Below are 57,671 nucleotides of genomic sequence, written 5' to 3' on the forward strand. Positions count from 1 at the left end.
CCCGACCACCGTGCAGGACGTGTTCATCCGTATCGGCGGAGCGGGCGCGGGCAAGGCGACCACCAGCCTGGTGGTCAACAGCCGCCACACCATCGTCGACCACACCTGGGTCTGGCGCGCGGACCACGGCGACGGTGTCGGCTGGGAGACCAACCGGGCCGACTACGGCGTGGTCGTCAACGGCGCCGACGTGCTCGCCACGGGCCTGTTCGTGGAGCACTTCAACAAGTACGACGTGCAGTGGAACGGCGAGCGCGGGCGCACGATCTTCTACCAGAACGAGAAGGCGTACGACGCCCCCAACCAGGCCGCCATCCAGAACGGCAGCATCCGGGGCTACGCCGCCTACAAGGTCGCCGACTCCGTCAACACACACGAGGCATGGGGACTCGGCAGCTACTGCTATTACAACGTCGCCCCGTCCATCGTGCAGGAGCACGGATTCCAGGCCCCGAACAAGTCCGGCGTGAAGTTCCACCACCTGCTCGTCGTCTCGCTCGGCGGCAAGGGGCAGTACGCACACGTCATCAACTCGACGGGCAACCCCACTTCGGGCTCCGACACGGTGCCGTCCCAGGTGGTCCAGTACCCCTGAACCACCCTCCCCCACCAGCCAGTTCACCCACCCGCAAGGAGAGCAGCATGCACTCCGGCACCCCCCGAAGACAGAGCCGCACCCGCAGACTCGCCCCCGTCGTCGCGCTGGCGACGGCCTGCACCCTGACCTTGCTGACGGGCCTCGCCTCCGCCGCGCCGGCCGACAATCCGGGCGGTCCGGCCACTGCCGCCGCCGCGGCCTGGGACACCGACCGCGCGGCCGAGGCGTACGCCGCGAATCCGGCCGCCGCGACCGCGTCCGGCAACGAGGCGGGCAGCGCCGGTCCCGGCGCCGCCTTCGACGGCAACGCCTCGACCCGCTGGTCGAGCCAGTTCGCGGACGACGCGTGGATACGCGTCGACCTCGGCACCACCCTGCGCGTCGATCGCGTCGTGCTGGACTGGGAAGCCGCCTACGGCAAGAAGTACGTCCTTGAGGTGTCGAAGAACGGCACCGACTGGACGCCCTTCTACACCGAGACGGCGGGCACGGGCGGCACCGTCACCGCCCACACGTATCCCCGCGAGGTGACGGGACGCTACGTGAGGATGCGCGGCGTCGAACGCGCCACGTCCTGGGGCTACTCGCTGCACGCCTTCAAGGTCTACGGCGGTGAGCCCGCCCCGGCCTCGACGACCCGCTCGAACCTCGCCCTGCACCATCCCGCCTACTCCAACCGCTATCAGCACGCGGGCAATTCACCGTCCTTCGTGACGGACGGCGGCCGGCCCGCCGGCCTCAAGGCCGATCAGTCCCGCTGGTCCAGCGACTGGAACGCCAACCGCTGGGTCTCGGTCGACCTGGGGGCGCGCTCCACCATCGACACCGTGGACCTGTACTGGGAGGCGGCCTACGCGGTCGACTACGAGCTCCAGGTCTCCGACGACAACCAGAACTGGCGCACCGTGCACAAACCCTCCGCCTCGGAGGTCGCGGCCCGGCGGGCCGGCGTCAAGTCGCCGGGTGACGCGGTGGGTCTGCACGACAGCGTGAAGCTCTCCCAGCCGGCGACAGGGCGCTACGTACGGATGCTCGGCAAGGAACGCCGGTCCTTCTACAACCCGGCTCCGTCGACGGCCCAATTCGGTTACTCACTCTACGAGTTCGAGGTGTGGGGTACGGGCGGCAGCGCGTCCGCCGCGTATCCGGCGCTGCCGGGAGAACAGTCGGGGACGTACCGGACGACGTTCTTCGACGACTTCACGGGCGCGAGCCTGGACCGCTCCAAGTGGCGGGTCGTCAGGACCGGCCAGGAGATGGGCTCGGTCAACGGCGAGTCGCAGGCGTACGTCGACTCCACGAACAACATCCGTACGGAGAACGGCAGTCTGTCCCTGGAGGCGAAGTACTGCGACAACTGCACCACCGCGGGCGGCGGCACCTATGACTTCACGTCGGGCCGCGTCGACACCAACACCAAGTTCGACTTCACGTACGGCAAGGTCAGCGCCCGCATGAAACTGCCGGTCGGCGACGGTTTCTGGCCCGCGTTCTGGATGCTGGGCAGTGACGTCGACGATCCGGATGTCTCGTGGCCCGCCTCCGGCGAGACCGACATCATGGAGAACATCGGCTACGGGGACTGGACGAGCTCGGCGCTGCACGGTCCCGGCTACTCGGCGGACGGCAACATCGGCGCCCGCCAGACCTATCCGGGCGGCGGCACCGCCGACCAGTGGCACACGTACGCGGTGGAGTGGACACCGACGGGCATGCGCTTCTACGTCGACGACCGCCTGGTGCAGGAGACGACGCGCGACAAGCTGGAGGCCACCCGCGGCGAGTGGGTCTTCGACCACGACCAGTACGTCATCCTCAACCTCGCCCTGGGCGGCGCCTACCCGGCCGGCTGGAACAAGGTCACCCAGCCGTACTGGGGCCTGCCGCAGTCAAGCGTCGACAGGATCGCGGCGGGCGGGGTCAAGGCGGAGATCGACTGGGTGCGGGTCGAGCAGAAGAGCTGAGACCGCCCTCTCGGGCGGGTGCGGCAGGGGTGCGAGGCCGACGCGGTCCCGCATCCAGGTCCTGCCCGGCCGGTGAGGCAGAAACGCACAGAGTGCAACGGTTCGTACCATCTCCGCGTGTGTGCGGACAGTGCAGCCGTGGCGGAGTAACGTCGTGACGGCGCGATCGGAGCGGCTGGTTGACGGCAGCCACCGCGCAACGGGTGGCGTCGGCCGCCCCGGGCGCGAGGAACGAGGCTCCCCCTCGTCGCTTCCCCGCGCGGTGCCCTCCATGGGTGTGATGCGGGATTTCCCACCACGAAGGGCCTGGCGGGAGCCGCCTCGTCGGCGATGCGGCTCCCTGTCGGCCCGCAGGGAAGACGACCCCGAGGGGGCGGCATGGCAACGACCGTGATGACCGGCGGCACTTCGGGGTTCGGAAGGGTCGCCGCCGAGCGGCTGACGGGGTCGGGCGAGGCCCGGCAGCTGATCCTGGGCGCGCGCCGCCGTACGAAACCGGCGGCCGGAGAGTCGGTGGCACTCCCCCTCGACCTGACGGAACTCTCCTCGGTACGCGCCTTCGCGGTGTCGGTCCTCGAACGGCTCGACGGCGCCCCCGTCGACGCTCTCGTCCTGAACGCCGGCGTGATCCGCCCCGACGTCGCCGGAAGAACCGCCGACGGCTTCGAGACGACGTTCGCGGTCAACCACCTCGCGCACTACCTCCTGATACGCCTGCTGCTGCCCGCCCTGCGAGAGGGCGCGCTCGTCGTACTGACCACGAGCGGTACGTACGATGCCGCCACCAAGGCCGGTCTCACGCCGCCGCGCCACGCGGAAGCTGACCTGCTGGCCCACCCCGATCGCGATCCCGGCCGCGACTCCCGGCCGCGCAAAGCCGGCGAGCACGCGTACACCGCGTCCAAGCTGTGCGCCGTCCTCACCGCCCGGTCGCTCTCGGTGCTCCCGGCCCGCCGGCTCACCGCGATCGCCTACGATCCGGGCCAGGTCTTCGGCACAGGACTCGCCGGCGGTCTCTCGCTCCCCCTGCGGACGGCCTGGTCACTGCTCGGCACACCGGTCCTCCGTCGGCCGTTGCGCAGACTGAACCCCCACTTCAACACCCGTACGGCGGCCGGGAACGCCCTGGCCGATCTGGTCCTCGGCAACGCGGCACCCCCGAAGGGCCGCGTACTGGCGGCGTTGCGACGGGGGCGGATCGTCTGGCCGGAGGACGTGTCGGAGCTGGCCCGCAGGGACGATGTGGCTCAAGCGCTGTGGGAGGACAGCGCCAGGCTGGCCGGCCTCGCGGCGGCGGGCTGACGGTCCGCCCGCGGCCCGACGGGCCCCGCCTCACGCAGCCGTGTGCCCCGCGTACTCAGAAGGCGTACCTGACGCGCAGCCACGGCGCGTGCGTCGCGATCAGTTGTCGGATGCGTGCCAGGGACTGCTGCTTGATCTCCAGGGAGTAGCGCACGTTCAGGGCGCCGTTCTGTGAGCGCTTCGTCTCCTGGGCCTCCGGCTGCCACAGCACGTCCTCGGCGCGGGGGTGCCAGCCCAGGTTGACCTCGTGGAGCGCTTGGTTGTGGGTGAGCATGATGACCTCGGCCGCCGCCTGTTCCTTCACGCGGGCGGGCAGGACGTCGTCGAGGCGGGTGAGCAGGTCGGCCCAGTCCCGCTGCCATCCGGGGCGCAGGACGACGGGCGAGAGGTTGAAGTGGACCTCGTATCCGGCGTCGAGGAAGTCGGCGGCGGCGGCGATCCGCTCGTCGACCGGGCTGGTGCGGATGTCGAGCAGCCGGGCGTCGTCGGCCGGCATGACCGAGAACCGCACCCGGGTGCGCCCCCGCGGGTCGAGCGCGAGCAGATCAGGGTTGACGAACTTGGTCGCGAAGGACGCCTTCGCCGTCGGGAGGCTGCGGAACGCCGCGATGAGATCGGCCGTGTTGTCGCAGACCAGAGCGTCGACGGAGCAGTCGCCGTTCTCGCCGATGTCGTAGACCCAGGCCTCGGGGTCGCACTGGTTGGGTTCCGCCTTGGGGCCCTGAGCCCGTACGTGACGCCGTACGTGGGCCACGATCGCCTCGATGTTGGTGAACAGGGTGATGGGGTTGGCGAAGCCCTTGCGCCGGGGGACGTAGCAGTACGCGCAGGCCATCGCGCAGCCGTTGGAGGGGCCGGGCGCGATCCAGTCGGCGGACCTTCCGTTGGGGCGCGTGGCCAGGGTGTGCTTGACCCCGAGGACCAGCGTCTCGGTCTTGATGCGGACCCACCGGCCGATGTTGCCGTCATTGCCGTGCAGTTCGGGGATGTTCCAGTGACTGGGGACCTCGGTCACGCGCGCGTCCGGCAGCCGGGCCATGATCTGCCGGCCGCGTGGCGAGTCGAGGGCGGCGGGCTCCGCGTAGACCTCGCGTACGTCGAGCATCCGGCGGGCCTGCGGGCTGTCGCGGAAGGGCTGCTGCGGGGTCTGCCCCGGCTCGGTGTCCGCCCATCCGAAGAGCGCCTGCTGCTCGGGTTCCTCCGCCGCCCTGTCCACGTACTGATCCTCTCCCGGGTCTTCTCGTCCTGCCGTCAATCCCGCTGCCGTCAGCCCCGCTGCCGTCAGTCCCGGCGGCCGCGCTCCTGTTCGAGCAGCTCGTCGAGATCGGAGAGCCGGTCGAGGCCCCGCACCGCCTGCGACATCCGCGCGTTGTGCTCGAACCGCTCGCGGTGCCGGTGCAGCAGATTCCAGTACCCGGCGGTGAAGGGGCAGGCGTCCTCGCCGACCCGTACGGACGGCTTGTACCGGCAGGGCCCGCAGAGATCGCTCATGCGGTCGATGTACGCGCCGCCCGACGTGTACGGCTTGGTGGTCATGCGGCCCCCGTCCGCGTACTGCGACATGCCCACCACGTTCGGCACCATGACCCAGTCGTAGCCGTCGACGAAGCTGCGGAGGAACCAGTCGGTGACGGCCCCCGGCTCCCACCCGCGCTGCAAGGCGAAACTGCCCAGGATCATCAGGCGCGGAATGTGATGTGTCCAGCCCGTCTCGCGGACCTGCCCCAGTACGTGGGTCAGGCAGTTCGCGTCGGTCCCGTCCGGGGACAACTCCGTGAACCAGTCGGGCAGTTGGGCGCGATGACGCAGGGTGTTGCTCGTCCGGTACTCAGTACCGAAGTACCAGTAGACGTGCCAGACGAACTCGCGCCAGCCCGCGATCTGTCGTACGAAGCCTTCGGCGCTGTTGAGCGGCACGTCACCCGACCGCCATCGCGCCTCGGCCTTCTCGACGCATTCGGCCGGGTCGACAAGGCCGAGGTTGAGCGAGGAGGAGAGCAGGCTGTGGCTCATCGTCCTGTCCCCCGCGAGAACCGCGTCCTCGTACGCCCCGAAAGTGGCGAGCCGGTGTGCGACGAAGCGACGGAGCGCGGCGAGTGCTTCGCGGCGCGTGGCGGGGAACGTGCGGGGCCCGTCGTCGCCGACGAACTCGACGTCCCCGTCACGCGTCCAGCGGTCGAGATCGGCGCGCACCTCGGCGTCGATCTCACTCTCGCGAGGGTGGTACGGCGCCGGAACGCCCAGGTCGGCGGCGTCTTTCGGCGGGGGCTCCCGGTTGTCGTGGTCCAGGTTCCACTTCCCGCCGACGGGGCTGTCGCCCTCCATCAACAGGTCGTGCGTCCGGCGGACCCAGCGGTAGAAGTCCTCCTGCCGGAGGTGCTTCGTGCCGTGGCCGTCCGCCCAGGTCCTGAACTCGTCGTGCGTCACGAGGAAACCGCGCGCGGGCAGTACGCGTACGGAGGGCAGCCCGTCCACGAAGGCGCGGGCCGCGTGGGACGTCGGGTGGTGCACGGTGACGGGGGTGTCCTCCCCCACTGCCTGACGCAGGCCCTCCCGGTAGGTGTCCGCCTTGACGTACCGCACGCGGTCACCGAGCTCCGCGGCCCGGTGCCGCATCGCCGAGAGGATCAAATGTGCCTTGGCACGGTGGAAACGCCGCCGCCTGAAGACGCTGCGGGCCTCGATCATCAGGAGCGGGGCGTCCCGGTGCGGGCCGCCCCGCGCCGGATCGACGAAGTGGGGCCCGAGCTGATCGCCGAACAGCCAGTGGTAGGCACTGGACTCTTCCGCCTTCGCCGCCGCCTTCTCTGCCTTCGCCGTCATACCGGGATCAAAGCGCACGGGAGGGTGCCACGCCGGTGGCACACGCCGGGCGGGCGGTCGCGATGCCCGGTCAGCCGCGCAGCTGCCCGTCCTTGAGCGCCGCAACGAAGGAGGCCCAGCCCGCTGTCGAGAAGACGAGTATCGACCCGTGCGGAACCTTGCTGTCCCGTACGGGGATCGCGGCGGCGAAGTCGTCGGAGATCTCGACGCAAGCCCCACCATCCTGGTTGCTGTAGCTGCTCTTGCGCCAGGACACGGCAGTCAGGTCGATGGATCGCATGATGCTTCCTCCAGGAGCCGCAGGATGAACTTGCGCGACTGCACCGGGGGGAGCGCCAAGTCGCGCACCGCATCGTACGTCGTCTGCAAACGCACCACCGGGCACGGTTCTTCGATGAGTTCGCCCCGGTATCCATTCTCGGTATACGCGACCGTCCTGCCCTGCGGAAGGAGCAAGTACCACATGTCGGCGCTGACGAGACCGTGCAGACCGGCGCTCTGAAGAAGTACGTGGACCGTCACGTTGGGGCGGTCCGCAGCCTCCCCGAGATGCTCAAGCTGCGCCCGCCACTCCCCGGCATCGCGCAGCGGGGTTCGCAGCACGGCCTCCGAAAGAATCGTCCGGAACGGCGGCGCGTCCTCGCCCTCCAGCAACTCCCGCCGCCCCATCCGAGCCTCGACCTGCTGCTCGAGTTCCTTCCCCTTGAGCCCGCCCGCGGCCAGCACCTCGCGCGCGTACCCCGGCGTCTGCAACAGCCCCGGCAGCACGCTCACCGCGAAGTGCCACAGGCTCACCGCCTCCGCCTCCAACGCCATGTAGCGCCGGTACCGCTCGCGGAACTGCGTATGGTCCCCGGCAGCCACTTCCCACAGCGCGAGCAACAGGCCCGGCGTCCCGTAATGCGTGTCCAGCGCCTGGACGACCTCCGGGCTGCCCAGCGTCTCGCCCTTCTCCATCTTTCCGAACAACGAGTAGTCCCAGCCGAGGCGTTCGCCGAGCGCCCGCAGACTCGTTCCGTTCGCGGCCCGTAGTTTCCTCAGCTCCTCGGCGAAACGCTGACGGGGTTCCTGACTGCGGCCGGTGATGACGCGCCGTTGCGGCATACCGCTCCCTCCGGGGGACGTTCGCGTGACCGATGTGGAACGTGTGGAACCACCGGCGCGCGACAGGGAAGCACCGCCCCGCCCACAACTCAGTCGCTCACATCCGGGCGCATGCTCGTAACGACCGGACTACACAGCGTAATTGGCGCAGGGCAGCCAGACCGTCAAGTCAGCGAAACCGGAACCGGCAACCACCCCGACCGCACGCACCACGTACGAGGACACACATGACCCCCACTCCCAAAGTCGAGGAAGCGATCGCCGCGCGGGACAGTCTCGCGGCCGCACTCTGCCGGGCAGGCATCCAGCTCCCGGCGATGGACATCCGTACCGCTTGGGCGGACGACCACAAGGACGAAGCCCGCTACGCACTCGTCTCGCTGGGCGTGTGCTCGGCCCCGGTCGCCCTGATGCTGGCGGACGTGATCCGAAGGGGGACGGCCGGGTGACGGACGCCGCCGACACAAACCCTGCCCCCGGCGTCACGATCGGCAAGGTCGTTCACGACGCCGCCCGTGACCTCGTCGGGCGCGTCATGGGCCACGAGGGCCCGCACATCCAGCTGCGCCCGCTCGCCGGCGGCCGCGAATGGGACGCCGACCCCGGCCGCGTCCGCGTACTCCCTCCGGACGAGCTGCTGAGCGCTCTCCTCGCCGAGGTGAACGCGAGGAGCAGAAAGCCCAAATGACGGTACCGGCCGTCTACTTGGACTTGGTCGGGTCGTGGCCCCAGTTCATGAGGGAGTAGCGCCACGCGGTGTCCGTGACGTCACCCTTCGGGCGCTGTGCGGTATGCCGGTGCACGTAGCCGACGACCTTGCGCATGTGCGCGAGGTCGTCGTCCGTGAGATCGGCCTTCTTCTTCTCCAAGAGCTTGACGATGCGGCGCCCGGAAGCGTGCCCCACGCTCTCGCCGTCGCCGTCGGACTGGCCGACGCTCTTGGCCTCGTCCGTGGCCAGCCATTTCTTGAGACCGGCGGGCGTCATATTGACGACATCACCGAACTCGTCGATGGTGTCCTGCCGACCGGAATCACTCTTCCCGCTCACGAACCGCCGCCCCTCTTGCGCAGGGACTCCGGCTTGTGAACGGCATTGCGGCCGGACTTGTCGCTCTCGACCTCGTACTGAGGTTCATCCTTCGAGGCGTCGACGGTACGCCCCGCCACTTCGGCACGCCCCGTGACCTTCTTCTTCACCTTGCCCGGCACGGTCTGCCCGTGGCTGCTCCAGGAAACCTTGTCACCCTTGCCGAGCTTCTTGCCCTTGGCCACGATCCGCACGCTCCCTCGTTTTCCGCTGATAACAGACGACATTCCTCACTGTCCCGCGCTCCGGGGCCCGGCGCATTCCGGCGGACCGTCGCGTCGCATTCGGCGCCGCCGCTGTTCGGCCACCTCGGTCACAGGTACGGCCAGGAATAGCGAGCGGGTGCAGGGGTGCGAAGGGCCCTCGTCGCACACGATCAGCCGAGATGGCGTGCGTCCGCTCCCCCCGCTACCCGAGGTCGGACAGCAAGTCGCCCAGTACCGCTTCCTCCTCCACCCGGACGCCCGCTGCCTCCAGCGCACCCGGCAGGCCCGGGTCCCACGGGGCCTCGGTCCGCACCCCGGTGAGAGGCGGGCCGACCGGCAGCGTGCGTACGGCGGCACGGTAGTCGTCGGCGGTGTAGCGCCAAGGGCTCCAGGGGATGCGGCGCAGAAGGGCGCCTGCGATGCGCAGACCTCCCCAATCGAAGTCCCCGTGGTAACGCAGACGGGCGCCGTGGGTGTCGAGATGGCGCAAGAGGGTGACGGCCGCTGCGGACGGCTGTCCTTGTAGGCAGACCAGGGGTGCGCAGTCCGCACCGTACGTATCTGCTGCCGCGGCCAGCACAGCGGGGTTCTCGCAGATCCAGGCCGTCGGCGGCGCCGTCAGGGGCGGGAATCGGGTCAGCTGTCGCAGTGTCAGGACGGCGGGCTCGCCCGCGTCGGCCATCCAGTCCAGGGCCGGGGTGCCCCGCAAATTCAGGGCCAGCACGGTCGAGGAGAGCTCGTCACGCAGCAGTCCCGCCGCAGCCCACACCTCGCGTCGCCACTGCGCCCCGCTTCCGTCCGGGAAGGACGTCAGCGCCCGGATGCCGGAGAGGGTGAGGGTGCAGAGCGGGGTTCCGTCGTCCAGCGCGTGTGCGCCGCGCAGGAGTCGGGAGGCGAAGGTGGGTAGCGACACCGGCGGGTCCACCGGGAGGGCACGCAGGGCGGTGGCTGCCAGGCCGAGCAGGTCGGCCGCCTCGGCCGGTGTTCCGGCGAGGCGGCGTACAAGTCCGTCGCTCCGGAGCCGTTCGACCCAGGCTTGAAGGACCGGGATTTCGGCCGCCAGCGCGTCCACCGGGCTGTACGCCTCCTGCCAGGCACGCTGCTCCTCGGCGCGGGCCGGGCCGAGCAGCTCGACGGGCCCACAGAGCGCGACCACGGCGGCGGCCAGCCCCGCAGGGCTGATTCCCGAGCGCCGCAGAAGGTCATCCACCGCGTCGAGCGGCACCGACAAGGACCGTCCGGTCCCCGGAGCGCGTCCCAACAGCCTTTCCGCTGCGGCTCGTTGCAGCTCGGTCGGTGCACTCAGGGAGACCGCTCCAGTGAGCGGCTGCCCGCGCTCCAGACGTCGGCGTGCGCGGTCGACCAGCCAGCGGAGCCCGGGGTCGCCGAGGAGTCTGCGCAGCCGTACTTCGTCGACCGTCACAGCCGTGTCGGGAGTCAGGTCTGCAGAAGCCGGGTCAGCAGGAATCAGTTCCACAGCGGCTCCGCTCCGTCGGCCGGTGCTTCGACCCGGGGCGCGGGAATCGGATGCACGGGCCGAGCCGGATCCGCACCGCGCCACCTCCGGGTCCCGTCCCACTCCCAGCGAGTGACGAGCACCGCTGCGACCTCGTCGATCCGCGACAGTTGAGCGATGGCGATGCCCGGCACCTGGGGGTAGCAGGCCCACTCGCGTTCGCTGGTCATCACGACGTCCAAGTCGAAAGCGTGCAGCAGCCCCAAGCACTTGGCGCGCGAATCGTCGTCCACTCCGGCGAACGCCTCGTCGAGAGTGACCAGGCGCGGTGCGTACGGGCTGCCCGCGCTCGCGTAGTGGGACGATGCAGCCGCGAACAGCGGTACCGAGACGGCCAGCACCCTCTCCCCGCCCGACGCGGGTCCTGTGGCCGGTACCCAGCGCCCCTGCTGGTGCCGCTCGACGCCGAACTCGTGCCACGTCCGGTAGTCGAGTGCGGCGGTGAGATGCTCCAGCCAGCTGCCCGACGCGTCGTCGGTGTGCTGGCGCGCGATCTGTTCCTGGAGGAACTCGCCGACGGCCGCGCGGTCTTCCGCCGTCCAGATGTCGGCCGACCGCCGCAGACGGTCCCTGGCCTGAGCGAGCCCCGCGGGAGCCTTGCGGGATGCACGCCACACCAACCTCAGCCGCATGCCCGTAGAGGTCGGCCGCTCGTCCAGCTCGGCGTTCATGTCCCGGACCTGCCGTTCGGCGGCACCGATCAACTCCTGGAGTGTCCCTGCGACCTCCGTGACCAGGTGGGTCTCCAGGATCTCCCGTTCCCGTGCGGACAGGATGCGGGCGAGTTCACCGACTTCGACGGCCAGTGCCTCGGCCAGTTCCGGCACGGCTCGTTCGCGCCCCTGGTAGACGATGTCAACGACCATGCCGTCCTCGAGCATCCGGCCGGAGGCGCTGTGCCCGTGCCGGGACAGCGTGTCCTGAAGCGTCTTGAGCTCCTCGCTCAGCCGGCGTTGCACTCGTTCCCACGCACTGTCCGAGTCGTCGGTGGCGGCCAGGCCCGCGTCGATGGCGCGGGCCAGCGCGATGGCCGGAGTGGCCGCCCACGCGCCGTCGTCCACGGCGGGCACCTGGATGTCGGGCAGCGCCACGGACATCAACCCGGTCTTCGTGAACCGCTGGAGCGCGGCGATGGCTTCCGTACGTGCCTCGGCCGCCTCCTTCAGCCCTTCCTGCAACTGCTCGATACGGCCCTCGGCCTTGCCGGCCGCCCGATCGGCATCGGCATAGCGCCTACGGCTGAGCCGCTGCTCGCTCTCGCAGTTACGCAACGCCTCCTCGGTCTCTGCCAGCATCCGCTGAAGCTCGGCGACGGCGGCGCCGACCGTCGAACGCAACGTGGTGAAGCGCTCATCGGCGGCGGCTGCCTCACTCTCGGCATCCTTCGCACGTGCCGTGAGCACTTCTGCTCGGTCCGCCGCCTCTTCGGTCTCGGTACGTTCGTCCTGCACCTGTCCGGCTGCCTCGCTGCGTTCACGCATGGCGGGCCATAGCGCGGCCAGCACCTCGGCGAGCAAGCCGAGCGCGTCCCGCACCGCGGCCAGCCCTTCCGGAGCAGCCGGAAGCCCCAGGTCCTCGGCTGTTCGAGCGAGGTCGGACGCGGCCGACTCGCTCTGTTCGGCCGCTTCCCGGAGAGCGGCGGCGCGCTCCTCGCGCCGTGCGCTGATCCGCTGCAGCGATTCGGCGGCAGCCGCCACTCGCGCGTGCGCGCGAGTGAGAGCGCCTTCGTCGGGTACGTCCGCCAGTTCGGCATCCAGGACACGACGTCGGGCAGCCACCGTGGCAGCCGCCTCCGCGACGGTTGCCGCCTCACCCTCGAGTACGTCGAGTTCGGTACGGATGTCTGCGACACGTGACCGCCGAGCGGCCTCCCGTGCGCCCTCGCCGATGTACTCGGCGGTGGCCTTGGCCCATCGGCCGGTCAGCGCACCGACCCGGAAGCGCCCGTCCACCGCCACCCACGTTCCGGCTTCACCGCCCGGCCCGTCGGCCACAGCGCCGGCCCGCACCGTGCGGAGCGCCGCGAGGAGCCGGGCCACAGTGGCCTCCCCCACGGCCGCTGCCCCGGAATCTCCGTGATCCACGGCAGGGCGCAGCAGCCCTGCGAGCGACGCCCCCTGTACCGGGCCCGCGGCAGGTGCGAGCAGCACCTCGTGGCTGTCGGCGGCGAGGACCGCACCGTCGGGCAATACCCAGGCATCCAGCATTCCGGACGCCTCCAACGCTGCCTCGAGGCCGGCGCGTTCTGCCTCGGGAAGCTCGTCCCGGAAGTCCACGAGACGCCACAGCGGGGCGCCTGTCAGCAACTCGCGCAGACCGGGGGTACGCGTATGAGGCGGCTGCGGCGTACGCCGACCGCCGGCCTCCAGCTCTGCCAGTTCCCGCTGCAGCCTGCCGGCCTGTTCGACGAGTTCAGTCCGGCGCCGGGCGGCCTCGGCGGCCCGCTGGGCCAGGTGTGCGGAGACGGAGTTATGGGCGCGGGCGGCTTCCGAACGCGCCGGGTAGGCGCCGTCGAGGCAGCCCACCCAATCCTGGAGTTCGTCCAGCAACCCGGGCTCGTCCGGGTAAGCCAGTTCGGTCCAGCCACGGGCGCGCGTACGGACCTCGTCGAGCAGTGCCCCGCCGGCCCGGGCCACGTCCCGCTCGGCCAGGTCCAACTCCGCGGTGGCCGCGGCTTGGTCGGCATCGGCCTCGTCGAGCCGGAAGGCTTGCTTGCGCTGTTCCTCCGAGGCACGGGCCGCGGCTTGTGCGAGCCCCTCCACGTGGGTGAGAGCGCGTCGGCCGCGTTCAACGGCCTCTTCGACGGCGCCGCGCAGTTCACTCGCGGTGAGCCTGCCGTCCCCGCCGTCCCCGCGGTCGCCGCCGTCGTCCGGCAGGACGACCCGAGCCGCGGCCGCCGCCTCGCCCGCCCGCGCGTAGGTCGCCTCGGCATGCTGCTCGGCCGCACGCAGCCGGTTCTCGGCGGCGCCCAGCCGCTCCCGGCCCTTGTCGTGCAGCCGAACCGCCTGATCCCTGTCGCCCCGTGCACGCTCCGCGGCATGTGCGGTGCGATCCGCCTCATGGTGTGCCTGGTCGAGATCTTTGGCGCTGCGCATCTCAGGTCCTTCGCGCAGGGCGGCATCCTGGGCGCGCAGCCGGTTCTGCTGCTCCTCCAGCTCGGCCGTCGACTCCGCTGCTGCCTGCCGCTCCTCCTCGGCCCTGGTCTGCTGGGTCTGCGCCTCGACGAGGTCCCGCTGGCGGTGCTCGTACCGGGAATGCTCGACGCGGGGCAGGCGGGCGCGACGGCGGGTGGCGACACGGGCGTAGCGCCGGTAGTGCTCCAAGAAGTCGGCGGCGGCACGCTCGGCTGCAGCGGCCGCCGCCAGTTCGGCCTTCTCCTCGTCGAGCGAGCGGAACGCATCGGCCACGTCGGCGATGACCACCTGGTCCACGGGTGGCAGAGCCTCGGAGAGCGCGCGGGAGAGGGCTGCTTCGTTGGGGCGCTTGGACAGCTGGGGTTGGCGAAGCTGGACGAGCAGGTCGACCAGGGCTCCATACCGTTGCTCGCCGAGCCCGAAGAGCGCCTCGTCCACGGCCCTGCGGTAGGTCTTTGCCTGGTCGTACACCATGCCGTGGCCGCCGACGGCTTCCATGAGGCGGTCACGCGAGAGAGCCGTGCCCGTGGCGTCGACCAGGCTGAGGAACCCCTCCGGCGTGGTGTCCGGTCCGTGGTGGATGCGTTGGCCGGTGACTGCGTACCAGTGCCGGGCGATACCGCGGCCGCTGACCGCCTTCAGACCGCACAGCAGCGTGCGGAAGTGGCACTCCCCGCTGGTCGTGTCGAGTCTGGCGAACTCGATCCACGTGTAGCCGAGGCGCTCGGAGTGTGGGTGGTCACCGCCGAGCAGGAGGTTCCACTCCATTCGCTTCCCGGGGTCGCCGTCCGGCTCCACCCTGCGCGGGCTCAGGTCGCCGTCGAGCAGGAAGGGGAGGGTGAGCGCGAGGACCTTGGACTTGCCGGTGCCGTTGTTGCCGCGCAGCAGCAGGCGTCCGTCACGGAAGTGGAACTCCTCCACGTCGTAGTGGAAGAGGTCGACGAGCCCGATCCGCAACGGCTGCCAGCGTGTGCGGAGCGGCTGGGGAAGTGCGATGGTCACGCTCGGGCCTTTCGCTGGGTCGGCATGTGTACGCTGCCCGGTTCACGCACGACCGGTTCGCCGACCGCGTAGCGGGCCAGCGCAGGACGGGGGCGTGCCCCGTCGGCGGTACGGGAGACAAGGCCGAGTGCGGCGAGCCGGGCGACGGCCTGCTCGACGAGCTCGGCCTCCATGCCCGGCTCCCGCGCCGACTTGGCCCAGAACCCGCCGTGTTCCGCGGCGAGTTCTCGTACCCGTCGGGCCAGCTGGTCGGCGGTGACCGGTCCTCCCGCCTTGGCCAGGTACTCGGCGAGCAGCAGGGTGATGTGGCCGTGGGTGCCCTGCTCGGGCATCCGGACGTCGGTGAGGTCGTCGTCGGGGTCGACCATCGCGATGCCCTCGGCGCGGATCTCGGGAACAAGACCGGTGAGGTCGGCCACGCGGGCAGTGAGAAACCCTCGTTGCCTGGTGAGGTAGGTGAGCTCGGCGTCACTCAACTCGTCGTAGTAGAGCACCGGGTCGTCCAGCAGTCTGCGGGTGAGTGTCTGCCGCATGGCGCGGAAGCGCAGCTCGTCACTGTCGAGCGCGGTTTCGGCGACGAGCTGCGCCAACCGGTCAGCGGTGGTGGTCTCTGCTTGCACGGTGGACGGCCCGCGACGCGTTGCGAGCAGTCCCGCCAGTACGCGGCGTTCGACGTCGTACAGAACATCGCCCGCACCGTTCACATAGGCGTCCTCGTCCCCGGCGACGCGGCGCAGTACGCCGAGGTCGAGCAGGAGCCGTACGACCGCGGCGAGGTCGATGCGCTCGTCGCGGCGGTCCAGCGCGAACTGAATTCCTGCCGCGACGAGTTGAGGGTCTGTGGCGTCGAGGACGACCTGGTCGGCGAGGCGGCCGAGAGCGATCTGCGATTCGCCGCGCTCCAGGGCGGCCAGCGCCAGGCAGAGCAGGACGTAGCGGCGGCGGGTGAAGGGAGTGGCGGCGCGGGTCGCCTCGCGGGCGGGATGTGTGGCGTCGTCGAGCACGCCGGGGCTCTTCCCCAGCCGGGCGGTCTCGGCGTCCACGTGAAGCGGCCAGCCGGTGTTGCGCTCGAACCACTCGCGGAGTTCGGAAGCGTGTCGTCGGACCAGCCGGAATTCATCCGCGTGGCTGCCTCGAGAGAGGAGGAGAGGCTGTTTCAGCAGGGCGCGGGCAGCTTTGCGCAGCTCGGCGGCGTGCTGTCCGTCGAGCACCTCGGCCAGTGGCGTGGTCATCAGTCGGTTGCTCCGCGCGTAGGCCCGTCGGTCAGGTCGACGATCTCGATGAGGTGGTCGGGCCCGCGAAAGGTGCCGGAAGGTGTATGGATCTGTGCCGTCGACCCGTCGGCCAGTGCGCTGAGTCGGATCTCCATGGAACCGTCGTTGCTGGTGGCCACGGTGTGCCGCATGCCCGGTCGCCACGTGGCCAGTGCGTCGCCGAGCAGTTGGAGGAAGTACCCGAAAGACGCGGGATCGAGTTCGCCGAGTTCGGACAGCCGGACCGTCCCGTCGGTGACGAGTCGGGCCCGTGCCGCTGTGGTCTCGGCGGCCTGCTTGGCCGCCACCTCGGCGAGGTGACGGCGCCGCTCCTGCCGGTCCTCGACCCTGCGGGGTTTGCCCCGCCGCTCGTAACTTCCGGTACGGCGCAGCTGTGGGCTGATCCGCAGTGGCTCCGCCGTGGCCCAGGGAGTGGCCGCGGGGACGGGTGCGGCGGCCCGGGCGGCCAGGGTGTCCGCGTCGATCGTGAGGTGCCGGGCGGGATAGAGCCCGAAAGCTGCCCGCCACAGCCGGTGCCGCGACGCGTCGTCGGGGGTCTCGGCGAACCAGCGGGCGAGCGTGCGGAAATCGGCGGACCGATCGGACCGCCCGGCCCGGCGCTCCCCCAGCGCACGGACCACGGCCAGCATCTGCGGGATCGCTCCCAGAGCCCGGCTGCGCAGCAGTCTGGCCTGCGACTCGCGCCCGTTCCGGGTGAGGAACCATGCCGCGAGCCCGTCCCAGCGGCCGGCCCAGTGCACGTACGCCGCCTGCGCGGCATGCTCCGATTCTTCGGGCGCGGCGTCGGACGCCTCACGCCCGGCGGCGGCCCTGAGCAGCACCTCGATCCGTCCCGAGTCCTCCAGCTCCAGGATCAGCTGGGCGATGCGCCCGCCCAGAGTGATCAGGTCCTGGATGAAGCGCTCCAAATACTGGATGAGGCGATCCTTGTAGGCGAGGAAGGCCGCTTCCTCCACCTCGTGCAGGTCGATGGTGCGTTGCAGCGAGCCCATGAACGCGCGCGCGTTGTCGGCAAGAGCGGCGAACCGGCTCGCGAGCGCGTCGAGCGCAAGGTGTGTCTTGCCGGGGTCCGGCTGTTCGTCGGCGGTGAGCACGAGGAGGGCCCGTAGCTGAGTGACGATGTCGTGCAGGGCGATGGCCTGGAGGGAGCCGCGCCGACCGAGCGCCTCGTCGTAGGTGGCAAGGGCTTCCTCGGCTGCTTCCCCGGCCCGGGTGAGCTGGTAGATGAACCGTTTGCGGTAGAAGTCCTCGACGGCGGTGACCCGGCCCGTGTCGGGATCGGCCCGCAGATTCCCCCACGCGACCAGTTGGTCCAGAGCTTTGACGACCCCGTCGAGTTCACCGGGCCGCACCTCCCCGGGCAGCGCGGCGTGCACGTCCTCGGGGCGCAGGTGCACGGCGAAGTGTTCCTTGGCCACGACGAACGCCCGCATGACTTGGCGGTAGAGGGCGGTGTTCTGCACGGTGAGATGGGCGAAGGGGCCGAAGCCCTCGGGTTCACCGACCAGATCTGCGGCGGTGGCAGTCATCACCAGCCATTTTGTCGCGGTGCAAACGCTCCCGGACGGGGACCAAAGCACTTGGCTGATTAATGCTCTTCCCCTCCCGGGTGAGGGACTGCCGTGATGGCCTCTCCCCGCCCGGAGCAGCCGCCGCGGCCGCGTTCATCGGCGTAGACGGGACGACATGACGAAGCCTGTCCGAGACCGGAATCAGGTCAAGCCTTCGTGGAGCTGCCACTGCACATGGCCTGGATGAGACGGGCATCGACTGATCAGGTCCGGATAGGGATCTCGGGCCTTGTCGCGTTCCTCCATGCAGCCGACCGACGCGCCTGCTCCACAACCCCGCAGGTCAAGCCCCCTTGGCCGCAGGCTCCAGAATCGCCACGCACTCCACGTGATGCGTCATCGAAATAACGTGAACCAAAAACATGTGGAAAGAAATAGCAGGTCAACGGCGCGCCAGGAGCAAAACGGACTTGTGCCAATGTGCGTTGTGGGCGCTATGGGCATTACATCAAGCGGTGGCTGACTGCACGAGAGGCGTCGGCTGGACGGTCGGTCGGTGGTTCGGGGTGTAGGCCCAGGAGCGGAGCTGTTCCAGGGCCTTGCCGATGCGGAAGACAGTCGGGTCGTCGTAGGTGTGGCCGACGATCTGGACGCCGGTCGGGACACCCCAACTGGAGTGGCCGCTTGGCACGTTGAGGACGGGGCAGCGGTTGCTGATGTTGAAGGGCAGCGTCATGGCCGCCCAGAGTGGCTCGCCGTGGTCCTCGCCGTTCACCACGAGACGCCCCAGGAGGTCGTCCCCGGCGGGCAGTCCCGGGACGGCCGTGGTCGGGCAGATCAGCGCGTCGAAGGGGGCCATCGCCTCGCCCAGTTCGCGCTGTAGCCGGGTCTCAACGCGCAGGCCGTCGAGGTAGCTGACCTGCTCCCGGGCGACGGCCATGGTGTCGGCGAAGGCTGCCGCGTACGGCGACATCCGGTCGCGGTGCTCGGCCTCGATCTCGCGGACGAGGGCGCCGAAGATGGTGGAGAAGTGTGCGGCGGCGCTGATGAGCAGGTCATCCTTCGTCCACGGGAGTTCGATCTCCTCGACGATCGCGCCCGCGTCGGTGAGGGCGCGGGCGACGGCGCGGGTGTGGGCCTCGATCTCCGGGTGAACGTCGTAGGCGCCCAGGCGCAGGCACAGGGCGATGCGCATCCCGGCGACCGCCTCGTACTCGACGGGCAGGACGAGTTTCGGGCGCAGCGACACGTGGTCGCGCGGGTCGGGTCCGGCCAGGACGTTGGCGAAGGTGATGCAGTCGTCGACGGTGCGTGCCATGGGGCCGTCGCCGCGGTAGTGGTCGGCGGAGAGCGGTGCTACGCCGGGGATCCGGCCGTACGGGACTTTGAAGCCGACGGTGCCGGTGAAGGCGGCGGGGATACGGGTCGAGCCGCCGATGTCGGAGGCGGAGGCGAGCAGCGCGGTACCGGCGGCGAGGGAGGCGCCGGCGCCGCCGGACGAGCCGCCGGGGGTGAAGTCGGGGTTCCACGGATTGCGGGTGACGCCCCACAGCCGACTGTGGGTGAAGGTGGCGATGGAGAACTCGGGAGTGGCCGTGCGGGCGTGGATGATGCCGCCCGCGTCCAGGATCCGGTCGATGACCGGGGCGTTCTCGGTCGCGGTGTTGCCGACGTTGACGAGGGAGCCCTCGGTGAGGGAGCGCCCGGCGATGGCGTGCTTCTCCTTGGTGGCGACCGGGATGCCCTCGAGCGGACGCGGCGCCAGGCCGCCCTTGCCGAGAAAGCGGCCCTCGGCGTCCCGTGCCTGGTCGAGTGCCTCGTCGTAGAGCTGCTCGGTGAAGGCGTTGATCACCGGTTCGGTCTGCTCCGCGCGTTTGATGACCGCGCGCATCAGCTCCACCGGGGAGAGTTCGCGGGCGTCGAAGAGCCGTCGGGCCTCGGCGGCGCTGAGGTAGGCGAGATCGGTGCCGGTGTCGTTCGGGTTCATGCGGACGTCCTTCGCAGGTGGGGGAGGTGAGAGGGGATCAGGCGAGCAGTCGTTTGAGCGCGGTGTTGGTCCAGGCCGTCGCCTCCCCTGCGGCGGGGCTGACGTGGTCCATGCCGTAGAAGCCGTGGACGAGGCCGTCGAAGCGCCGGTGTTCGACGCGTACGCCGGCGCCGCGCAGCGCTTCGGCGTACGCGTCTCCCTCGTCACGCAGCGGGTCGTACTCCGCGGTGGCTACGACGGCCGGAGCGAGCCCGGACAGGTCCTTCGCTCGCAGGGGTGCGACCCGCGGGTCGGCGCCGAACGCGGTGGAGGCGGGGCCGGCGCCGAGGTACTGCTCGAAGAACCAGTGCAGTTCCGTGGTGGTGAGGAAGTAGCCTTCGCCGTTCTCGGCCCGCGACGGGTAGGTGCCGGCCATGTCCGTGCTCGGATAGACGAGCAGCTGGGCTGCCAGCGGCAGACCCCCGGCGTGGGCCTGCTGTGCGCACACGGCGGCCAGCGTCGCGCCCGCGCTGTCGCCGCCGACGGCCAGCCGCGCGGGGTCACCGCCGAACGCGTCCACGTGCCGCGCGACCCAGGTCAGGGCGGTGTACGCGTCGTCGACCGCGGCGGGGAAACGATGTTCGGGCGCGAGCCGGTAGTCGACGCTCACCACGACGGCGTCGAGGTCGCGGCACAGGGTTCGGGCGTGCACGTCGTGGGTGTCGAGGTCGCCGGCCACCCAGCCGCCACCGTGCAGGTACACCACCGTGGGCACGGGCGCCGTGTTGTGCGGCCGGTAGACGCGGGCGGGGAGAGACCCCGCCACCACGGTGGAGGCCACCGTCGCGGACTCGGGCTCTGTGGCCTGGTCGACAGTCAACGCCCGTAGCCGGGCTCGGGCCTGTGTGACAGCGCTCTTCCCCGGCTCGGGGGCGTCGAGTCGCTGGAGGCTTCGCAAGAACGCGGCGATGTCCGGGTCCAGGGGCACGTCACTTCTCCTGTCGGTCGCGGGCATGTTCGTCCTCGGCGCACAGCCAGTGCGCGGCGGCCGCGAGCAGCGCCGTCACGCCGGTGTGGATCGTGGGTTCGGGTACGGGGGCGAAGTACGGGGAGTGGTTGGCCGGGACCGTGTCCGGCAGGCCGTCCGTCAGCAAGGTGTCGAGGTCGATGTGCTCGAAGGGGACCGGGTCGCCGCCGCCGAAGTGCCAGAAGACCGAGGGCACACCGAGCGCCGTGCCGAAAGTGCCGAAGTCCTCGCTGCCGGTGAGGGGTTCGGGCAGGGTGAACACCCGCTCCCCGCCCAGGACTTCGGCGATCGCGGTCAGTACGGTGCCGGTTGCCGCGGTGTCGTTGACCGTGATGGGGAAGGAGTGGAGAGCCGTGATCTCGGGTTCCTTGGGCGCGCCGGACGCGGCGGCCTCGGCGCGGACGATCCGTTCGACGGCCGCCAGGACTCGCTCCCGTACGGCGGAAGTCGTGGAGCGGATGTTGATCCGCAGGTCCGCGGTGTCCGGGATGATGTTCTCCTTGGTGCCCGCGTGCAGCGAACCGACGGTCACCACGGCGGTCTGCGCCGCCCCCACCTCCCGTGAGACGACCGTCTGCAGCCGCATGACGACCGCGGCGGCCATGACGATCGGATCGACGGTCGTCTCGGGCGTGGAGCCGTGTCCGCCGCGGCCGTGGAGGCGGACCCGCAGGCTGTCGGAGGCGGCCATCACCGGCCCGGGGCGGGTGCCGACGAGGCCGACGGGGGCCGGGGACACGTGCTGGCCGAGGCAGATGTCGGCGCGCGGGAAGCGGTCCAGGAAGCCGTCCTCGATCATGGCCGGTGCCCCGCCGACCTCCTCCGCCGGCTGGAACACCGCGACGACCGTGCCGCACCATTCGCCTCGGGCGGCGGCGAGTTGGGCGCTCGCGCCGAGCAGGCAGGTGACGTGCATGTCATGGCCGCAGGCGTGCATGACGGGAACCTTGTTGCCCTCACTGTCGACGCCCACCTCCTGGGAGGCGTACGGCAGCCCCGTCCGCTCGCGCACCGGGAGCCCGTCCATGTCGGCGCGGAGCAGGACCACCGGGCCTTCGCCGTTGACCAGGACCCCGACGACGCCGGTGCCACCGACGCCCTCGGTGACCTGCCAGCCCTGCTCGCGCAGCCGTCCGGCGACGACGGCTGCTGTGCGGAACTCCTGGAAGGACAACTCCGGGTGGGCGTGCAGGTCCTCGTAGAGGGCGCGCAGACCGGGCAGCTGCTCCGGGAAACCGGACAGCAGGCGCGCGGCGGAGGCGGCGGTCATGAGTGTTCCTTTGCGGGCGTGGGGAGTTCGGGTGCGCCGGTGGCGGCCCGGAAGGAGACGGCGTCCTGCGGAGTGAGGAGCGCCATCACAAGGGCGATGGCCGCGCCGAGCACCAGGGAGGCGAAGGCCACCTTGAACGAGAAGGCGTCGGCGAGCGCGCCGATGACGGGTGGGGCGACCATGCCTGCCACCTGGCCGCCGAAGATGATTGCTCCGCTGCCCACGCCGACGTCCTCGGGCGCGAGGCCGCTCAGCGGCACGGCGAGGATCGGCATGTAGCACAGGGAGACGGCGGTCGTGGCGAGCGTGCCGAAGACGATGAAACCGATGAGCGACGGCGAGAAGACCATGAACAGCAACGTGACCGCGGCCGCCGTCATGCTGGGCACGATCACCCTGCGGTGGTGGCCGCCCAGGCGGTCCGCGAGCCGCCCGCCGACGACGATCGCGCCGGTCGCGGCGAGGCCGGGAATCGCCACGAGGGCCCCGGTCGAGGCGAGCGAGACGCCGTATTCCTCGCTCACATAGGACGGGATCCACGTACTGAGACCCCACACGATCAGGCTGTAGCCGAACATCATGGTGCTGAAGCGCCAGACCACGCCCTTGCGCAGGACGCCCCCGGCGCGCCGCCGGTCGACGCGGAGCTCCGGCTCCACCGCCGACAGCGGCGCGGGGAGCCACACCCGTATGGCCACCACGACGAAGACGCCGAGCGCCGCCGTCGAGAAGAACGCCGAACGCCAGCCGAAAACGGCGATCAGGGGCGCGACGAGGAGCGGCGTGAGGACCCCGGCGAGGGCGTTCGAGCTCATGATCACGCCGTTGGCACCCATCCGCTCGGCCGGTGTCGTCCGCTCCACGAGGACCTTCATCGAGGCGGGCGGGAAGACGCCTTCGGCGGCGCCGAACGCGAACCGCATCAGCAGCAGGACGCCGAACGACCAGGCGAAGCCGGTCAGCGCGGTGAACACCGACCAGGACAGCAGGGCCCAGAGCATGACCCGCTGGGCGCCGTGCCGGTCGGCGAGCAGCCCGCCGGGGATCTGGCACAGGGCGTAGGCGAGGAAGAACGCCGAGACGATCAGGCCCTGTTCCCCGCGGCCCACGTCGAACTCGTCGCCGATGGAGGGCAGGGCCAGGTTGATGACGAGCCGGTCGGCGTAATCGACCAGCCAGGCGGTGAACAGCAGGACGATCGTGATCCGGACGGTTCTGCGAACGGGTTGAGGGGGCGGAGCAGACACGCGGCACTCCTTCGACTCCGGGCGGCCGAAGTCGGGACTGGGAATCGGCCGGAAGTGCCCCTACGATCCGGTCCGTGACAGGAATCCCCGGAGAATTGCAGGAAAACATCTTGGAAGGAGCCGTGGTCCCCGATTCCCGCGGGACCCGCACGTCTGCTCCGTTCTCCGAGTTGGACCTGGCCCTCGTCGACGCGCTCCAGGCCGCCCCCCGCGCCTCGTGGTCCCGGATCGGCCGGGCGCTCGGCGTGGACGCGACCACGGCGGCCCGCCGGTGGGAGCGGCTGCGCGCGGGCGGTCTGGCCTGGGTCAGCGCGTACGACTCCGCGAAGGCGACGACCGTCGCCTACGTCGAGGTCAGGTGCCGGCCCCGGGCCGTGGAATCCGCCGGCGCCGCCCTGGCCGACATGCCCTGGGTCTTCAGCGTCGACGAGACGGCCGGCGACTTCGACCTCCTGGCCTCGGTCGTCGCGGCCGACCTGCCCTCCCTCGGCCGCTCGGTGCACGGTCTGATCGGCGGCCTGAAGGGCGTACGGTCCACCCGCACACGCCTCGGCATCACCCTGTACAGCGAAGGCGGCGACTGGCGCATGCGGGCCATGGAACCGTCCGGCGACACGGAACTCTCCGCCCCGCGCACCTCGCACCCGACTCCGTACAGCGCCCACATGCACCACCGGCCGCCGCCCGAGGACCAGGCACTCCTCGAAGCCCTCGGCCGCGACGGGCGCCTCGGCTACACCGACCTGGGCGCCGCGACCGGCATGAGCGAACACACCGCACGCCGCCGACTCCAGCGGATGATCCGGGACCGGGACATCACCTTCCGCTGCGACCTGGCCCATCCCCTCGCCGGGCTGTCGACGGTCGTGCTCTACCGCACCGCGGTCCCCCATACCCACCTCGAGGCCACGGGCAACGCGCTGGCCCGGAGGGAGGAGGTGCGTCTGGCCGTGTCCGTCAGCGGCTCCGACAACCTCCTCGTCATGGTCTGGCTGCGCGGCCTGCACGCCATCGACCCCTTCGAGGCGCACCTCGCGGAACGCTTCCCGCATCTGAAGGTCAGCGACCGCACCGTCTTCCTCCACACCCGCAAGCGCATGGGCCGGCTCCTCGACACCACCGGCCGCGCCGTCGGGCACGTCCCCTTCTCCCTGCCGCAGGTCTGACCTCGCGCCCTCACCGGCCTGATAGGTATGTTCGTAAGAACATAGGCGGATGTCGATGGAGACGTCCGCGACGACCGGGAGGACCAGAGCCGACATGAGCGATTCCCGAGGCCCCGCACGCTGCTGCATGCCGACGGGCGGCGGTCCGGCGGCCGCTTCCGTGACCGTGCCCCTGACCGCGGCGCCGGACCGGATACGCGACGAGCGGAGGATGGTGTCGCTGCCGGGCGGTGAGTTCCTGATGGGCACGGACGACGCCGAGGGGTTCGCCGGGGACGGCGAGGGACCGGTGCGGGCCGTGCGGCTCGACCCGTTCCGCATCGACGCGTACGCGGTGACCAACGAGCGGTACGCGGCCTTCGTCTTCGCCACCGGGTACCGCACCGACGCCGAACGCATCGGCTGGTCGTACGTGTTCGCCGGATTTCTGCCGGCGACCCTGCGGCGCGGTGCGCCCCGGCCGGAGCGCACCCCCTGGTGGTGCGGAGTGCGGGGCGCGGCCTGGGACCGGCCGGAGGGGCCGGGCAGCACGCTGGAGGGGCGCGGTGACCACCCGGTCGTGCACCTGTCCTGGAACGACGCCGCCGCGTACGCCGCGTGGGCGGGCAAGCGGCTGCCGACCGAGGCCGAGTGGGAGTACGCCGCCCGCGGGGGTTTTGAGCAGCGGCGTTACCCCTGGGGCGACGAGCTCGACCCCGACGGCGACTACCGCTGCAACATCTGGCGTGGCACCTTCCCGGCGAAGAACACCGCCGCCGACGGCTACCGCGGCACGGCGCCCGTAGACGCCTTCGAACCCAACGGCTTCGGCCTGTACAACACCTCGGGCAACGTCTGGGAGTGGTGCGCAGACTGGTGGAGCACGGACCACGGATCCGCCCGGCCGCTGGTCAACCCCCAAGGCCCGCGCGGCGGTTCGGACAAGGTGATGCGCGGCGGCTCGCACATGTGCCACGTCTCGTACTGCAACCGCTACCGCGTCGCGGCCCGGACCGCCAACAGCCCGGACAGTTCCAGCGGGCACGCGGGTTTCCGCTGTGTTGCACCCCTGTGAAGACTCTTGACACCGTCCGGGCAGCGGGTGAATCTGAGCGAAGCTAGGTTCCTGAGAACATAAGAGGTTCGGATGCAGCTCGACTACGTGATCCTCGGTGCGCTGGCACTTCGCCGTCTGTCCGGCTACGACCTGCGTCGCTGGATGGAGGGTCCGGGCCGGTACATCGGCTACGGCGTCAAGCTGCCGCAGATCTACCGCCGGCTCGGCACCCTGGTGGAGCGCGGCTGGGTGGACTTCGAGGTCGACCCACGCGAGGGCCGCCCGGACGCCAAGGTCTACCGGCTCACCGAGCAGGGCAAGGAGGCGTTGCTCGCGTGGGCGCGTTCCCCGTACGAGCCGTCGCTGCGTCCCATGGACCCGGAGTTCAAGCTGCGCTTCGTCTTCGCCGGGCAGCTCGACCCCGAGATCGCCCTGGACGTCGTTCGCACCGAGCTGGCCCACCGGCTCAAGCACGACGCACTGAGCGCCGCCGTGCCCGTCTCCGCCGAGTACGAGCCGCAGATCGACGGGCTCGACGCGGACTGGGCCCGAGAGGTGCACACCATGGCCCACGAGCACGGTTACGCGTTCACGGCCTCCTACATCGCCTGGCTCCAACTGACCGAGGCCCGTCTGGTGGCGCGGCTCGGCCGCTGACCCCGCCATACCTGCACAACCCCAACACCGCATACCGCTTCAGCGACTCGTGGCGAGCCGGACCGCCACGTGGCGGTCCCCCCTTGCCCGATCCCCTCCAGGGAGCCGTACATGCGCATCATCTACGTCGACGTGGACACCCTCCGCGCCGACCACACCACCCCGTACGGGTATCACCGGCCCACCACCCCTAATCTGCAAAAGCTCGCCGACAAATCCGTCACCTTCGACCGCTACTACTGCTCCGACTCCCCGTGCCTGCCTTCGCGAACCGCCCTGACCAGCGGTCAGTTCGGCATCACGAACGGGGTGATCGGGCACTTCGGCCCGGCCGCGCAGTTCCGGCTCGACGCCGGGCACGGCCCCGAGCCCGACCGGCCGCTGCTGGGCCAGCGCCTCGGCTTCGGCGGGTACTACACCGCCGCCGTGTCGGTCTTCGCCGAACGTCATCGCGCGTACTTCTTCCACGCCAACTTCCGCGAGTCGATCCGCGCCACCGACCGGATGGGCGACGAGGAGGCGCACGACGTCAACCGTGCCGCGATCGACTGGCTGCGCCGACACGCGGACGACGACAACTGGTATCTGCACCTGACCTATTGGGACCCGCACACCAACTACACACAGCCCGCCGAGTGGACCGAGAAGATGGCCGCCTCGGGGCCCGTGCAGTCCTGGCCGGACGAGGAGACGATCGCCGCGCACGCCGAGGTGTACGGTCCGCGCAGCGCTCTCGATCTGCACTACTCGATCAGCGGCGCGGGCACCTCGCCCGTCCCCCACAACATGCCGGACGCGATCCGTTCCCGCACCGACTTCGAGCACCTGATCAACGGCTTCGACGGCGCCATCTCCTACTGGGACCACCACTTCGGCCAACTCCTCGCCGCCCTAGAGGAGTTGGGGATCGCCGAGGAGACCGCGGTGATCGTCAGCGCGGACCACGGGGAGTCCTTCGGCGAGCTGGGCTCGTACGCCGAACACGGGCACGCGAGCGAGCCCGTCCAACGCGTCCCGCTGATCGTGCACTGGCCGGGGCTCACCGACGACCTGCCCGACGACGCCCGCCGCAACGACGCCCTGCTCTACAACATCGACCTCGCCCCGACCCTGTGCGAACTGCTCGGCATGGACGTCCCGGCCGGCTGGCAGGGGAGGTCTTTCGCGCCCGCGGTCCGCGGCGAGACGATCGACTCGCGCGAATACCTCGTCCTCGGGCACGGCGCCCACACCTACCAGCGTGCCGTCCGCACCCGCGACCACCTCTATCTGCGCACCTACCACCCCGGCAGCTTCCGTACCGAATGGGAGCAGCTCTTCGACGTCACCAAGGACCCATACCTGACACGGGGCTTGATAGACGAAGATCCGGAACTCGCCGCCCGGATGCGGTCGCATCTCGCCGAGTGGTGGCACGAGCACGCGGGCCGCCCCGGCGCCCTGCCCGACCCCATGCAGACCACCCTGCAGACCGGACCCACGTACTACAACGACCCCGTCCGCTACGCCGCGCACCTGCGCGCCACCGACCGCGCCCACCTCGCCGACGACCTGGAGCAGCGCCTCGCCACGCTGAACATCCCCGTGTCCTGGCACGCCCCCGACCGGCCGCGCACCGCCGAGCTCCTCGCACGCTGGGTCCACCTGCTGCAGACCCGCGACCAGCGCGCATCCACCCAGCAGGACGGCTGATCCTCCCACCCTCGCACATACCCCGCACCGGCGAAGGAGCCGTGATGCCGACCGACGCCGTACCACCGGTGCCTCCCGCACCGTCGCATGCCGCCCCGCCGCTCACGAAGGCGCCACCACCCGGGGCTGCCCGCCGGTGGCGACAACTCGCCCTCCTGGGCGGGCTGCTGAACGTGGACAACAGCGAGTCCAGTGTCCAGTCCGTCCTCTTTCCCGCGCTGCGCGCCTCGCTCGGACTTCCGCTCGCGGCGCTCGGCCAGCTGGTCGCCGCGAGCAAGCTGATCACCGTCGTCGCCGGTCCCCTGTGGGTGGTCCTGGCCCGCCGGTGGCCGCGCAAGAACGTCCTCGCCTTCTGCTGCGGCTTCTGGGGTGTGTGGACCGCGGCCATGGGTCTGGCCCAGAACTTCGTCCAGCTCCTCGTCCTGGCCACTATCGCCTCTGCCGGGATCGCGGGCGGCGGACCGCTCGTCAACGGCCTGGTCGCCGACCTCTTCGACGACGCCGACCGCGGCCGCGCGTCCGGCGTGCTGTACGGCATCGCCGCGCTGGGCCTGGGGATCACGGGCCCGCTGCTCGGCCTGCTCTCGGACGTGGAGAACGGCTGGCGGTACGGGTTCTTCGCCTCCGGCGCCGTCCAGGTGGTCTTCGGCGTGCTGATCCTCGCCTTCCTCCGCGATCCGGGCATCGGCGCCACGGACGGCGCGGGCTCCGGAGCGGCCGCCGTGGCCCGGCTGACCCGGGCGCAGTTCCGCGGCCTGCTGCGCAACCGCACCCTGCTGCTGATCTGCGTACAGCGCCTGACCACCGGGCAGTTCATCCTGATCAGCTTCGGGGTGACCTTCCTGGTCGACGAGCGCGGCTTCAGCAACGCCACCGCCTCCCTGGTGACACCGGCCGTCACCGTCACCTACCTGCTCGGCACGTTCCTCGGCGGCTTCGTCGGCGACCGGGTCCACCGGCGCCGCCCGCGCACCGGCCGGATCGCGGCCATGCAGACCGCGATCTTCGTCTACGCCGTGGTCGCCTACGCCGCCACCCAGATCGACTGGGGCCCGATATGGGCGTACATGCTGGTGTTCGCCCTCGTGGGCGCCGCGCAGAGCGTCACTCCCGGCATCAACCGGCCGGTGGTGATGTCGGTGGTGCTGCCCGAACTGCGCAGCGCGGCCTTCGCGTTGATGCTGTCCGTCGAGGCCGCCGGGTGGGCGATCAGTTCCCTCCTGGTCGGCTACCTCGGCGACGCGTTCGGCCTGCAGACGGCATTCCTGTGGCTGGCCGTCGTCCTCATGCTGGCCAACGGCGCCCTGGTCACGCTGCTCTACCGGCCCTACGTGCGCGACGCCGAGGCCGTCCGGGACGAACTGGCCCGCCGTGCCGCCGCCGGGGGAACGCAACGAGCATGACCGCCCTCACCGAGACCCTGCACACGGAGAACACCTCATGAGCACCCGCTCCACCCGCCCCAACTTCCTGATCCTCATGCCGGACCAGCTACGCGCGGACGCGGTCGGCACCTTCGGCAACCCGCACGCGAGCACACCGCACCTCGACGCGCTCGCCGCAGGCGGCACCCGCTTCACCAACGCCTACGTCCAGCACCCGGTCTGCTCGCCCAGCCGCGCCTCGATCCTCACCGGCTGGTACCCGCACACCGCGGGTCACCGCACCCTCACCCACCTGCTCAAGGACCACGAGCCGAACCTCCTGCGCATCCTCAAGGACGCGGGCTACCACGTCACTTGGGCCGGAATGCGCGGCGACACCTTCGCGCCCGGCGTCACCGAGTCCAGTGTCGACGAGTACGGCTTCTCGACCTGGCCCACCCGGCTGTACGACGGGGACTACCCGGAGGGCGTCTGGTCCCGCCTGTTCTACCGGGGCCGAGTTCCCGACGACGGCGGGATCGACCCCGACGAGGCCGCGGTGCGCACCGCCGAACAGTGGCTGCGCGAGCCCCCGCGGGACAAGCCCTGGGTGTTGTTCGTGCCGCTGGTGGCGCCGCACTGCCCGTTCCAGGTGGAGGAGCCGTGGTTCTCCCGGTTCGACCGCGACGCGGTACCCGACCCGGCCCCGCCCGGCGACCCCTCCGGCGAACCGCGCTATCTGCGCGCCGTCCGCGAAGCCCACGGCCTCGACAAGGTCGCCCCCGAACAGTGGCGCGAGGTAGTCGCCACCTACTACGGCATGGTCTCCCGCCTCGACGACCAGATCGGCCGCATCAACAGGGCAGTTGAGCAGGCGGGCGCAGCCGACTACACCGTCACTCTCTTCTTCGCCGACCACGGCGAATACCTCGGCGACCACGGGGTGATCGAGAAGTGGCCGTCCGCGCTGCACGACTGCATCACCCGCGACCCGCTGATCATCAGCGGTGCCGGGCTCGGCGAAGGCGGCCAGGAGTGCGACGCGATGGTGGAGATGATCGACGTCCTGCCCACCGTGCTCGACCTCGCGGACGTGCCCGCACCCCACCGCCACTTCGGCCGCAGCCTGCTGCCACTACTGCGCGACCCGACGGCGCCACACCGCGAACTCGCCTTCACCGAGGGAGGATTCGCCGTCGCCGAGGAACCGCAGATGGAGCGCGCGGACTTCCCCTACGACCTCAAATCCGCGCTCCAGCACCAGGATCCGTCCCTCGTGGGCAAGGCCGTCGCCGCCCGGGACCAGGAGTGGACATACGTGTGGCGCCTGTACGAGCCGCCCGAGCTGTACCACCGGTCCGAGGACCCGCACGAGCGCACCAACCTCGCGGGACGGCCCGAACACGCCGCGGTGGAACGGTGCCTGCACGACGCGGTATTGCGCTGGCTGGTGGAGACCTCCGACGTCATCCCGGCCGACCCCGACCCCCGCCGGCCCGACGTGGCCCTGCCCGCCCCGGCCGCACCCGCCCAGTCCTGAACGAGACCCGCAGCCGCTGTGCCCTCCGGAGCATGCTTGGCATAGCCGTCGGAGCCAGCCCCTCGGATCGCGACCAGATTGAGCTGAGCGCGGACCTGCTCGGCGGTGGTGAAGCGTTGCTCAGCGGGCGTCGGGACGTGCGGGTTCTGTTCGAGGAGGGGACAGGCGTCCTCGATGGCGTTGCGGATGGCGCCGCGGCTGACACCGGATAGAGCGGCCCGACCGGCACGGACGCCGCGAACACCTTTCGAGCCGGTGGAACTCGGCGTCAGCTTCCGGGCGCCTGCGCAGCAACCACTCAATCGAGTAGGGCGAGAGGTAGGATAGGTAGCATGAGTGAGACTACTGGCAAGTACTCGATCACGATGCCCCGCGATATCGCGGAGGCCGCCCGCGCTCGCGGTGGCCCTTCCGGCCTGTCCGCCTACGTCGCCGCCGCCGTCGCTCGCCAGATCGAACGCGACAACCTCAACGAACTCATCACCGTCGCCGAAGCTGAGCACGGCACTATCACCGATGAGGAGGTCCAGGCTCTGCGCGATCAACTCCACCAGGCACAGGCGCAGGGCGGGGCGAACGCCGCGTGACCCGCTCCCCCGCCCCCGCGCCGGGTGGCACCCTCGTCCTGGACAGCGAAGGGCTGGCCAAGGCCGTGCTGCGTGATCGCACGGTCACCGCGTGGCTGGCCCTCGCCCGCGCCGACGACCTGCGAGTGATCACGTCCGCGGCCACCCTCGTAGAAGTGGTCCACCCCCGGATTAACCGCCCGGCCTTGGAATGGACGCTGTCCCGCCTCGTGGTCGAGCCGGTCACCGAGCCGATCGCCCGCCACGCCGGCACACTGCTCGCCGATGCCGGGTTGCACGGGCACAAGTACGCCATCGACGCCATGCTCAGCGCCACCGCCCTCGCCGCACCCGGCCCCGTCACCATCCTCACCTCCGACCCGGAGGACATCGCCGCACTGTGCGGCGCACGCGCCACCGTGATCAAGATCTGAGCAGTGAGCTGCCCCGCACTCAGCAGCAGCCGACTCGAATGGCCTGAGGTGTTGTCGAGGAGATCGACTGAATCGCGTGGGCCGAAGGAGACGCGCAATACCTGGACCCGCCCAAAGGCTCACCGCTGTTACCGGAAATCCCCACGCCCCGCGCCCAGGACCTCGAGCCGTCCATCCGCGGCTTGAGCCCCTACAGGCCCGCCTATTTCCGCAAAGTCAAACCTCGGGAACTGCACCTACCATCCAGCATGACCTGCACGATCAGCCACCTGACGCCTCATCAGGGCGAGCGTCATTTGAGCGTCACGAGCGTCGTTTCAGCGTCGAGATATCGCCCGTAACGCCCACAGCGCGCATAGCGCACACCACCTGAACCTGCAGGTCAGACGGCCTTTACGGCCGGTTCAAGGATCGCGACGCACTCCACGTGATGCGTCATCGGGAACAGGTCGAACGCCCGCAGCGTCCGTACCCGGTAGCCGCCCTCGCGGAAGTAGCCCAGGTCGCGGGCGAGCGCGGCGGGGTCGCAGGCCACGTAGGCGATGCGGCGGGCGCCCAGCTTCGTCAGGTGGCGGACCGTCTGCTTGCCCGCGCCCGCGCGCGGCGGGTCGAGGACGATCAGGTCGACCTCGGTGATGCCGGTGCGCGGCAGGGTGGCCTCGACCTTGCCCTGTTCGATGCGGACGCGGTCGAAGGCGGCGAGGTTGTGGCGGGCGTCCTCGACGGCTCGCTTGCCGGACTCGATGCCGAGGACCGCGCCCTTGTCGCCGACCCGGTCGGCGATCGCGCCGGCGAAGAGGCCCACGCCGCAGTAGAGGTCGAGGGCCGTGTCGCCCTTACGCGGGGTCAGACCCTGCATGACCGCCAGCATCAGTGTTTCGGCCGCCTTCGGGTGGACCTGCCAGAAGCCGCCGTTGCCGACGCGGTACGTGCGGTTGTCGGCGCGCTCGCGGACGAAGGGGCGGCCGTGCACCCGGTGGACGCCGCCGTCCTGCTCGGCGATCCGCAGGACCGAGACCGGCTTGTCCAGCTCCACGAGGGGCAGGCGCGCGCCCGGCTTCGGTTCCAGGATGACCTGGCGGTCCTGGGAGCCCGTCGCCGCGATCGCCTCGACCGACGCCATGCCGGACCAGTCGTGCTTCTCGATGCCGAGCTCGGAGACCCCGGGGGCGGCGATCATGCAGTGCTCGATGGGCTCGACCTCGTGCGAGCGGTGGCGGCGCAGGCCCGCGTTGCCGTCGGGGTCGATCGCGTACTGGACGCGCGTGCGCCAGGCCGGGACCTCGCCGGCGGGCAGCTTGTCGCCCTCGGCCGGGACCACCGTGCCGTCCCAGCCGGCCTCCTCGGGGGTGAGGCCCGCGAGGCGCTGGAGCTGCTCGGCGATGACCTCGCCCTTGAGGCGGCGCTGGGCGCCCGGCTTCGCGTGCTGCCAGTCGCAGCCGCCGCAGCGGCCGGGGCCGGCGTAGGGGCAGGGGGCCTCGACGCGGTCCTTGGAGGCGTCGAGGACCGTCACGGCGTCCGCGCGCAGGAAGCGGGACTCCTCGTCGCCGTCCGTCACGCGCGCGATGACCTTCTCGCCGGGCAGCGTGTGCCGGACGAAAAGGACCCGTCCCTCGGCCGTGCGGGCGACGCAGTGGCCGCCGTGCGCCACGGGGCCCACTTCGACCTCGTACTCCTGCCCGATGAGGGAGGCCGCCTGCGATCCCTCCTTCGAGTTCCCCGCCTGCGATTTCTTCGGTTCTGCCTGCATGGCGGGGTGACTCCACAACGTAAGGGGGTATCGGCCGAAGGAAACGGCCGGACAACAGCCCACCAGTCTACGTGGGTGTTGTCCGGCCGCTCACCAGCAGGACGCCTCAGCTCTTGTTGCTCGGCTCCTTGGGGCGCTTCTCGACCGGCCCCCGCCGCACCGCACCCGGCGCGTTCCACTCCGAGCGCTTCCTGGCCCGCTTCTTCGCGGCCTCGGAGGAGTCGAGCTGGTAGGGGACGGAGGTGACCATCACGCCCGGCGTGAAGAGCAGCCGGCCCTTGAGCCGCAGGGCGCTCTGGTTGTGCAGCAGGTGCTCGTACCAGTGGCCCACCACGTACTCCGGGATGATCACACTGACCACGTCGCGCGGGCTCTCCTTACGGAGGCCCTTGACGTACTCGATGATCGGGCGGGTGATCTCGCGGTAGGGCGAGTCGAGGATCTTCAGCGGGACGTGGATGCCGCGCCGCTCCCACTCGGTCCGCAGGGCCTTGGTCTCCACCGGGTCGACGTTGATGCTCAGCGCTTCGAGCGTGTCCGAGCGCATCAGCTTGGCGTAGGCCAGGGCGCGCAGCGTCGGGCGGTGGATCTTGGAGACCAGGACGATGGAGTGCACGCGCGAGGGGCGCACGCTGTCCTCGGAGGGGGTGTCCGGGGCCGCGATCTCCTCGGCCACGCGGTCGTAGTGACGGCGGATCGCGGACATCGTCGCGTAGAAGATCACCATGCCGAGCAGGGCGACCCACGCGCCGTGCGTGAACTTGGTGACGAGTACGACGACCAGGACCATGCCCGTGAAGAAGGCGCCGAAGGTGTTGATCGCCCGCGAGCGGATCATGTGGCGCCGCTTGGCCTGGTCCTTCTCGGTGCGCAGATGGCGGTTCCAGTGCCGGACCATGCCGATCTGGCTGAGCGTGAAGGAAACGAAGACGCCGACGATGTAGAGCTGGATCAGGCGGGTCGAGTCCGCGCCGTAGATGACGACGAGGAGCGCCGCGGCGCCCGCGAGCAGCACGATGCCGTTGGAGAACGCGAGCCGGTCGCCGCGGGTGTGCAGCTGGCGCGGGAGGTAACGGTCCTGCGCGAGGATCGAGCCGAGCAGCGGGAAGCCGTTGTAGGCCGTGTTGGCCGCGAGGAAGAGGACGAGGGCGGTGGCGGCGGCCAGGACGATGAACAGGAAGCTGCCGTTGCCGAAGACTGCCTCGGCGACCTGGGAGATCACCGGGTTCTGCACGTAGTCGGAGCCGACCGGAACGCCGTTGTGGAAGAGGTCCTTGCCCGGATACTCGGCCATGCGGACCTTGGTCATCATGGCGAGCGCGATGATGCCGCAGAACATCGTCACGGCCAGGGCGCCCATCAGGGCCAGGGTGCTCGCCGCGTTCTTGCTCTTGGGCTTGCGGAAGGCCGGGACGCCGTTGCTGATCGCCTCGACGCCGGTGAGCGCGGCACAGCCGGAGGAGAAGGCCCGCAGGAGCAGGAAGACCAGGGCGAAGCCCGCGAGGCCGCCGTGCTCGGGTTTGATCTCGTAGTCCGCGGTGGGCGCCTTCATCGTCTCGTCCAGGACGATGCCCCGGAAGGCCCCCCAGGCGATCATGATGAAGACGCCGGCCACGAAGACGTAGGTCGGGATGGCGAAGAGCTTCCCCGACTCCTTCACGCCGCGCAGGTTCATCACCGTCAGGAGCACGATGACGGCGACGGCGCAGAGAACCTTGTGCTCGACGACGAACGGGATCGCCGAGCCGAGGTTCTCGATGCCCGAGGAGATCGACACCGCCACGGTCAGGACGTAGTCGACGAGCAGCGCGCTCGCGACGGTGAGTCCGGCCTTGGGGCCGAGGTTGGTGTTGGCGACTTCGTAGTCACCGCCGCCGCTCGGGTAGGCGTGCACGTTCTGCCGGTACGAAGCGACGACGGTGAACATCAGCACGACGACCCCGACGGCGATCCAGGGGCTGAAGTGGTACGCCGACACACCCGCGATCGAGAGGACAAGGAGCACTTCTCCCGGCGCATAGGCCACGGAGGAGAGCGGGTCGGACGCGAACACGGGTAGAGCGATGCGCTTCGGCAGGAGGGTTTCTCCGAGCCGGTCGCTGCGCAGTGCGCGCCCGATGAGGATCCGTTTGGGCACGTCGGTCAGTTTGGACACGCAGAGGATCGTAAGCGTTGTGGTGGGGGCCCGCCCACCCACCACCCCCTAACCGCCCCGGTTAGCCGCGACGCGCCGCCGGGGGCTGTGCCGGATCCCCGGAAAGCGGACGCCGATCGGCGGCTTGCGGTGTCCCGGGCGTCTGCCGCTCTCCGTGGGCCCCGTGGGCCCCGTGGGCCCCGTAGCGCTCGGCCGCCCGCTCCTCGGCGCGGCGGATCGCGCGGGACGGCCACCAGGTGGCGCGCCCGAGCAGCAGCAGCGCCGCCGGCAGAATCATGACGCGAATCACGAAGGCGTCCAGCAGGACGGCCGCCGCCAGGACGAAGCCCATCTGCTTCATCTCCAGGATGTGCAGCATCACGAAGCTCGCGAAGACGGTGACCATGACGATCGCGGCGCTGGTGACGACCTTGGCCGACGAGCTGATGCCCTGGATGACGGCCTGCCGGGTGGGTACGCCGTTCAGCGCGGCCTCCCGGATCCGGCTGACCACGAACACCTGGTAGTCCATCGAGAGCCCGAAGAGGATCACGAAGAGGAAGAGCGGCACGCGCGAGGAGATCCCGCCGAGCGAGACGAACGAGAGCAGTTCCTCGGCCCACTTCCCCTGGAAGACCAGGACGAGCAGTCCGAGCGCGGACGCGGCGGAGAGCAGGTTGAGCACGATGCCGAGCAGTCCGAGGACGATCGAGCGGAACGCGAAGACCGTCATGGCGAAGGTCATCAGGAGCAGGAAGCCGAGGACGAGCGGCAGTTTCTGGTTCTGGTGCGCCACGTAGTCGGTGCCGCGCGGCACTTCGCCGGTGACGGCGGTCTCGACGCCGGGCAGCTTGCCGACGGTCGCGGGGAGGTGGTCGTGGCGGAGGTGGTCGAGGGAGGCGACGGCCTTGTCGGAGTATGTGGCGTGCGGGGCGTTGAGCTCCAGTGTGGTGGTCCTGCGGTCCTTTGAGGAGCGCAGGAGCGGGGCCCCGGAGGGGTGCGAGAAGAGCGGATCGGCCGCAGCCCTGCGGTCGAGGTCGCGCAGCGCCTGACGCACTTCGGCGGCCTGCGAGGCCTCGGCGCGCACCACGACCAGGTGCCGGACGCGCTGCTCGGGGAAGGCGTCGAGCAACCGGTCGTACCCCTGCATCGCCGGGATGTCGCGCGAGAAGCTGTCGCGCGCCGGGTCCTTGAGGTTCATGTCCAGCGCGGGCAGCGCCAGACCGAGCATGACGAGGACGGAGAGGCACAGGGTGAGCGCGGGGCGCTTGCGGGCCGGCGTGAGCAGCGCGTTCCAGGCCCGTCCGGGCTTCTTCTCCTCGTACGTCTTCACCGGCTTGCCCAGGGTCAGCCGCTTGGCCGCCCGGCGTTCCGCGCGCTCGCCGAGCTTGACGAGGAGCGCCGGCAGTACGGTCACCGAGCTGACCACGGCGACGGCCACGACCAGGATGGTGCCGGTCGCGAGCGAGTCGAAGATGACGTCACCGGCGAGGTAGAGGGCGGCGGTGGAGACGATGACCGCGAGCCCGGAGACCACGATCGCGCGGCCGGCCGTGGCCGCGGCGGCCTCGACCAGGGCCGCGGAGGTGAGGCGCCCGCCGGCGCGGGCCCGCTCCTCGCGTTCGCGCTTGAGGTAGAAGAGCGTGTAGTCGACGCCGACCGCCATGCCGATGAGCAAGATCATGTTCATCCCGACGCCGGTGTCCGGCAGCAGGTGCGAGGCCAGCATCGCCAGGCCCATGGTCGCCATGATCGAGGTGACGGCGAGCAGCAGCGGTACGCCGACCATGACGACGGAGCCGAAGACCAGGGCGAGCGTGATCAGCGTGACGGGGAGCGTGATCGCCTCGGAGAAGGCGAGGTCCTTGCCGCGCTGCTCGTTGACGCCCTGGCTCACCGATGCGGCGCCGGTCTCCTCGATCACCAGGTCCGGGTGGGCCTTCGCGGCCTTCTCGGTCTCGGCCCGCAGCGGGACGACGTTCTTCTTGCCGTCCTGGTCGGGGCCGTCGAGCTCCACCTGGATGCGCAGGACCCGTCCGTCGGCCGACTTCACCGGTGCCGCCACCGAGGCGACTTGTGGCAGTGACTTCATCCGGGCGGTGATGTCCTCGACGGCCGCGTCGGCTGCCGCCTTGTCCAGCGCGCCTTTCCCGGCACGGACGAGTACCTGCTCCGTGGGCCGCAACTGGACGCCGCCCTCGGTCGCGAGGGCCTCCGCACGGCCCGCCTCGCCGACGCGGTAGTCCTCGCTGCTCGCGCTGTTCATGCCCGCGGCGATGCCGCCTCCCAGGCAGAGCACCACGAACACCAGCCAGCCGATGATCGCCCGCCCCGGATGCAGTGCGCTCCATCTGGCCACGCGCACCGTGGCCGATCGCTTCCTCATGACCATCCCCGCCCCTTCGCCGTCGTCCGGCGTCATCCAGTCCTTCATGTGTAAGTGGAGACTGACAGGTGAAGGAACGAGCCGTCAACTGTCATTCGAAGCCGTGAGGGGTTGGACCGGTCGCGGATTGACAGCGGTTCCCGTCATGCGTAAGTCTGGGCTGACAGGTTTCGGGACCAGCGCAAAGGCGGGCCATGGACAGCGAAGAGCTGCTCGCCTTCCTCTCCGCCGTGGGCCATGCCCAGCGGATCCGCATCATCACCGAGCTCGCCCCGGGGCAGCTGTACGTCAGCGAACTGGCGCGGCGGCTCGGTGTCTCCCGCCCCCTGCTCTACATGCACCTCGAACGCCTGGAGAAGGCCGGTCTCGTCGTCGGCCGCCTGGAGCTCTCCGACGACGGCAAGGCGCTCAAGTACTTCGAACTGGCGCCCTTCGACGTGCGCCTGAACGTGGACACGATCCTCGCGGCCGTCCGGCAGGACGCGTCCGACGAGACAGGACAGCACTCACCTGAGGGGTCTTAATGGACGACGTGATCATCCCGGTCGCCTTCTTCCTGATACTCGCCGGCGCGGTCGTGTCGGTCGCCTACTTCCAGTCGCAGCGCAACCGCGAGCGCGACCGCCAGTGGGCCGAGGCGATGGAGCAGTACCGCGAGGTCGTCGAGCGCGCCAGGTCCGAGCAGGAAGCGGCGCGGTTGCAGATCGTCGAGCTCAGCTACCGGCTCAAGAACGTCGAGGGCCTGTTGCGCAGCGTGGACTGAGAATCCGGGGCGGCAACCGGGACCGGCAGGTGCACGGGGGTGCCCTCCGCGGACCGTGCGTGTGTAGCTTGGGCGTCGGTCTGAGACGCTTTGACCGTTCAACCTGAGCAACCTGAGCAAAAAGTATTGACACAGCCGGAAGGACGGGCGTGCACATCGTCATCATGGGCTGCGGGAGAGTCGGTTCCGCTCTCGCGCAGACCCTGGAACAACAGGGGCACACGGTCGCCGTGATCGACCGGGACCCCACCGCCTTCCGCCGGCTCGGCTCCGGCTTCGGTGGGCGCCGCGTCACCGGCATCGGCTTTGACCAGGACACCTTGCGCGAGTCCGGCATCGAGGAGGCGGGCGCCTTCGCGGCGGTCAGCAGCGGCGACAACTCGAACATCATCGCCGCCCGCGTGGCCCGCGAGATGTTCGGCATCGAGAACGTCGCCGCCCGTATCTACGACCCCCGCCGCGCCGAGGTCTACCAGCGCCTCGGTATCCCCACCGTCGCCACGGTCCGCTGGACCGCCGACCAGATGCTGCGCAGGCTGCTGCCCTCCGGGGCCGAGCCGCTGTGGCGCGACCCCACCGGCGGCGTGCAGCTCGCCGAGGTGCACGCGTCCGAGTCCTGGATCGGCCGCAAGATCAGTGAGCTCCAGGAGGAGACCGGCGTCCGCGTGGCCTTCCTCACCCGGCTGGGCGAGGCGGTCCTGCCGACCTCCCAGACGGTGCTCCAGGAGGGCGACCTGGTGCACGTGATGATGCGCACCGACGAGGTCGAGAAGGTCGAAGCGGCGTTCGCCGAAGGCCCCGAGGAAGGCGGTCACTGATGAGGGTCGCCATTGCCGGAGCGGGCGCGGTGGGACGTTCCATCGCCGGTGAGCTCCTGGAGAACGGGCACGAGATCCTGCTCATCGACAAGGCGCCGACCGCCATCTCGGTCGAGCGCGTCCCGCAGGCGGAGTGGCTGCTCGCCGACGCCTGCGAGATCACCTCACTCGACGAGGCGGCGCTCCAGCGCTGCAACGTGGTGATCGCCGCGACCGGCGACGACAAGGTCAACCTCGTCGTCTCGCTGCTCGCGAAGACCGAGTACGGCGTTCCGCGGGTCGTCGCCCGCGTGAACAACCCCAAGAACGAATGGCTCTTCAACGAGTCCTGGGGCGTCGACGTCGCGGTCTCGACCCCGCGTCTGATGTCCGCGCTCGTCGAGGAGGCGGTGAGCGTCGGTGATCTCGTACGCCTGCTGCGCTTCAGCCACGGCGACGCCAACCTCGTCGAGCTGACGCTGCCGCCCGAGTCGGCCCTCGCGGGCACGCAGGTCGGCGACGTCCAGTGGCCCGAGGACACCTCGCTCGTGACGATCATCCGCGGCACGCGGGTCCTTGCGCCGACGCCCGACGATTCCCTGGAGGCGGGTGACGAGCTTCTCTTCGTGGCGGCGCAGGCGCGCGAGGAGCAGCTGGAGGACCTGCTGTCGGTGCGCAGGGAAGACGTGGCCGGCTAGCTCTGCGCTTTTACGTACGAGAGGGGGCGCCCGGAAGATTCCGGGCGCCCCCTCTCGTACGTGTGCGGCGCGGGCTCAGGCCTGGCGGCGTTCCGCCTCGCGCTCCTTCTCCGCCTTCTCGGCGGCTTCCATCTCCGCGAAGACGTCGATCGGGGCCGGGGCCTTCGCGAGGAAGACCCAGGTCAGCCAGACGGCGAGCAGGAACGGCGGGATCTTCAGGGCGATCAGGACCCAGCCGAACTGGGTCGTGTCCGCCCACCAGTAGAGCGGGAAGAGGATCGCGCACTTGGCGAGAAGGATCAGGCCCCAGGCCCAACTGGCTTTCGTGTACGCCGCCTTGCGGCCCGGGTTGCGGGTCCGCCAGGAGAGGTTCTCCTTGAAGACCGGCCCGAGGATCAGGCCGATCAGCGGGACGCCCGCGATGGCCGTGATGATGTAGGCGAGGGCGAGGCCCAGGGTGTAGAGCATGCCCGGCAGATAGAAGTCCTTGGCATTGCCGGTCATCATCGCGAAGACCACGCCGAAGGCGACACCGAAGACACCGCTGAAGGCGTGCTTGACGGTGTCCTTCATGACCAGGCGGACCACCACGAGCACCAGGGACACCGCGAGGGCCGCGATGGCCGACATGTGCAGGTCTTTGTTGATGGTGAAGATGGTCACGAAGAGAAGGCCGGGGGCGACGGTCTCCACCATGCCCCGCACGCCGCCGAAGGCCTCGAAGAGCGCGGCTTCGGTCACGGCCCGGGAATCGGCGTCCTGATCCGGGGAGCCCTGGTCCGTGGTTCCGTGGTCCGTCGGCTTGTCGAGGGACGTCACCGGCTACTCCCGTCCGAGGGGTCTGAGTTCATATTTCGGGTTGAAGAGCACCCGGCGGCCCCGGCTCATCGAGACCCTGCCGGACGCGATCAGTCTGCGCCCCGGCTCGATCCCCACGATGGAGCGCCTTCCGAGCCACACCACGTCCAGAGCCGCGGAGCCGTCGAACAGCTCCGCCTCCAGGGCGGGGACCCCGGCGCGTGGCCGCAGGGTGACCGTGCGCAAGGTACCAGTAACCGTGACTATCTGGCGGTCCTGGCAGTCCCCGATGCGTGTACACCCAGCCGTCTCGGTGTCTTCGCGCAGCTCCTCCGACTCCAGATCCTCCTGGGAGGAGGACAGCCGGTCGAGCATGCGCCGGAAGCGGCCTGCCGGCTTCTCTGAACCAGGAACAGCACTCATACAGGAAGCGTACCGGGGGTCGCGGACAGCGCCGCAACGGGTGAGCTCATCTGTGCCTATGCCCGCTCAAGCCGGCCACGACCCTTGACTCACCGCTCGAACCTGTAACCCATGCCGGGCTCGGTGATGAAGTGCCGCGGATGCGCGGGATCCGCCTCCAGCTTGCGCCGCAGCTGCGCCATGTAGACGCGCAGGTAGTTCGTCTCCGTACCGTACGAAGGGCCCCAGACCTCCTGGAGCAGCTGCTTCTGGCTGACCAGGCGCCCGGTGTTGCGCACGAGGACTTCCAGCAGATGCCATTCGGTGGGGGTCAGGCGTACGTCGCGTCCGCCGCGGTTGACCTTCTTGGCGGCCAGGTCGACCGTGAAGTCCTCCGTGTCCACCATCACGTCGCCCTCGCCCGCTCCCGCGGGCTCGGCCCTGCGGATGGAGGCACGAAGGCGGGCGAGCAGTTCGTCCATGCCGAAGGGCTTGGTGACGTAGTCGTCGGCGCCCGCGTCGAGCGCCTCGACCTTCTCGTCCGAGCTGTGCCGCGCGGAGAGCACCAGGATCGGGACACGCGTCCAGCCGCGCAGGCCCCTGATGACCTCGACCCCGTCCATGTCCGGCAGACCGAGGTCGAGCACGATCACGTCGGGATGGCGGGCGGCGGCGAGCTGGAGCGCGGTGGCTCCGTCGGGGGCGGCGTCCACCTCGTACTTGCGTGCCTTCAGGTTGATCACGAGGGCGCGGACGATCTGCGGCTCGTCGTCGACCACGAGCACCCTCGTGGAGGTCCTGGGGTCTCCCCCGGGAGAGTGCGGCATGGGTGCCTGCCTTTCGGGCCTTGGGGGCGTGCCGGTGGTGCCAGTGGTGCCAGTGGTGGCAGTCATGAGGTGGCCTGTGCGGAGAGGTCCGGCAGGACCGGGGGTCCGCCCGACGCGGCCCGCAGGGTGAGGACCATGGTGAGGCCCCCGCCCGGGGTGTCCTCCGCCTCCAGCGTGCCGCCCATGGACTCCACGAAGCCGCGTGCGACCGCGAGACCCAGGCCCACGCCCGCGCCGCGCGGGGCGTCGCCGTAGCGCTGGAAGGGCTCGAAGATGCGGTCCTTGGCGGCATCGGGGACGCCGGGGCCACGGTCCACGACACGCAGTTCGACGCGGTCGCCGAGGGCGCTCGCGGAGACCAGGACCGGTTCGGCGTCGAGGCTGTACTTGACCGCGTTCTCGACGATGTTGGCGACCGCCCGCTCCAGGAGTCCCTTGTCGACGGTGACCATGGGCAGCGTCTCGGGGATGTCGAGGTCGGCGCTGCCGTCCGGGACGCCGCCGAGCGCCATCGGGACCACCTCGTCCAGGTCGATCTCGCGGATCAGCGGGGTGACCGTGCCGGTCTGCAGGCGTGACATGTCCAGGAGGTTGCCGACCAGGTGGTCAAGGCGGTCGGCGCCGTCCTCGATGCCTTCGAGGAGCTCGGCCTGGTCCTCCTCGGACCAGGCGACGTCGTCGGAGCGCAGGGAGGAGACGGCGGCCTTGATGCCCGCGAGGGGCGTACGCAGGTCGTGGCTTACGGCGGCGAGCAGCGCGGTGCGGATGCGGTTGCCCTCGGCGAGGGTGCGGGCCTGCTGTGCCTCGTCCTGGAGGCGCCGGCGGTCCAGGACGACGACGGCCTGTGCGGCGAAGGCGGCGAGTACCCTGCGGTCCTCGGCGGGCAGGACCCGGCCGGACAGGGCGAGCGCCATGTGGTCGCCGACCGGCATGTCCACGTCCGCGTCCTCGGGTCGGTCGAGCGGACGGCCGTCGCCGACGCGGCCCGCGCAGGTCCAGGGGGCGACGTCGCCGGCCCGCTCCAGGAGGGCCACGGAGTCCATGCTGAAGGTCTCGCGCACGCGTTCGAGCAGGGCGTCCAGGCTGGTCTCGCCGCGCAGCACGCTGCCCGCGAGGAAGGAGAGTATTTCCGACTCCGCGCGCAGCCGGGCGGCCTGGTGGGTGCGGCGGGCGGCGAGGTCCACCACGGAGGCGACGGAGATCGCGACGCCCACGAAGACGACTATCGCGACGATGTTCTTGGAGTCGGAGATCGTCCACAGGTGCCGCGGCGGCGCGAAGTAGTAGTTCAGGAGCAGCGAGCCGAAGGCCGCCGACGCCAGGGCCGGCAGGAGGCCGCCGAGCAGGGCGGCGGCGACCGTGAGCGTCAGGAACAGGAGCATGTCGTTGGCGAGGCCGAGATCGGCGTCGACATGGGTCAGGAGCAGCGTCAGGAGCGCCGGACCGCCGACGCCGACCAGCCAGCCCCAGATGGACCGGGAGCGCCCGAGCCGTGCCCCGCGCGCCACGGGCAGGCCGCGCCCCTTGGCCACCTCGTCGTGCGTGACGATGTGGACGTCCAGGTCGGGGCCGGACTCGCGGGCGACCGTGGCGCCTACGCCGGGTCCGAAGATGTACTGCCAGGTCTTGCGGCGCGAGGAGCCGAGGACGATCTGGGTGGCGTTGACGCCGCGGGAGAAGTCGAGCAGCGCCGCGGGTATGTCGTCGCCCACCACGTGATGGAAGGTGCCGCCCAGGTCCTCCACCAGCGTGCGCTGGACGGCGAGCTCCTTGGGCGACGCGGCGGTCAGTCCGTCGCTGCGGGCGATGTAGACGGCGAGGATCTCGCTGCCGGAGCCCTTGGCGGCCATCCGCGACGCGCGGCGGATCAGCGTGCGGCCCTCGGGGCCGCCGGTCAGGCCGACGGCGATGCGCTCGCGGGCCTGCCAGGTGGAGCGGATGCCGTGCTCGCCGCGGTACTGCTGGAGGTATTCGTCGACCCGGTCGGCGACCCAGAGCAGCGCGAGTTCGCGCAGGGCGGTGAGGTTGCCGGGCCGGAAGTAGTTGGACAGGGCCGCGTCGACCCGGTCGGGCTTGTAGATGTTGCCGTGCGCCATGCGGCGGCGCAGCGCCTGGGGCGACATGTCGACCAGCTCGATCTGGTCCGCGCGCCGCACCACCTCGTCGGGGACGGTCTCGCGCTGGCGTACGCCGGTGATCGACTCGACGACGTCGCCGAGGGACTCCAGGTGCTGGATGTTCACGGTGGAGACGACGTCGATGCCCGCGGCGAGCAGCTCCTCGACGTCCTGCCAGCGCTTGGCGTTGCGGGAGCCGGGGACGTTCGTGTGCGCCAGTTCGTCCACGAGGGCGACGACCGGGGCCCGCTCCAGGACGGCGTCCACGTCCATCTCGGTGAACAGGGTGCCGCGGTAGTCGAGATCCTTGCGGGGCACCTGCTCCAGACCGTGCAGCATCACTTCGGTACGGGGCCTGTCGTGGTGCTCCACGAAGGCGACCACGCAGTCGGTGCCACGCTCGATGCGGCGGTGCGCCTCGGACAGCATCGCGTACGTCTTGCCGACGCCCGGTGCCGAACCGAGGTATATCCGAAGCTTGCCGCGTGCCATGGCCCCATTGTCTTCCCGAATCCGCTCTGTACGCAGCGTCGACTTTACGACCAACAATTCCCGCGAATCGGACGAAGGTGCGACCGGGAGCGCTCTTTGACGCAACCCTGATGGCGGCGCCCGCGCCATGGCGTCAGCGCTCGACGATCCCGCCGTCGCTCAGTTCGAGGACCCGGTCGGCCAGGTCGAGCAGGCCCGCGTCGTGCGTGGCGACCAGGGCGGTGACGCCCTCGCCGCGCACCACGGCACGCAGCAGCTCCATCACCGCGAGCCCGGTCTCGGCGTCCAGCTGGCCGGTGGGCTCGTCCGCGATGAGCAGGGAGGGCTTGTTGGCGAGCGCGCGGGCGATCGCCACGCGCTGCTGCTGTCCTCCGGAGAGCTCGCCCGGCCGCTGCTCGGCGTGGTCGGCGAGTCCGACGAGGGCGAGCAGCAGCGCGACGCGCTCCTCGCGCGCCCGGGGGTCGGTCTTGCGGAGCCGGAGGGGTACGCCGACGTTCTCGGCGGCGGTGAGGATCGGGATGAGTCCGAAAGACTGGAAGATGAAGCCGACGCGGTCGCGGCGCAGCTCCAGGAGGCCGTCCTCGCCGAGTTCCGCGAGGTCGAGCCCTTCTACGGTGATCTTGCCCGCGTCCGGGGTGTCGAGCCCGCCGACGAGGTTGAGCAGGGTGGTCTTGCCGGACCCCGACCGTCCCTTCAGGGCGACGAGCTCACCGCGCGGGACGGCGAAGGAGACACCGCGCAAGGCGTGCACGGCGGAGGCGCCGCTGCCGTACGTCCGGCGCAGGTCCTCGACGACGACCGCGCTCTCGGCCATGCGCACTCCCCCCGTGCGGCCCCTGTGGGGCCGGGCGCCAGTATGGTCACCGCACGCCCGGCCCGACAAGGTCCGGATCAGCCCGGGTTGTCCGCGTGGGTCAGGGTCTCCCAGGCGACGAACAGGTTGTTGGAGCCTGCCGGGCGGTTGCGCTCGGTGAGCTTCTGGGTGTTGGTCATGGCATGGCCGAGCCGGCTGTGCAGCGCGTTGTAGCCGACCTCCGTGACGGGCCCGAGGCCCCGGTGGACCGAACCGCCGCAGAGCGAGCTCGGCGGGGCCTCGCCCAGTTCGTACTTGGCGTGGAAGCCGAGCCCCTGTCGCAGCCGCTCCCCGACATCCGTCCTGTACAGATCTTCGCCCTGGATACGGCTGGTCTCGGCGACGTGGGAGATCGCGGAGAGGCCGTATCCGGTGTGGGTGAAGTCGCGGCACGTCTCCTGGGTGAGCCCGGTGGTGAAGGTGCCCTGGCCCTGCCAGTACTTGACGATCTTCGCGCGGGTGTCCAGGTTCTGGCTCGGCACGGTCCTGGGCAGCTCGCCGTCGGACGCGAGATAGACGTACGCGGCGGTACGCGTGCGGAACTTCGCCATCGCCTTGTCGTACGCCCCCTTGTCCTCGATGAAGACGGAGATGCCGATGGCGGCCTCCATCATCGACAGCTCCCAGTTGCCGTTGGAGTTGGAGCCGTTGATGATCTCGGGCAGGTAGACGTCGCGCAGCATCGTCGCGAAGCGGCCGGAGTTGGCCCAGCCGCCGGTGTACGTGTGCTTGATGATCTCGGCGGCCCTGGGCCAGGACGAGCCCGCCCAGCCGGTCTGGAGGGGGGCGTTGCTGTTGGTGTGGTCCTTGATGGTGGCGGGCCAGGCGTCCATCAGCTCGATGGACTTCTTGGCGTAGCGCTCGTCACGGGTGATGTACCAGGCGAGAGCCGTGGTGTACGCGGCTATCGCGTCCTCGCGCTCGTCGGTGCAGCCGTAGTCCGGGTCTGAATAGGAGCCGCATTCCACGACCGCGCGGGGCTTGGGCGTGCGCGACAGGGAGGCGTACCTGCTCCCCATCATCTGGTCGTAGGCGCCTTTCCAGGGCTGGGCGCCGGCGTTGACCTTCTCCCTGGTGAAGTCCAGCTGGCCGCGGGAGACGGTGACTCCGGGGTGCACGAAGGTGCCGGGCGCTGCGTCGGCGCGTTCGGCGCCGGGCCAGGCGAGGAGGGCGGCGACCAGGGCGGTCACCACGGTGGCGAGGGTCGCGAGGAGCGGCGTGCGGGGTCTGCGGTGGTGGCGCACGGGTGTGGGGGTGTGAGCCATGCGAAGGCCATCCATTCTCGTATGTGAACTTCAAGTGCCTTTCTGAACACGCGTGTTGGGCCGAGACCATAGGTACGGACCAGGCTTCCGTCAAGGCGTGAAGCCGGGGGTTGCGTACATGAGAAGACGCAGCTCCTGCTCAGGGGGCAGGCGGCGCGGAATCCGGGCTCTCGCCCCAGACGCCGATGTGGTCCGGCTCCTCCGTGAGGCGTACGCGCCCCCGCAGCCCGTACCGCTCGACGTAGTCGCGCGGCAGCTGCAACCGTCCCGCACGGTCCAGAACCGTGAACTCCTCGCCCGTGCCGCCCTGTTCCCGCAGGGTCTCCGTGGAGGTACGGCCGTCCCGGATGCGCACCGTGCGGCGGACCTGTCCGGAGACGAGCGGGTCGTGCGTGACGACCAGGACGGTCGCGCCGAGCTCCTCGTTGGCCCGGCGCAGAGCGGCGAACACCTCCTCGCCGCTGGTCGTGTCCAGCTCGCCGGTGGGCTCGTCGGCCAGGAGCACGCGCGGGGAGTTGGCGGAGGCGACCGCCACGGCGACGCGCTGCTGTTCACCGCCGGACAGCTCGCCGGGCCGCCGGTCGCGGCAGTACGCGACGCCGAGCACGCCGAGCAGTTCGGCGGCCCGCGCCGCGCGCTCGCGGCGGGGCACGCGCGCGTACTTCATCGGCAGCGCGACGTTCTCCAGTGCGGTGAGGTACGGCAGCAGGTTGCGCCCGGTCTGCTGCCACACGAAGCCGACGGTGGCCCTGCGGTAGCCCAGGCGCTCGCGGCGGCCCATGGAGAGCAGATCGTGCCCGGCGACCTTCGCCCGTCCCGCGGTCGGCAGATCCAGCCCCGACAGGATCGACAGGAGGGTGGATTTGCCGGACCCGGACGCGCCCACGAGGGCCATGCACTCCCCTTCGCCGACCACCAGGTCGAGCCCCTGAAGGGCCTGCACCTCCACCTTGTCGGTGCGATAGACACGTACGAGGTTGTCGCACACGACAAGGCCCTCGTCCCCGGCGGGACGGCGCGCGGCGTTCGCGCGGGCCTCCAGATCGGCGAGCTCAGGCGGCTCAGGCGGCTCAGGCGGCTCAGGCAGCTCAGTCATCGTGTCTCCCCATTCGCAGCACGGCTCCGAGGCCCCGCCGCCGTCCCAGCCACGTCTCCGCGCCCACCGCCGCGGCCATCAGGACCACGGTGCCCGCGGCCAGGGCCGCGGTGAACAGCGCGTCGGTCCGCGGGGCGGGCGCGGCGGGCCCGCCGGTGAACTCCCGCAGGTCGAGCGCGGGTCCGAGCAGCTGCGGCAGGGTCAGGCCGAGCGCGACGCCGCCGGCCACGGCCGCCAGCACCAGGGGCAGCAGCTGGAGCAGATGCAGCCCGGCGGTGGCGCGGGCGTCCAGTCCCAGCGTGCGAAGGCGGGCCGCGGTGCTGCCGCGCGCGGGGGCGGACAGCAGGAGTTCGAGCACGAGGGCCAGCAGCGCGAGGAGCACGGCAAGGGCCGTACAGGCGGTGTACGCGGTGGTCAGGGCCGCGGTCAACCCGTCGTCGTCGGCCTCGGCCTGCTCCTCGGCACGGACGCGCAGCTCGCCGGTGGCGGTGCCGGGCGCGGTGCGCGGGACGACGGAGCGCAGTTCGGAGACGTCCAGGTGCGGCCCGTACAGCAAGAGGGCGGACTCCTCGAACTCCCCCGCGTCGAAGCCCTCCAGATCCCGGTTGTCGGTCAGCAGGAGGTGCTCCCTGCCCTCGGCGGCGGCGCGCACGGGGCCGAGCACGGGGTCGTTCCGCACGGCGTCGGGCAGGGCGCCGACCACACGCAGGCGACGCTCCTTGCCGTGCACGGTGATGGTGAGGAGATCTCCGGCGTCGGCGGCATCGGCGAGCACACGAATGTCCGGAGGGCGGCTGCCGCGGCCGTGCCGGGCGGACTTGCGCTTGCCCTCGCCCTCGCCGAGTCCCGCGTCCCGTAGTGCGCGGGCGGCCGGGGAACGCGGCGTCGCTGTCCGGAGTTTCGCGGTGTCGATGCCCACCAGGCTCGCGATGCCGTAGCGCCCCCCGTCGGTGCCGCTCACCGGGTCGACCCGCAACTGGCGCACCGCCGCCGTTTCCCGCACTCCACGCGCGCGTGCCAGGCGGCCCGCGGTGTCGGGGTCGCGGCCGGCTCCCAGGAAGGCGGCGTCGGCGCCCACCCGCCACGCGACCGCGTCCCGCCGCCCCTCCGTCAGCGTCCCGGCGACAAGGCCGCCGAACACGGCACCGGCCAGCGTCACCACCAGGACGAGCAGCGCGAGCGCCCTGGCGGGGGCCTCCTTGGCGGCCCGGGAGAACGCGATGAGGGCCACGGCTCCGCGGCCCCGGCCGGCCCAGCGGGCGGCGAGGCGTACCGGCAAGGGGTAGAGGCGGACCAGTACGACGACCGTGGCCAGCCCGAGCAGCACGGGCACCGCGGCGAGCAAGGGATCGCCGCCCGCATCCCCCTCGGTCCCCCGGGCCCGGAGCGCGAAGACGCCCGCGAGGGCGAGAACGACCACGCCCGCCTCGGCGACGGCCCGCCGTCCTCTGCCGGCGCCCTTGTCCCGCAGAAGCGCCCGGTCCCGTACGGCCCACCAGGTCAGCAGGGGCAGCACCAGCCACACGCTCACGGCAACGAGCAGCCCGAGCCCGTACGCGGATGACGCCCCCGGCAGCAACGCGGCGACCGCGCAGCCGCCGCCGTACCCCAGCAGCACGGCCGGAGCGGTCTCCGCGGCCCGCCCCAGGGCGAGGCCCGTGGCCGACGCTCCACGCGCGCGTTGCAGCCGGTGGACGTCGAGCCTGCGTCGTACGGACAGCAGCGCACCGACCACGACGGCGGCGAACCCGACCGCCGTCACCGAGGCGAGCGCGAAGGAGATCACGACAGTGCCCTGCCGCCACTGCCGCTGGAACCCGGCCACGGCGTCCGGCAGTTCGGTGGCGCTCTCCGTCTCGGTCGCCGGATGCGTGCCGAGGGCGCAGGGCATGCTCTGGGTGACCATGCCGAGGTCGCACGTGACGCTCCGCACGGACTCCGGATAGCGGAGCATGAGGCGCTCGAAATCACGCCCGCCCTGATCACCGACGAAGCGCGCGGCGTCGCCGCCGGGGTCGAGCCGCATGCCCCAGATCACGGTCAGCTCGGCGTTCGCCTGGCTCTGCAGGACTTCGGCGCCGCGCGGCGCGAGGAGGGCGCCCGCGTATCGGACCGCGCCGTCCGTACCGCCGCGGGGGCCCCGTGCGGGGCGCGCGAGGAGGGGTTGTTCGCTCCAGAGGCGGCGGTCGCTCCCGGCGGCGTAGAACCCGACGACGCGTGCCTTCGCGTCCACGTTCTCCAAGGCGCCGGGGCCGAGCTTCAGTTCCTGCCCGAGCCGCAGCTTCATCGCGTCACGGGTGTGGGTGGAGACGGCGATCTCCACGACGCGGCCGTGCGGGGCCGGGGCGGGGGCCGGGGGCCGCCCTGCGGCGTACGCGGGGCGTGGTGGGGCGTCGGAGGCGTATACGAGGGACAGGGTGGTGCCGTCGCCGGTCCGTACGTTGGGCAGGGCGATCCGGGTCGAGTCGTGCGCGAGGTCTGGGCGCAGGGGCGCGGGGGCGGCGTTCTCGATGACGGTCGAGAGTCGCCGCAGATCGGCGTCCAGCTCGCTCTCCGCGCCGGTTCTCTCCACCTCGGGCCCGAACCGTACGCGGTGCGTGAGGCCGGGCGCGTCGCGCTGCGCTTGCTCTAGCCGTGACGCCAGAGCATGTCCGGCCGCGCGCTCCAGCAGTCCCGCTCCTCCTACGGCCACGGCGGCGAGCACCAGCACAAATATGGCCAGGCAGCCTCGGAGCCCCCACTCCCCCCACCTCACGGGCGCCGCCTCCCGATCCAGTCCCTCCGCGTCCGCCCTGACCGGACGGGCTCTCCCACCCGCCCGCCCGATTGCCCCGCGTCCTCGGGGCGGGGAACTTGCAGGAGGCCACCCACACCGCACCCACAGTCGGCCGCACGCGCGAAGGGGGCGAAGGGGTGTGCCGGTAATTCCGCCCGGGGCAAGGTTCGCAGGACTCCCGGGCCGAAGCGGACACTCGCCGCCGCCCAGCAGCGGACGGCGGGGCGGGACATACCGGCGCGGCCCCACACCAACGACCGGAACAGAGCAGCACCTCGCCCCGCAGCCAGCCCAACGTCCCAAACGCCCCAACCGCCCCAACCGCCCCCGGCGCGCCCCCTCACCCCTCCTCCCCCGCCCGCAACACCCGCCCCAAGTCCACCCGGCCCAGAACGTGGGCGGCCCCGCTCACCACCCCGCAGATCGCCACCGTCACCCCGGCCCCCACGAGGCAAACCCGCATCCATGGCACCTCCGTGAGCAAGCCGGGGAAGACCGGGTTCCCGGCCGCGTCCACCGTGATCACCGGCATGATCACAGCGGCCAGGCCCGCCCCCAGCAACGTGCCCAGAAACGCCGCCGCCCCGGCCAGCGCCAACTGCTCCGTCCACAGGTACGCGGCGAGTTGCCCCCGCCTGACCCCCAGCGCCCGCAGCAGCGCGAACTCGCGCCCCCTCGCCCGCGCCGAAAGCACCGTATGCAGGGTGAAGGCGATGACCGCGAATGCCGGGGCGAGGGCGAGGCAGAGCCACAGGCCCGCGCGTGCTCCGCGTCGCAGCGGATCCTCGCCGAGCTGCACGCGCGCGTGCGGCACGTCCACGGCGGTCCCGAGCCGGGGGCGATCCCGCACCGCCCGCCACGCGGCGGACGCGTCACCCCGGCCGTCCCCCACCTCCACATCGGCGCCCGCACCCGCACCCGCCCACCACACACTCTCCGCCCCCGGGAGCGCCCCGCTCAGCACCAACTGCGCGGCCATCGCACGCGAGTCGGCGAGCAGGCGGGGCCGGTCGCGCGCGACGCCCGGCACCGCGGCGATCCGCCCGATGATCTTCAGCCGCGCGCTGCCACCCGTGCTCCGCCGCACGGTCACGACGTCCCCGACCCGTACCGCCCCGGCTTCGAGAAGCGCACGATCGGCGAGGGCCGGCGCCGCGGGGCGCCGCTCGGCGCTGTCGGCGCTGTCGGCGCTGTCAGTGCCGAGCCGGACGCTCCACGTCGGGTACTTGAGCCGCGTATCGGGCCCCCGCAGCACCGCGTCCAGCAGCACCCCGGGCGCCGGGCGGTCCTTGCAGAGCACGGGCCCCGGCGACTCCCCCACCGTCCCGCGCGGCCGCTCCGCGCCAGGGCACCCCGCCCCGTAGCGGTCCGACGCGTCCTCGCGCAGGTCACGCCACTCCGCCTCATCGGTGAGCCCCGGCACCCGGTCGACACGGAGCCGGTAGGTACGCCGTACCGTCTCGCCCGTCATGCTCAGGTCGATCTGCAGAATCCGCAGGCCACCACCGCGTACCGGCACCTTCAGCGGAACCGTCCGGGGGCCGCCTTCCTTGAGAAGGGCGGCACTTGGATGGACGAGACCGTCCTCGTCCTCGAAATAGACGGTCAGCCGGACCGGCACGACCGCGCGGCCGGGGCCGTCCGCCGACAGCCGCACCCGGAGCGGAAGCTCGCCCGCCGCGCCTTTCGACCCCGACCCCGCCCCGGCGACAGCGAGCCCATGCTTCGCCACCCCCTTCCCCAGCGGCGCGACAAGCTCCCGCACAGGCCGTTCCGCCAGATCGTCCCGCAGCGAAGGCACTGGCCCCCGCGCGGTGTTGATGCCGGTGACGGTCACCGCGTCCTGCCCGATGTAGCCCTCCGTGTGCACCACAGGGGTGACCGCGTCGATGCCCGGCAGCGCGCCGTAGGTCGCACGCCGCTCCCCGGACGGCACGCTCTCCCCCGGCTCGATCCGTAGATCGGCGCCGACCGCGAAGGCGGCCTGATCGTGGTCCCCCCGGTCGAGAATGGCGAGGGCGGTGCTGCTCAGCGCCGCCACCGCGAGAGCGAGCGTCACCACGAGGGCGGGCCCCGCGTGCCGTGCCGCGCGCCGCCCGATCTGCCATCCGCCGAGCGGCAGCACGATCCCCCTGCCGCGCCGGGCAAGGGGATCGATGGCGCGCGTCAGGAGGGGCAGCAGGCGCAGTACGAGCAGCGCGGCGGCGGTGGTCATCACCACGGGAGCGAACACGAGCACGGGGTCGACGCCGTCACCGGTCACCGGCGAGCGGTACTGCCTCAGTTGCAGCCACCCGAGGACGGCCACCGCCCCCAGCGCCACATCGGCCCCCACCCGCTGCGTCCCCGCGAACCTCCCGGCCCGCAGGCGCAGGCGGCTCACCGCCCGCCGGTCCCGCACCACCCGCGCGGTGGGCAGCAGTACCGCGCAGCCGTGCACCACTACGGCGAAGGCGGAGGCCACCCACGCGGCACCGACCACGGCCACGTCCGGCGCCCGGCCGTGCAGCAGCCCCGCCCCTTCGAGCAGCCTCAGCAGCGGCCCGGCGAGGAAGGGCGCGGCGATACCCGCGGGGAGGGCGATCACCGCCCACTGCACTCCCGTCGACAGGACGAGCCGCCGCGTTCCCGCACCCCGCGCGGCCAGCAACGCCAGCTCCGGGCGCCGGTGTTCGGCGAGCTGGCGTCCGGTGAGCACCAGGGCCGCGACCGCGAGGGCGGCGAGCAGCGTGGCGGGGACGTAGAGCCCGGCGCGGGCCACGGCGATGGGTGTGGTGAGCCGGTCGAGCGCCCTGCGGAGCCCCGCCGATACGGTCAGATCGGCCTCGGCCTCGGCCTCGGTCTTGGTCTTGGTCCCTTTGCCGCGCAGCACCGAGAGCGAGGAATCGCTGCCGCCGAATTTTTTGGCCCGCTCCGTCAGCGGCCCGATGTCGCCGAGCCGCAGCTCTTGCGCCCTGGGCACGCCGAGCCACAGCGCGCCCGCGTCGTTCGCCAGCCCCGGCCGCGCCGTGAACGCGTCGCGCGTCGTGAGCGCGATGGAGTCGGCCGTACCGAACGTACTGCTCAGGCCGGCCCACACCGCGGGACCGCGCCCCTCGGTGGTGTAGAGCCCGACGACCTCCATCCGCACCGGACGCCCGCCGGCGCCACGCACGACGACCTCGTCGCCGGTCCGCACGGCGAGCTCGGCGGCAAACGCCCTGGTCAGCACAACCTCAACGGGCCCACCCGACACCCCGACCACACGCCCACCCGCACCGCCATCCGCCCCGGCCGCGCCGCCATCCGCCCCGGCCGCACCGCCGCCCCCACCGACCACACGGCCACCCGCACCGCCGCCCCCACCGACCGCACCGCCGTGCACACCGACGGCACCACCGCCCCCACTGCCGCCGCGACCGCCGAGCCCACCCGTACCCTCACCCGCACTCTCACCACCCCCACCACCGCCCCCGAGCCCACCCCCACCTCCCCGCGGCCACCGCCCCGCCACAAGTCCGGCGTGGGACCGTGCCCCTTCCAGTGCCACCACGGACACCGTGGCGTCCTCGCGGCGGTGGCCCCCGGCCTCGGTCACGGCGAGTTCGTCGTTGCGTGCCGCGGGGGCCCGCAGCGCGAGGCGTGTGCGGTGGGGCACGTCGCCGTAGGTGCGGTCGACCGCCGCCCGTACGTGCCCGTCCCATCGCCGTACGCGGTCTGCGTCGTAGCGCCCCGCGACCTCCACCGCGGCCTCGCGATCCGCGGCGAGCCGCTGCCGCACTCCGCCCTCGACCGCGTTCTCGGTCAGCGCGACAAGGGCGGCGAGCACGGTCGCCGCCAGCAGGACGGCGAGCCCGGCGGCCCCGAGCACCGTCCCGTGCCGGCGACCGCTCCGCACCATCGCAGGCACGCGCCGTCCACTCACCGCACCGGTCTCCCCCCGAGTGACCGGCACAGTATGGACGTACGCGATTGCGGCCCGCAATGCTCCGGTCGGACACCGAAGCACTGCTCACCACACACAAGTTGATGGGGCGTCAGCCAGCGGCATCCCCAGCCGCAAGCCCCTTCAGCGCGACGTTGAGCTGAAGGACATTGACCCGGGGCTCGCCCACAAAACCGAGGATCCGCCCGTCGACGTGCTCGTCGACCAGCTTCCGGACCTGATTCACGGCGAGGCCGTTCCGCTCGGCCACCCGGTGGACCTGGAGCTCCGCGTACCGCGGAGAGATGTGCGGGTCCAGACCGGAGCCGGACGAGGTGACGGCCTCGGCCGGCACGTCCGAGGGCCTGACCTTGAAGTCGGCGGTGGAGTTGTCCTTGACCACGGCGGCCTTCGCGGCCCTGACGTCCGCGATCAGGTCCTTGCTGTCGCCGGCGAGGTTCGTCGCGCCCGAAAGGATCAGGTCGTACCGGGTGTTCACCCCCGCGTCCCGGTTGGAGCCGAGGCCGTTGGACGGCCGGGGCTGGAACCACTTCAGATCCGGGTCCGCGGTCTCCTGCCCCTTCTTCAGCGGCAGGTCGTACCGCTGCCCGATGAGCTCGGAGCCGACGACCCTGCCCCCGCTCCTGACCTCGGAGCCGTTGGCCTTGTCGGGGAACAGGCCTTGGGCGATCCCGGTGACGGCGAGCGGGTAGACGACGCCGCAGATCACGGTGAGGACGAGCAGGGCGCGCAGCCCGGCCCCCAGCAACCGTGCCGTACTTCCGACACTTCCGACGGAGTTGTTCATGACGATCAGCACGCTTTCGGGGGGCTAAAGGCCGGGTACGAGGGAGATGACCAGGTCGATGATCTTGATGCCGACGAAGGGGGCGACAAGACCGCCGAGACCGTAGATGCCGAGGTTGCGCCGCAGCATCCGGTCCGCGCTCATCGGCCGGTACCGCACGCCCTTGAGGGCCAGCGGCACCAGGGCGACGATGATCAGCGCGTTGAAGACGACGGCCGACAGGATCGCCGACTCCGGGGACGACAGGTTCATGATGTTGAGCTTGTCGAGGCCCGGATAGACCACGGCGAACATGGCGGGGATGATCGCGAAGTACTTCGCGACGTCGTTGGCGATCGAGAAGGTCGTCAGCGCGCCCCGGGTGATCAGGAGTTGCTTGCCGATCTCGACGATCTCGATGAGCTTGGTGGGGTTGGAATCCAGGTCCACCATGTTCCCGGCCTCCTTGGCGGCCGAGGTGCCGGTGTTCATGGCCACGCCCACGTCCGCCTGGGCAAGGGCGGGCGCGTCGTTCGTGCCGTCGCCGGTCATCGCGACGAGCTTGCCGCCGGCCTGCTCCCGCTTGATCAGCGCCATCTTGTCCTCGGGTGTGGCCTCGGCGAGGAAGTCGTCCACACCCGCCTCGTCCGCGATGGCCTTGGCGGTCAGCGGGTTGTCGCCCGTGATCATGACCGTCTTGATGCCCATGCGCCGCAGCTCGTCGAACCGCTCCCGCATGCCTTCCTTGACGACGTCCTTGAGGTGGATGACACCCAGGACACGCGCGCCCCGCGCGTCCTCACAAGCCACCAGCAGCGGGGTGCCGCCCGCCTGCGAGATGGTGTCGGTCAGGGTCCGGGTGTCCTCGGACACGGTGCCGCCGTTCTCGGTGACCCAGGCGACCACCGAACCGGCCGCGCCCTTGCGGACCTTGCGGCCCGTGCCGCCCTCGACGAGGTCGACGCCCGACATCCGCGTCTGCGCCGTGAAGGCGACCCACTCGGCCCCTTCGAGTTCCCCCTGGTGGCGCTCGCGGAGCCCGTATTTCTCCTTCGCCAGTACGACGACGGAGCGGCCCTCGGGCGTCTCGTCGGCCAGCGACGAGAGCTGGGCGGCGTCCGCGAGCTCCGCCTCGGTCGTCCCGCGCACCGGCACGAACTCGGCGGCCTGCCGGTTGCCGAGCGTGATGGTGCCCGTCTTGTCGAGCAGCAGCGTCGATACGTCGCCCGCGGCCTCGACGGCCCGCCCGGACATGGCGAGGACGTTGCGCTGGACCAGGCGGTCCATGCCCGCGATGCCGATCGCGGAGAGCAGCGCGCCGATGGTCGTCGGGATCAGGCAGACCAGGAGCGCGGCGAGCACGATCATGGATTGCTCGGCACCGGCGTACACGGCGAACGGCTGGAGCGTGACGACCGCGAGCAGGAAGACGATGGTAAGGGACGCGAGCAGGATGTTGAGCGCGATCTCGTTGGGCGTCTTCTGGCGCGCGGCGCCCTCCACCAGGTTGATCATGCGGTCGATGAAGGTCTCGCCGGGCTTCGTCGTGATCTTGATGACGATGCGGTCGGAGAGGACCTTCGTACCGCCGGTGACGGCGGAACGGTCACCGCCGGACTCCCGGATGACCGGGGCCGATTCACCGGTGATGGCCGACTCGTCGACGCTGGCGACACCCTCGACGACGTCACCGTCACCGGGGATCACGTCGCCCGCCTCGCAGACGACCAGATCACCGATGCGCAGCTCGGTGCCGGGCACCTGCTCCTCCGCCGTGCCGTTCAGGCGGCGCGCCACCGTGTCGGTCTTGGCCTTGCGCAGCGTGTCCGCCTGCGCCTTGCCGCGACCCTCGGCGACCGCCTCCGCCAGGTTGGCGAAGATCGTGGTCAGCCAGAGCCAGACCGCGATCGCCCAGCCGAACCAGTCCCCCGGGTCCTTGACCGCGAGGACGGTGGTGATCACCGAGCCGACGAGCACCACGAACATGACGGGAGACTTGACCATCACCCGCGGATCGAGCTTCCGCACCGCGTCCGGAAGGGACTTCAGGAGCTGCCGGGGGTCGAACAGGCCCCCGCCGACACGGCCCGCGTCCTTGTGCCCGCCGGGCACGTCCTGGTGCGGCGCCGGGGTGGGCGTACGAGTGGGGTTACGAGTGGGAGTAGCGGTGGACATGGAGCCGGGCTCCTCAGACTTCTCTGTGTCGGTGGTCATGACGCGAGCCCCTCGGCCAACGGCCCGAGTGCGAGCGCGGGGAAGTAGGTCAGACCGGTGATGATCATGATGGCGCCGACCAGCAACCCGGTGAACAGGGGCTTCTCGGTGCGCAGCGTGCCCGC

General features: G+C 71.0%; 46 protein-coding genes (2 of these 46 running past the window's edge). 17 read left to right on the forward strand and 29 right to left on the reverse strand.

The genetic code is table 11. The features are described from left to right. The 3 genes from IE226_RS18715 to IE226_RS18725 form a co-directional block, all read left to right on the forward strand. On the forward strand, window positions 1–595 hold the 3' end of the coding sequence (locus IE226_RS18715) for a pectate lyase-like domain-containing protein (RefSeq protein ID WP_190082411.1). The gene continues 1,220 nt to the left of window position 1, outside the view; 595 of the gene's 1,815 nt are visible here — the last part of the coding sequence; the start codon falls outside the window, past its left edge; the stop codon is at window positions 593–595. 47 nt (window positions 596–642) lie between these two features. Further along, window positions 643–2,562 (forward strand): discoidin domain-containing protein, encoded by a 1,920-nt coding sequence (locus tag IE226_RS18720; RefSeq protein ID WP_190082412.1) that lies wholly within the window; start codon window positions 643–645, stop codon window positions 2,560–2,562. Between the two features lie 378 nt (window positions 2,563–2,940). Beyond that, complete coding sequence (locus IE226_RS18725; protein ID WP_190082413.1) at window positions 2,941–3,864, forward strand: SDR family NAD(P)-dependent oxidoreductase; 924 nt, start codon at window positions 2,941–2,943, stop codon at window positions 3,862–3,864. Between the two features lie 55 nt (window positions 3,865–3,919). Here the strand turns inward: IE226_RS18725 and IE226_RS18730 are convergent, their stop codons facing one another. The 4 genes from IE226_RS18730 to IE226_RS18745 form a co-directional block, all read right to left on the reverse strand. Further along, complete coding sequence (locus tag IE226_RS18730) at window positions 3,920–5,080, reverse strand: spore photoproduct lyase family protein (protein ID WP_190082414.1); 1,161 nt, start codon at window positions 5,078–5,080, stop codon at window positions 3,920–3,922. Between the two features lie 65 nt (window positions 5,081–5,145). Further along, on the reverse strand, window positions 5,146–6,687 hold the full coding sequence (locus tag IE226_RS18735) for a cryptochrome/photolyase family protein (protein ID WP_190082415.1): 1,542 nt from the start codon (window positions 6,685–6,687) through the stop codon (window positions 5,146–5,148). A 70-nt stretch (window positions 6,688–6,757) separates the two neighbouring features. Beyond that, window positions 6,758–6,967 carry a DUF397 domain-containing protein gene (locus IE226_RS18740; RefSeq protein WP_190082416.1) on the reverse strand — a complete coding sequence of 70 codons (210 nt, stop codon included), beginning with the start codon at window positions 6,965–6,967 and terminating at the stop codon, window positions 6,758–6,760. After that, entirely contained in the window at window positions 6,949–7,791 is an 843-nt protein-coding gene (locus tag IE226_RS18745; protein ID WP_190082417.1) for a helix-turn-helix domain-containing protein, read from the reverse strand. Before IE226_RS18745 ends, IE226_RS18740 begins: the two co-directional genes overlap by 19 nt. A 227-nt stretch (window positions 7,792–8,018) precedes the next feature. On the opposite strand from IE226_RS18745, the gene IE226_RS18750 reads away from it, so the two are divergent. Continuing rightward, window positions 8,019–8,240 carry a hypothetical protein gene (locus IE226_RS18750; RefSeq protein WP_190082418.1) on the forward strand — a complete coding sequence of 74 codons (222 nt, stop codon included), beginning with the start codon at window positions 8,019–8,021 and terminating at the stop codon, window positions 8,238–8,240. Next, window positions 8,237–8,479, forward strand: a complete 243-nt coding sequence (locus tag IE226_RS18755; RefSeq protein WP_373306991.1) for a hypothetical protein — start codon at window positions 8,237–8,239, stop codon at window positions 8,477–8,479. Before IE226_RS18750 ends, IE226_RS18755 begins: the two co-directional genes overlap by 4 nt. Before the next feature lie 13 nt (window positions 8,480–8,492). Here the strand turns inward: IE226_RS18755 and IE226_RS18760 are convergent, their stop codons facing one another. The 10 genes from IE226_RS18760 to IE226_RS18805 all read right to left on the reverse strand — a co-directional run bounded on the left by IE226_RS18760 (window position 8,493) and on the right by IE226_RS18805 (window position 23,032). Then, on the reverse strand, window positions 8,493–8,840 hold the full coding sequence (locus IE226_RS18760) for a DUF3140 domain-containing protein (protein WP_190082419.1): 348 nt from the start codon (window positions 8,838–8,840) through the stop codon (window positions 8,493–8,495). Beyond that, window positions 8,837–9,064, reverse strand: a complete 228-nt coding sequence (locus IE226_RS18765) for a hypervirulence associated TUDOR domain-containing protein (RefSeq protein ID WP_229871235.1) — start codon at window positions 9,062–9,064, stop codon at window positions 8,837–8,839. The genes IE226_RS18760 and IE226_RS18765 overlap by 4 nt, the downstream gene beginning before the upstream one ends. Window positions 9,065–9,287: 223 nt before the next feature. Continuing rightward, the gene (locus tag IE226_RS18770; RefSeq protein WP_190082421.1) at window positions 9,288–10,508 is read right to left on the reverse strand and encodes a TIGR02679 family protein; all 1,221 of its coding nucleotides are present in this window, start codon (window positions 10,506–10,508) and stop codon (window positions 9,288–9,290) included. A 44-nt stretch (window positions 10,509–10,552) separates the two neighbouring features. Then, window positions 10,553–14,737: a TIGR02680 family protein gene (locus IE226_RS18775; RefSeq protein WP_190082422.1), complete on the reverse strand. Its 4,185-nt coding sequence runs from the start codon at window positions 14,735–14,737 to the stop codon at window positions 10,553–10,555. After that, window positions 14,734–15,969: a TIGR02678 family protein gene (locus IE226_RS18780; RefSeq protein ID WP_190082423.1), complete on the reverse strand. Its 1,236-nt coding sequence runs from the start codon at window positions 15,967–15,969 to the stop codon at window positions 14,734–14,736. Before IE226_RS18780 ends, IE226_RS18775 begins: the two co-directional genes overlap by 4 nt. Beyond that, the gene (locus IE226_RS18785) at window positions 15,969–17,540 is read right to left on the reverse strand and encodes a TIGR02677 family protein (protein ID WP_190082424.1); all 1,572 of its coding nucleotides are present in this window, start codon (window positions 17,538–17,540) and stop codon (window positions 15,969–15,971) included. Before IE226_RS18785 ends, IE226_RS18780 begins: the two co-directional genes overlap by 1 nt. Window positions 17,541–18,030: 490 nt before the next feature. Next, complete coding sequence (locus IE226_RS18790) at window positions 18,031–19,509, reverse strand: amidase (RefSeq protein WP_190082425.1); 1,479 nt, start codon at window positions 19,507–19,509, stop codon at window positions 18,031–18,033. A 37-nt stretch (window positions 19,510–19,546) separates the two neighbouring features. Next, window positions 19,547–20,476, reverse strand: a complete 930-nt coding sequence (lipP1, locus tag IE226_RS18795) for a LipP1 family hormone-sensitive lipase (RefSeq protein WP_229871203.1) — start codon at window positions 20,474–20,476, stop codon at window positions 19,547–19,549. Between the two features lies 1 nt (window position 20,477). Beyond that, entirely contained in the window at window positions 20,478–21,785 is a 1,308-nt protein-coding gene (locus IE226_RS18800) for an amidohydrolase (protein WP_190082427.1), read from the reverse strand. Then, on the reverse strand, window positions 21,782–23,032 hold the full coding sequence (locus tag IE226_RS18805; protein WP_190082428.1) for an MFS transporter: 1,251 nt from the start codon (window positions 23,030–23,032) through the stop codon (window positions 21,782–21,784). Before IE226_RS18805 ends, IE226_RS18800 begins: the two co-directional genes overlap by 4 nt. A gap of 122 nt (window positions 23,033–23,154) precedes the next feature. Between IE226_RS18805 and IE226_RS18810 the strand changes: the two genes are divergently transcribed. The 8 genes from IE226_RS18810 to IE226_RS18845 all read left to right on the forward strand — a co-directional run bounded on the left by IE226_RS18810 (window position 23,155) and on the right by IE226_RS18845 (window position 31,487). After that, window positions 23,155–24,198: an Lrp/AsnC family transcriptional regulator gene (locus IE226_RS18810; protein WP_229871205.1), complete on the forward strand. Its 1,044-nt coding sequence runs from the start codon at window positions 23,155–23,157 to the stop codon at window positions 24,196–24,198. A 94-nt stretch (window positions 24,199–24,292) separates the two neighbouring features. Next, window positions 24,293–25,252, forward strand: coding sequence for a formylglycine-generating enzyme family protein (locus IE226_RS18815; RefSeq protein ID WP_190082429.1), 960 nt, complete (start codon window positions 24,293–24,295; stop codon window positions 25,250–25,252). 72 nt (window positions 25,253–25,324) lie between these two features. Further along, entirely contained in the window at window positions 25,325–25,891 is a 567-nt protein-coding gene (locus IE226_RS18820; RefSeq protein WP_190082430.1) for a PadR family transcriptional regulator, read from the forward strand. Between the two features lie 111 nt (window positions 25,892–26,002). Next, entirely contained in the window at window positions 26,003–27,583 is a 1,581-nt protein-coding gene (locus IE226_RS18825) for a sulfatase family protein (RefSeq protein ID WP_190082431.1), read from the forward strand. A gap of 44 nt (window positions 27,584–27,627) precedes the next feature. After that, window positions 27,628–28,986 (forward strand): MFS transporter, encoded by a 1,359-nt coding sequence (locus tag IE226_RS18830; RefSeq protein ID WP_190082432.1) that lies wholly within the window; start codon window positions 27,628–27,630, stop codon window positions 28,984–28,986. Between the two features lie 37 nt (window positions 28,987–29,023). Next, window positions 29,024–30,487 carry a sulfatase family protein gene (locus IE226_RS18835; protein WP_190082433.1) on the forward strand — a complete coding sequence of 488 codons (1,464 nt, stop codon included), beginning with the start codon at window positions 29,024–29,026 and terminating at the stop codon, window positions 30,485–30,487. Window positions 30,488–30,819: 332 nt separating this feature from the next. Beyond that, complete coding sequence (locus IE226_RS18840) at window positions 30,820–31,074, forward strand: CopG family transcriptional regulator (RefSeq protein WP_190082434.1); 255 nt, start codon at window positions 30,820–30,822, stop codon at window positions 31,072–31,074. After that, window positions 31,071–31,487, forward strand: a complete 417-nt coding sequence (locus IE226_RS18845) for a type II toxin-antitoxin system VapC family toxin (protein WP_190082435.1) — start codon at window positions 31,071–31,073, stop codon at window positions 31,485–31,487. Before IE226_RS18840 ends, IE226_RS18845 begins: the two co-directional genes overlap by 4 nt. Window positions 31,488–31,869: 382 nt before the next feature. Here IE226_RS18845 and IE226_RS18850 read toward each other — a convergent pair whose 3' ends face one another. The 3 genes from IE226_RS18850 to IE226_RS18860 form a co-directional block, all read right to left on the reverse strand. Then, window positions 31,870–33,237, reverse strand: coding sequence for a class I SAM-dependent RNA methyltransferase (locus IE226_RS18850; protein WP_190082436.1), 1,368 nt, complete (start codon window positions 33,235–33,237; stop codon window positions 31,870–31,872). 106 nt (window positions 33,238–33,343) lie between these two features. After that, entirely contained in the window at window positions 33,344–35,392 is a 2,049-nt protein-coding gene (locus IE226_RS18855; RefSeq protein WP_190082437.1) for an APC family permease, read from the reverse strand. 61 nt (window positions 35,393–35,453) lie between these two features. Further along, entirely contained in the window at window positions 35,454–37,757 is a 2,304-nt protein-coding gene (locus IE226_RS18860; RefSeq protein WP_190082438.1) for an MMPL family transporter, read from the reverse strand. 194 nt (window positions 37,758–37,951) lie between these two features. Here IE226_RS18860 and IE226_RS18865 point away from each other — a divergent pair, with 194 nt between their 5' ends. The 4 genes from IE226_RS18865 (at window position 37,952) to IE226_RS18880 (ending at window position 40,015) form a co-directional block, all read left to right on the forward strand. After that, window positions 37,952–38,281, forward strand: a complete 330-nt coding sequence (locus IE226_RS18865; RefSeq protein ID WP_190082439.1) for an ArsR/SmtB family transcription factor — start codon at window positions 37,952–37,954, stop codon at window positions 38,279–38,281. Beyond that, window positions 38,281–38,520, forward strand: coding sequence for a hypothetical protein (locus IE226_RS18870; RefSeq protein WP_190082440.1), 240 nt, complete (start codon window positions 38,281–38,283; stop codon window positions 38,518–38,520). Before IE226_RS18865 ends, IE226_RS18870 begins: the two co-directional genes overlap by 1 nt. A 149-nt stretch (window positions 38,521–38,669) precedes the next feature. Then, a complete protein-coding gene (locus IE226_RS18875) occupies window positions 38,670–39,338 on the forward strand; it encodes a potassium channel family protein (protein WP_190082441.1) in 669 nt (222 codons plus the stop codon). Beyond that, the gene (locus IE226_RS18880) at window positions 39,338–40,015 is read left to right on the forward strand and encodes a potassium channel family protein (RefSeq protein WP_190082442.1); all 678 of its coding nucleotides are present in this window, start codon (window positions 39,338–39,340) and stop codon (window positions 40,013–40,015) included. Before IE226_RS18875 ends, IE226_RS18880 begins: the two co-directional genes overlap by 1 nt. A 75-nt stretch (window positions 40,016–40,090) precedes the next feature. Here the strand turns inward: IE226_RS18880 and IE226_RS18885 are convergent, their stop codons facing one another. The 12 genes from IE226_RS18885 to kdpA form a co-directional block, all read right to left on the reverse strand. Continuing rightward, a complete protein-coding gene (locus IE226_RS18885; RefSeq protein WP_190082443.1) occupies window positions 40,091–40,834 on the reverse strand; it encodes a DUF3159 domain-containing protein in 744 nt (247 codons plus the stop codon). Window positions 40,835–40,837: 3 nt separating this feature from the next. Then, window positions 40,838–41,236, reverse strand: coding sequence for an OB-fold nucleic acid binding domain-containing protein (locus IE226_RS18890; protein ID WP_190082444.1), 399 nt, complete (start codon window positions 41,234–41,236; stop codon window positions 40,838–40,840). Between the two features lie 89 nt (window positions 41,237–41,325). Further along, the gene (locus IE226_RS18895) at window positions 41,326–42,042 is read right to left on the reverse strand and encodes a response regulator (RefSeq protein ID WP_190082445.1); all 717 of its coding nucleotides are present in this window, start codon (window positions 42,040–42,042) and stop codon (window positions 41,326–41,328) included. Window positions 42,043–42,104: 62 nt separating this feature from the next. Next, window positions 42,105–44,651 (reverse strand): DUF4118 domain-containing protein, encoded by a 2,547-nt coding sequence (locus tag IE226_RS18900; RefSeq protein WP_190082446.1) that lies wholly within the window; start codon window positions 44,649–44,651, stop codon window positions 42,105–42,107. A 133-nt stretch (window positions 44,652–44,784) separates the two neighbouring features. Beyond that, on the reverse strand, window positions 44,785–45,465 hold the full coding sequence (locus tag IE226_RS18905) for an ABC transporter ATP-binding protein (RefSeq protein WP_190082447.1): 681 nt from the start codon (window positions 45,463–45,465) through the stop codon (window positions 44,785–44,787). A gap of 77 nt (window positions 45,466–45,542) precedes the next feature. Beyond that, a complete protein-coding gene (locus IE226_RS18910; protein WP_229871207.1) occupies window positions 45,543–46,769 on the reverse strand; it encodes an alginate lyase family protein in 1,227 nt (408 codons plus the stop codon). Window positions 46,770–46,908: 139 nt separating this feature from the next. Then, window positions 46,909–47,865 (reverse strand): ABC transporter ATP-binding protein, encoded by a 957-nt coding sequence (locus IE226_RS18915; RefSeq protein ID WP_190082449.1) that lies wholly within the window; start codon window positions 47,863–47,865, stop codon window positions 46,909–46,911. Beyond that, window positions 47,858–50,569 (reverse strand): ABC transporter permease family protein, encoded by a 2,712-nt coding sequence (locus IE226_RS18920; protein WP_190082450.1) that lies wholly within the window; start codon window positions 50,567–50,569, stop codon window positions 47,858–47,860. Before IE226_RS18920 ends, IE226_RS18915 begins: the two co-directional genes overlap by 8 nt. Before the next feature lie 412 nt (window positions 50,570–50,981). Beyond that, window positions 50,982–54,545 (reverse strand): FtsX-like permease family protein, encoded by a 3,564-nt coding sequence (locus IE226_RS44865; protein ID WP_268251286.1) that lies wholly within the window; start codon window positions 54,543–54,545, stop codon window positions 50,982–50,984. 112 nt (window positions 54,546–54,657) lie between these two features. After that, on the reverse strand, window positions 54,658–55,353 hold the full coding sequence (locus IE226_RS18930) for a potassium-transporting ATPase subunit C (RefSeq protein ID WP_190082451.1): 696 nt from the start codon (window positions 55,351–55,353) through the stop codon (window positions 54,658–54,660). A 24-nt stretch (window positions 55,354–55,377) separates the two neighbouring features. Then, window positions 55,378–57,546, reverse strand: coding sequence for a potassium-transporting ATPase subunit KdpB (gene kdpB / locus IE226_RS18935; protein ID WP_229871217.1), 2,169 nt, complete (start codon window positions 57,544–57,546; stop codon window positions 55,378–55,380). Then, on the reverse strand, window positions 57,543–57,671 hold the 3' end of the coding sequence (gene kdpA, locus IE226_RS18940) for a potassium-transporting ATPase subunit KdpA (protein WP_190082452.1). The gene runs 1,536 nt beyond the window's last position; 129 of the gene's 1,665 nt are visible here — the last part of the coding sequence; its start codon lies beyond the right edge, outside the window; its stop codon occupies window positions 57,543–57,545. The genes kdpB and kdpA overlap by 4 nt, the downstream gene beginning before the upstream one ends.

Source organism: Streptomyces longisporoflavus (assembly GCF_014649775.1).
Classification (GTDB): Bacteria; Actinomycetota; Actinomycetes; order Streptomycetales; family Streptomycetaceae; genus Streptomyces; species Streptomyces longisporoflavus.

What these genes read in the sequence shown, in the direction of transcription:
- IE226_RS18720 (WP_190082412.1), top strand. Translation starts at nt 643, where the DNA reads ATGCACTCCGGCACCCCCCGAAGACAGAGCCGCACCCGCAGACTCGCC.
- IE226_RS18725 (WP_190082413.1), top strand. Translation starts at nt 2,941, where the DNA reads ATGGCAACGACCGTGATGACCGGCGGCACTTCGGGGTTCGGAAGGGTC.
- IE226_RS18735 (WP_190082415.1), bottom strand. Translation starts at nt 6,687, where the DNA reads ATGACGGCGAAGGCAGAGAAGGCGGCGGCGAAGGCGGAAGAGTCCAGT.
- IE226_RS18740 (WP_190082416.1), bottom strand. Translation starts at nt 6,967, where the DNA reads ATGCGATCCATCGACCTGACTGCCGTGTCCTGGCGCAAGAGCAGCTAC.
- IE226_RS18745 (WP_190082417.1), bottom strand. Translation starts at nt 7,791, where the DNA reads ATGCCGCAACGGCGCGTCATCACCGGCCGCAGTCAGGAACCCCGTCAG.
- IE226_RS18750 (WP_190082418.1), top strand. Translation starts at nt 8,019, where the DNA reads ATGACCCCCACTCCCAAAGTCGAGGAAGCGATCGCCGCGCGGGACAGT.
- IE226_RS18780 (WP_190082423.1), bottom strand. Translation starts at nt 15,969, where the DNA reads ATGACCACGCCACTGGCCGAGGTGCTCGACGGACAGCACGCCGCCGAG.
- IE226_RS18785 (WP_190082424.1), bottom strand. Translation starts at nt 17,540, where the DNA reads ATGACTGCCACCGCCGCAGATCTGGTCGGTGAACCCGAGGGCTTCGGC.
- IE226_RS18790 (WP_190082425.1), bottom strand. Translation starts at nt 19,509, where the DNA reads ATGAACCCGAACGACACCGGCACCGATCTCGCCTACCTCAGCGCCGCC.
- IE226_RS18800 (WP_190082427.1), bottom strand. Translation starts at nt 21,785, where the DNA reads ATGACCGCCGCCTCCGCCGCGCGCCTGCTGTCCGGTTTCCCGGAGCAG.
- IE226_RS18815 (WP_190082429.1), top strand. Translation starts at nt 24,293, where the DNA reads ATGAGCGATTCCCGAGGCCCCGCACGCTGCTGCATGCCGACGGGCGGC.
- IE226_RS18820 (WP_190082430.1), top strand. Translation starts at nt 25,325, where the DNA reads ATGCAGCTCGACTACGTGATCCTCGGTGCGCTGGCACTTCGCCGTCTG.
- IE226_RS18825 (WP_190082431.1), top strand. Translation starts at nt 26,003, where the DNA reads ATGCGCATCATCTACGTCGACGTGGACACCCTCCGCGCCGACCACACC.
- IE226_RS18830 (WP_190082432.1), top strand. Translation starts at nt 27,628, where the DNA reads ATGCCGACCGACGCCGTACCACCGGTGCCTCCCGCACCGTCGCATGCC.
- IE226_RS18835 (WP_190082433.1), top strand. Translation starts at nt 29,024, where the DNA reads ATGAGCACCCGCTCCACCCGCCCCAACTTCCTGATCCTCATGCCGGAC.
- IE226_RS18840 (WP_190082434.1), top strand. Translation starts at nt 30,820, where the DNA reads ATGAGTGAGACTACTGGCAAGTACTCGATCACGATGCCCCGCGATATC.
- IE226_RS18850 (WP_190082436.1), bottom strand. Translation starts at nt 33,237, where the DNA reads ATGCAGGCAGAACCGAAGAAATCGCAGGCGGGGAACTCGAAGGAGGGA.
- IE226_RS18860 (WP_190082438.1), bottom strand. Translation starts at nt 37,757, where the DNA reads ATGAGGAAGCGATCGGCCACGGTGCGCGTGGCCAGATGGAGCGCACTG.
- IE226_RS18865 (WP_190082439.1), top strand. Translation starts at nt 37,952, where the DNA reads ATGGACAGCGAAGAGCTGCTCGCCTTCCTCTCCGCCGTGGGCCATGCC.
- IE226_RS18870 (WP_190082440.1), top strand. Translation starts at nt 38,281, where the DNA reads ATGGACGACGTGATCATCCCGGTCGCCTTCTTCCTGATACTCGCCGGC.
- IE226_RS18880 (WP_190082442.1), top strand. Translation starts at nt 39,338, where the DNA reads ATGAGGGTCGCCATTGCCGGAGCGGGCGCGGTGGGACGTTCCATCGCC.
- IE226_RS18890 (WP_190082444.1), bottom strand. Translation starts at nt 41,236, where the DNA reads ATGAGTGCTGTTCCTGGTTCAGAGAAGCCGGCAGGCCGCTTCCGGCGC.
- IE226_RS18895 (WP_190082445.1), bottom strand. Translation starts at nt 42,042, where the DNA reads ATGCCGCACTCTCCCGGGGGAGACCCCAGGACCTCCACGAGGGTGCTC.
- IE226_RS18900 (WP_190082446.1), bottom strand. Translation starts at nt 44,651, where the DNA reads ATGGCACGCGGCAAGCTTCGGATATACCTCGGTTCGGCACCGGGCGTC.
- IE226_RS18905 (WP_190082447.1), bottom strand. Translation starts at nt 45,465, where the DNA reads ATGGCCGAGAGCGCGGTCGTCGTCGAGGACCTGCGCCGGACGTACGGC.
- IE226_RS18910 (WP_229871207.1), bottom strand. Translation starts at nt 46,769, where the DNA reads ATGGCTCACACCCCCACACCCGTGCGCCACCACCGCAGACCCCGCACG.
- IE226_RS18915 (WP_190082449.1), bottom strand. Translation starts at nt 47,865, where the DNA reads ATGACTGAGCTGCCTGAGCCGCCTGAGCCGCCTGAGCCGCCTGAGCTC.
- IE226_RS18930 (WP_190082451.1), bottom strand. Translation starts at nt 55,353, where the DNA reads ATGAACAACTCCGTCGGAAGTGTCGGAAGTACGGCACGGTTGCTGGGG.
- kdpB (WP_229871217.1), bottom strand. Translation starts at nt 57,546, where the DNA reads ATGACCACCGACACAGAGAAGTCTGAGGAGCCCGGCTCCATGTCCACC.